General features: G+C 53.1%; 53 protein-coding genes and 2 pseudogenes. 26 read left to right on the top strand and 29 right to left on the bottom strand.

Features of this window, described 5'->3' with window-relative positions:
- The 15 genes from FQK12_RS08880 to FQK12_RS08810 form a co-directional block, all read right to left on the bottom strand.
- Positions 1-4,122: host specificity protein J (locus FQK12_RS08880; RefSeq protein WP_261392952.1), on the bottom strand; the 4,122-nt coding region annotated here is incomplete at its 3' end.
- A 62-nt stretch (positions 4,123-4,184) separates the two neighbouring features.
- A complete protein-coding gene (locus FQK12_RS08875; RefSeq protein ID WP_004850357.1) occupies positions 4,185-4,799 on the bottom strand; it encodes a tail assembly protein in 615 nt (204 codons plus the stop codon).
- A gap of 167 nt (positions 4,800-4,966) precedes the next feature.
- Positions 4,967-5,701, bottom strand: a complete 735-nt coding sequence (locus FQK12_RS08870; RefSeq protein ID WP_038423189.1) for a C40 family peptidase — start codon at positions 5,699-5,701, stop codon at positions 4,967-4,969.
- A gap of 1 nt (position 5,702) precedes the next feature.
- Entirely contained in the window at positions 5,703-6,455 is a 753-nt protein-coding gene (locus FQK12_RS08865; RefSeq protein WP_014229131.1) for a phage minor tail protein L, read from the bottom strand.
- Positions 6,452-6,799 carry a phage tail protein gene (locus FQK12_RS08860; RefSeq protein ID WP_014229130.1) on the bottom strand — a complete coding sequence of 116 codons (348 nt, stop codon included), beginning with the start codon at positions 6,797-6,799 and terminating at the stop codon, positions 6,452-6,454. Before FQK12_RS08860 ends, FQK12_RS08865 begins: the two co-directional genes overlap by 4 nt.
- A 22-nt stretch (positions 6,800-6,821) precedes the next feature.
- Entirely contained in the window at positions 6,822-7,931 is a 1,110-nt protein-coding gene (locus FQK12_RS08855; RefSeq protein WP_014229129.1) for a phage tail tape measure protein, read from the bottom strand.
- 84 nt (positions 7,932-8,015) lie between these two features.
- Positions 8,016-8,261, bottom strand: a complete 246-nt coding sequence (locus tag FQK12_RS08850) for a DUF1799 domain-containing protein (RefSeq protein WP_071881731.1) — start codon at positions 8,259-8,261, stop codon at positions 8,016-8,018.
- A gap of 62 nt (positions 8,262-8,323) precedes the next feature.
- On the bottom strand, positions 8,324-8,635 hold the full coding sequence (locus FQK12_RS08845) for a phage tail assembly chaperone (RefSeq protein WP_014229128.1): 312 nt from the start codon (positions 8,633-8,635) through the stop codon (positions 8,324-8,326).
- Between the two features lie 72 nt (positions 8,636-8,707).
- Positions 8,708-9,370, bottom strand: coding sequence for a phage tail protein (locus tag FQK12_RS08840; RefSeq protein WP_014229127.1), 663 nt, complete (start codon positions 9,368-9,370; stop codon positions 8,708-8,710).
- A gap of 119 nt (positions 9,371-9,489) precedes the next feature.
- Complete coding sequence (locus FQK12_RS08835; protein WP_004850340.1) at positions 9,490-9,909, bottom strand: hypothetical protein; 420 nt, start codon at positions 9,907-9,909, stop codon at positions 9,490-9,492.
- 55 nt (positions 9,910-9,964) lie between these two features.
- Positions 9,965-10,507 (bottom strand): glycoside hydrolase family 108 protein, encoded by a 543-nt coding sequence (locus FQK12_RS08830; RefSeq protein WP_004850338.1) that lies wholly within the window; start codon positions 10,505-10,507, stop codon positions 9,965-9,967.
- Between the two features lie 7 nt (positions 10,508-10,514).
- The gene (locus FQK12_RS08825) at positions 10,515-10,787 is read right to left on the bottom strand and encodes a phage holin family protein (protein WP_014229126.1); all 273 of its coding nucleotides are present in this window, start codon (positions 10,785-10,787) and stop codon (positions 10,515-10,517) included.
- A complete protein-coding gene (locus FQK12_RS08820; RefSeq protein ID WP_009653048.1) occupies positions 10,777-11,169 on the bottom strand; it encodes a phage holin family protein in 393 nt (130 codons plus the stop codon). Before FQK12_RS08820 ends, FQK12_RS08825 begins: the two co-directional genes overlap by 11 nt.
- A gap of 76 nt (positions 11,170-11,245) precedes the next feature.
- Positions 11,246-11,608: a hypothetical protein gene (locus FQK12_RS08815; RefSeq protein ID WP_014229124.1), complete on the bottom strand. Its 363-nt coding sequence runs from the start codon at positions 11,606-11,608 to the stop codon at positions 11,246-11,248.
- A 459-nt stretch (positions 11,609-12,067) separates the two neighbouring features.
- Positions 12,068-12,769, bottom strand: coding sequence for a helix-turn-helix transcriptional regulator (locus tag FQK12_RS08810; protein ID WP_046877232.1), 702 nt, complete (start codon positions 12,767-12,769; stop codon positions 12,068-12,070).
- A gap of 469 nt (positions 12,770-13,238) precedes the next feature.
- On the opposite strand from FQK12_RS08810, the gene nifJ reads away from it, so the two are divergent.
- From nifJ to FQK12_RS08780, 5 genes are all read left to right on the top strand, one after another.
- Positions 13,239-16,766 carry a pyruvate:ferredoxin (flavodoxin) oxidoreductase gene (gene nifJ / locus FQK12_RS08805; protein ID WP_014229123.1) on the top strand — a complete coding sequence of 1,176 codons (3,528 nt, stop codon included), beginning with the start codon at positions 13,239-13,241 and terminating at the stop codon, positions 16,764-16,766.
- 357 nt (positions 16,767-17,123) lie between these two features.
- The gene (gene ompC, locus FQK12_RS08795; RefSeq protein WP_014229122.1) at positions 17,124-18,230 is read left to right on the top strand and encodes a porin OmpC; all 1,107 of its coding nucleotides are present in this window, start codon (positions 17,124-17,126) and stop codon (positions 18,228-18,230) included.
- Between the two features lie 153 nt (positions 18,231-18,383).
- Complete coding sequence (locus FQK12_RS08790; protein WP_004850325.1) at positions 18,384-18,596, top strand: KTSC domain-containing protein; 213 nt, start codon at positions 18,384-18,386, stop codon at positions 18,594-18,596.
- Between the two features lie 82 nt (positions 18,597-18,678).
- A complete protein-coding gene (uspF, locus tag FQK12_RS08785; RefSeq protein WP_004101601.1) occupies positions 18,679-19,113 on the top strand; it encodes a universal stress protein UspF in 435 nt (144 codons plus the stop codon).
- A 188-nt stretch (positions 19,114-19,301) separates the two neighbouring features.
- A complete protein-coding gene (locus tag FQK12_RS08780) occupies positions 19,302-19,592 on the top strand; it encodes a Bor family protein (protein ID WP_014229121.1) in 291 nt (96 codons plus the stop codon).
- Between the two features lie 403 nt (positions 19,593-19,995).
- Here the strand turns inward: FQK12_RS08780 and FQK12_RS08775 are convergent, their stop codons facing one another.
- On the bottom strand, positions 19,996-20,934 hold the full coding sequence (locus FQK12_RS08775; RefSeq protein ID WP_014229119.1) for an omptin family outer membrane protease: 939 nt from the start codon (positions 20,932-20,934) through the stop codon (positions 19,996-19,998).
- A 542-nt stretch (positions 20,935-21,476) separates the two neighbouring features.
- Here FQK12_RS08775 and FQK12_RS27985 point away from each other — a divergent pair.
- Positions 21,477-21,697 (top strand): annotated as a pseudogene (locus tag FQK12_RS27985) (site-specific integrase); the annotation flags it as partial.
- A gap of 48 nt (positions 21,698-21,745) precedes the next feature.
- The gene (gene ttcA, locus FQK12_RS08765) at positions 21,746-22,681 is read left to right on the top strand and encodes a tRNA 2-thiocytidine(32) synthetase TtcA (RefSeq protein WP_004850317.1); all 936 of its coding nucleotides are present in this window, start codon (positions 21,746-21,748) and stop codon (positions 22,679-22,681) included.
- 44 nt (positions 22,682-22,725) lie between these two features.
- Here the strand turns inward: ttcA and dbpA are convergent, their stop codons facing one another.
- The 4 genes and pseudogenes from dbpA to FQK12_RS08750 form a co-directional block, all read right to left on the bottom strand.
- Positions 22,726-24,099, bottom strand: a complete 1,374-nt coding sequence (gene dbpA, locus FQK12_RS08760) for an ATP-dependent RNA helicase DbpA (protein ID WP_014229118.1) — start codon at positions 24,097-24,099, stop codon at positions 22,726-22,728.
- A 40-nt stretch (positions 24,100-24,139) separates the two neighbouring features.
- A pseudogene (locus tag FQK12_RS27870) lies at positions 24,140-24,304 on the bottom strand (hypothetical protein); the annotation flags it as partial.
- Positions 24,305-24,582: 278 nt separating this feature from the next.
- A complete protein-coding gene (gene zntB, locus FQK12_RS08755) occupies positions 24,583-25,566 on the bottom strand; it encodes a zinc transporter ZntB (protein ID WP_004850311.1) in 984 nt (327 codons plus the stop codon).
- Positions 25,567-25,908: 342 nt separating this feature from the next.
- Complete coding sequence (locus tag FQK12_RS08750; RefSeq protein WP_014229117.1) at positions 25,909-26,529, bottom strand: helix-turn-helix transcriptional regulator; 621 nt, start codon at positions 26,527-26,529, stop codon at positions 25,909-25,911.
- A 616-nt stretch (positions 26,530-27,145) separates the two neighbouring features.
- On the opposite strand from FQK12_RS08750, the gene FQK12_RS08745 reads away from it, so the two are divergent.
- Together FQK12_RS08745 and FQK12_RS08740 are read left to right on the top strand one after the other, a co-directional pair.
- Positions 27,146-27,889 carry a DeoR/GlpR family DNA-binding transcription regulator gene (locus tag FQK12_RS08745; RefSeq protein WP_014229116.1) on the top strand — a complete coding sequence of 248 codons (744 nt, stop codon included), beginning with the start codon at positions 27,146-27,148 and terminating at the stop codon, positions 27,887-27,889.
- Positions 27,882-28,973: an oxidoreductase gene (locus FQK12_RS08740; protein ID WP_171820950.1), complete on the top strand. Its 1,092-nt coding sequence runs from the start codon at positions 27,882-27,884 to the stop codon at positions 28,971-28,973. The genes FQK12_RS08745 and FQK12_RS08740 overlap by 8 nt, the downstream gene beginning before the upstream one ends.
- Positions 28,974-29,045: 72 nt before the next feature.
- Here the strand turns inward: FQK12_RS08740 and umuC are convergent, their stop codons facing one another.
- Together umuC and umuD are read right to left on the bottom strand one after the other, a co-directional pair.
- On the bottom strand, positions 29,046-30,311 hold the full coding sequence (gene umuC / locus FQK12_RS08735) for a translesion error-prone DNA polymerase V subunit UmuC (RefSeq protein ID WP_014229114.1): 1,266 nt from the start codon (positions 30,309-30,311) through the stop codon (positions 29,046-29,048).
- Positions 30,311-30,733: a translesion error-prone DNA polymerase V autoproteolytic subunit gene (gene umuD, locus FQK12_RS08730; protein WP_004850301.1), complete on the bottom strand. Its 423-nt coding sequence runs from the start codon at positions 30,731-30,733 to the stop codon at positions 30,311-30,313. The genes umuC and umuD overlap by 1 nt, the downstream gene beginning before the upstream one ends.
- 286 nt (positions 30,734-31,019) lie before the next feature.
- On the opposite strand from umuD, the gene FQK12_RS08725 reads away from it, so the two are divergent.
- The 3 genes from FQK12_RS08725 to FQK12_RS08715 all read left to right on the top strand — a co-directional run bounded on the left by FQK12_RS08725 (position 31,020) and on the right by FQK12_RS08715 (position 32,054).
- Positions 31,020-31,214, top strand: coding sequence for a hypothetical protein (locus FQK12_RS08725; RefSeq protein WP_014229113.1), 195 nt, complete (start codon positions 31,020-31,022; stop codon positions 31,212-31,214).
- A gap of 156 nt (positions 31,215-31,370) precedes the next feature.
- A complete protein-coding gene (locus FQK12_RS08720) occupies positions 31,371-31,562 on the top strand; it encodes a hypothetical protein (RefSeq protein WP_004850297.1) in 192 nt (63 codons plus the stop codon).
- Positions 31,563-31,739: 177 nt separating this feature from the next.
- Complete coding sequence (locus FQK12_RS08715) at positions 31,740-32,054, top strand: PTS sugar transporter subunit IIB (RefSeq protein ID WP_004850294.1); 315 nt, start codon at positions 31,740-31,742, stop codon at positions 32,052-32,054.
- Between the two features lie 54 nt (positions 32,055-32,108).
- Here FQK12_RS08715 and FQK12_RS08710 read toward each other — a convergent pair whose 3' ends face one another.
- The 4 genes from FQK12_RS08710 to FQK12_RS08695 form a co-directional block, all read right to left on the bottom strand.
- Positions 32,109-32,672, bottom strand: coding sequence for a YagU family protein (locus tag FQK12_RS08710; RefSeq protein ID WP_014229112.1), 564 nt, complete (start codon positions 32,670-32,672; stop codon positions 32,109-32,111).
- A gap of 196 nt (positions 32,673-32,868) precedes the next feature.
- Entirely contained in the window at positions 32,869-33,450 is a 582-nt protein-coding gene (locus FQK12_RS08705) for an outer membrane beta-barrel protein (protein ID WP_032720811.1), read from the bottom strand.
- Between the two features lie 125 nt (positions 33,451-33,575).
- Entirely contained in the window at positions 33,576-34,205 is a 630-nt protein-coding gene (locus FQK12_RS08700; protein WP_014229110.1) for a winged helix-turn-helix transcriptional regulator, read from the bottom strand.
- A gap of 369 nt (positions 34,206-34,574) precedes the next feature.
- Positions 34,575-34,763, bottom strand: coding sequence for a cold-shock protein (locus tag FQK12_RS08695; RefSeq protein ID WP_071532263.1), 189 nt, complete (start codon positions 34,761-34,763; stop codon positions 34,575-34,577).
- 837 nt (positions 34,764-35,600) lie between these two features.
- Here FQK12_RS08695 and FQK12_RS08690 point away from each other — a divergent pair.
- Both FQK12_RS08690 and FQK12_RS08685 read left to right on the top strand, forming a co-directional pair.
- A complete protein-coding gene (locus FQK12_RS08690; protein WP_014229108.1) occupies positions 35,601-36,626 on the top strand; it encodes an AraC family transcriptional regulator in 1,026 nt (341 codons plus the stop codon).
- Between the two features lie 194 nt (positions 36,627-36,820).
- Complete coding sequence (locus tag FQK12_RS08685; protein ID WP_014229107.1) at positions 36,821-37,651, top strand: oxidoreductase; 831 nt, start codon at positions 36,821-36,823, stop codon at positions 37,649-37,651.
- Positions 37,652-37,695: 44 nt separating this feature from the next.
- Here the strand turns inward: FQK12_RS08685 and FQK12_RS08680 are convergent, their stop codons facing one another.
- Positions 37,696-38,676: an NAD(P)H-dependent flavin oxidoreductase gene (locus FQK12_RS08680; RefSeq protein ID WP_014229106.1), complete on the bottom strand. Its 981-nt coding sequence runs from the start codon at positions 38,674-38,676 to the stop codon at positions 37,696-37,698.
- 157 nt (positions 38,677-38,833) lie between these two features.
- On the opposite strand from FQK12_RS08680, the gene FQK12_RS08675 reads away from it, so the two are divergent.
- On the top strand, positions 38,834-39,718 hold the full coding sequence (locus tag FQK12_RS08675; RefSeq protein WP_014229105.1) for a LysR family transcriptional regulator: 885 nt from the start codon (positions 38,834-38,836) through the stop codon (positions 39,716-39,718).
- 113 nt (positions 39,719-39,831) lie between these two features.
- On the opposite strand, the gene FQK12_RS08670 is transcribed toward FQK12_RS08675, so the two are convergent.
- Positions 39,832-40,716: a LysR family transcriptional regulator gene (locus FQK12_RS08670; RefSeq protein WP_014229104.1), complete on the bottom strand. Its 885-nt coding sequence runs from the start codon at positions 40,714-40,716 to the stop codon at positions 39,832-39,834.
- A gap of 171 nt (positions 40,717-40,887) precedes the next feature.
- On the opposite strand from FQK12_RS08670, the gene FQK12_RS08665 reads away from it, so the two are divergent.
- From FQK12_RS08665 to FQK12_RS08615, 11 genes are all read left to right on the top strand, one after another.
- Positions 40,888-42,024: an alpha/beta hydrolase gene (locus FQK12_RS08665; RefSeq protein ID WP_014229103.1), complete on the top strand. Its 1,137-nt coding sequence runs from the start codon at positions 40,888-40,890 to the stop codon at positions 42,022-42,024.
- Positions 42,025-42,167: 143 nt separating this feature from the next.
- Entirely contained in the window at positions 42,168-43,355 is a 1,188-nt protein-coding gene (locus FQK12_RS08660) for an MFS transporter (RefSeq protein WP_162097168.1), read from the top strand.
- Positions 43,356-43,452: 97 nt separating this feature from the next.
- A complete protein-coding gene (locus tag FQK12_RS08655) occupies positions 43,453-43,797 on the top strand; it encodes a DUF1294 domain-containing protein (RefSeq protein ID WP_025107991.1) in 345 nt (114 codons plus the stop codon).
- A 101-nt stretch (positions 43,798-43,898) separates the two neighbouring features.
- A complete protein-coding gene (locus FQK12_RS08650) occupies positions 43,899-44,627 on the top strand; it encodes a MerR family transcriptional regulator (protein WP_014229100.1) in 729 nt (242 codons plus the stop codon).
- A gap of 242 nt (positions 44,628-44,869) precedes the next feature.
- Entirely contained in the window at positions 44,870-45,304 is a 435-nt protein-coding gene (locus FQK12_RS08645; RefSeq protein WP_014229099.1) for a nuclear transport factor 2 family protein, read from the top strand.
- The gene (locus FQK12_RS08640; protein ID WP_014229098.1) at positions 45,301-46,020 is read left to right on the top strand and encodes an SDR family NAD(P)-dependent oxidoreductase; all 720 of its coding nucleotides are present in this window, start codon (positions 45,301-45,303) and stop codon (positions 46,018-46,020) included. Before FQK12_RS08645 ends, FQK12_RS08640 begins: the two co-directional genes overlap by 4 nt.
- The gene (locus FQK12_RS08635; protein WP_014229097.1) at positions 46,017-47,276 is read left to right on the top strand and encodes an NAD(P)/FAD-dependent oxidoreductase; all 1,260 of its coding nucleotides are present in this window, start codon (positions 46,017-46,019) and stop codon (positions 47,274-47,276) included. Before FQK12_RS08640 ends, FQK12_RS08635 begins: the two co-directional genes overlap by 4 nt.
- 1 nt (position 47,277) lies before the next feature.
- Positions 47,278-48,000: a DUF1365 domain-containing protein gene (locus tag FQK12_RS08630; RefSeq protein WP_014229096.1), complete on the top strand. Its 723-nt coding sequence runs from the start codon at positions 47,278-47,280 to the stop codon at positions 47,998-48,000.
- Complete coding sequence (locus FQK12_RS08625) at positions 47,997-49,220, top strand: SAM-dependent methyltransferase (RefSeq protein ID WP_014229095.1); 1,224 nt, start codon at positions 47,997-47,999, stop codon at positions 49,218-49,220. The genes FQK12_RS08630 and FQK12_RS08625 overlap by 4 nt, the downstream gene beginning before the upstream one ends.
- Entirely contained in the window at positions 49,217-49,750 is a 534-nt protein-coding gene (locus FQK12_RS08620) for a DUF3833 domain-containing protein (protein WP_014229094.1), read from the top strand. Before FQK12_RS08625 ends, FQK12_RS08620 begins: the two co-directional genes overlap by 4 nt.
- Positions 49,751-49,764: 14 nt before the next feature.
- Positions 49,765-50,724 carry a YbgA family protein gene (locus FQK12_RS08615; RefSeq protein WP_014229093.1) on the top strand — a complete coding sequence of 320 codons (960 nt, stop codon included), beginning with the start codon at positions 49,765-49,767 and terminating at the stop codon, positions 50,722-50,724.
- A gap of 63 nt (positions 50,725-50,787) precedes the next feature.
- Here FQK12_RS08615 and FQK12_RS08610 read toward each other — a convergent pair.
- On the bottom strand, positions 50,788-51,157 hold a 370-nt coding region (locus FQK12_RS08610; RefSeq protein WP_146295695.1), incomplete at its 5' end, for a carbohydrate porin.

Below are 51,157 nucleotides of genomic sequence, written 5' to 3'. Positions count from 1 at the left end.
CGCATCGGCCTTTTTACTGACGTTTGAATTGGTTATCGTCAGGTCGTTCTGCAGTTTAGCGATCGCGCTGCCCTGGCTGGTCAGCGTTTTATCCTGCTGGCTGACGCTGGACTGCAGGCCCGTGATGGCGTTGCTGTTTGCGGCCACGCCCGATTCCGTTTTCCCGACGCGGTTAGACAGCGAGGTCAGCGTATTTCCCTGGCTGGTTAACGTGGTGCCCTGCTGTTCAACCTTTTGCGTGAGGGACTGCAGCGCGGTTGCATCGGCTTTTTTACCCAGACTGGTTTCCAGGCCGCTGATTTTGCTGGCCTGTGCGCTTTGTGTGGTCGACAGGGAACTCAGCTCCTCCGCGACCGAGGATTTATTGTCGTTGAACTGCGTCTGCAGCGATTCTCTGGCCGTCACCTCTGCTTTATCGGCGGTGATACGGGCATTCATCTCCTGATACAGCAGGCCGGAACGCAGGTCTGCAAGGCTGTTACTGTCAGAGGTTCCCCTGATCTGCGCCGCCAGTGTGGAGCGTTTCAGCGCCTCTACCTCATCCGCTTGCGTCCGCGCCATCTCCTCATTACGCAGGGCCGCCGTACTTGCTGCCGGCGCCGGGCGCCCAACGGATATCCAGTGGATCAGAAAATAGTTGTCGGCATTCTGCGCCTGGGCCAGATCGAGACGAAAACGGCGAACCGTGCCGGACGCGTTCCAGTTCACGTCGGAAATGGCCACCACGCTGATACCTTCGCCATCAAACTCCTGCTCGGCGATAGTCACCGAGCGGGCATCACTCCAGCCGGTTTCCTCTGTACCAATCCAGTAAAGCCGCCCTTTCCATGCCGGATTACCCACGCGCTTAATACGCAGCATGACGGTGCGATAGGAGGAACCCGGGATTTTTTGCCCGTTTGGCGAACGGCAGGATGCCGTGCTGTTCGATGCTTTCAGCCAGCCGTCGTCCGTGATTTGCATCGGCACCTGACCGGCATCGTCCTCGGTCCACCCTTCATTGTCTTTATCGAAGTACCAGATACTGAACGAATCAAACTGCTGCCCACTACCGGCAGAGATTTCAGCGATCTGACGGGCCAGTGACTCGTCGCCATCCTGAATAATTGTCTGCAGATTATCAATGCCGGCCAGCCGCTCATTTTTTTCATTCAGCAACTGGTCTGCCGCCTGCGCCGCTTTCGCGTTGACGTCCGCAATGCGGTCAGCGGTCTCCTGTTTTACCGCTTTATCCCAGCCCGTATTTGCCTGAGCAATGGACTGTTTCAGGCCGTTTTCAACCGTCTGCAGTTGGGATTTTAACGCCGAGTCCCCCGCTGTCAGGGCTTTATTGACGTCTGCTATCTGCTGGTCGACGGAAGTATTAATATCACTCACAGCATCGTTGATGCTTTTGTTTACTGTCGAGATGGCGTCATTGAGGGTCTGATTAACGAGGTCAATATTCTCTGTCATCGACTTATTGACCGACGCTATCTGCCCATCAACCTGCTTACGGATCCCCCCAGCGGTCTCATTAATGCTCTGGTTTATTTCGTTAACCTGCTGCTCGACCTCTTCACGGATGGCATCAGCGGTTTCCGTCAGCGTTTTGTGGGTTTCCTCCATATCCCGCTGAGATTCTTGCCAGGCTTCGGTGTCTTTAATTGCGTCGGTTAGCTTGTCGTAATACTCCCCGATATCGTCGCTGGCCATTCCCTGCACCCAGACGGTCCACGGACTTTCGTTACCAAGGCGATCGACAATGCGTGCCCGGTACCAGAACGTCGCCGCAATCTGCAGGCCCATCTGCTGATACGAGTTTCCCGGATACGTTACGTCAGAAAGCGCCATCGCGCCGTTGCCGGTTGGATTTGGGCTGTACTGCAGCTCGGTTTTTTGCGTATCGCCACTTCCCTCCGGGAACGCCCAGTTTAGTTGAACGCCATGCAGAAGGGATGTTGTAGTCAGCGAAACAGGTGCCGAAGGCAGGCCGATTTTGCCGGTCAACGTTTTCTCTTGCGAATATGCCCAGCCGCTCGACACTTCCGCGGCATTGATAGCGCGCACCCTTACGATGTATCGGCCGGCATAAATTCCGCTGACATCAAACGAGGCAACGGAACTCCGGGGCACGTTTATCCAGTTGCCTTCATTGCGGCGCCACTGTGCTTCATAAGCAATGGCATTCTTTACTGCCGTCCAGTGCACCTGCAGCGTTTCAACGCTAATCCCCTGATTAACCACGGAATAAGACTCAACAACGATATTAGCTGGCGCGCTTTGCTTCCCTGGAGGAATAACGCTGATTGGTCGACTATCAATAATCGCACCGGAATCAATCCTGGCGTATTTATCCGGATCGTGAGCAGCTGCGGAAATTGTAAAGGTGCTATCGTTATTATCTTTAACACCCACAACACGATATTGCTGGACCCTCAGAGAGTCAGACTCAATGGCCCATACGCATTCCGGTTCTGGTCTTTCGGCATATTCAGCGGTGACGGTGACGACGTGTCCATCGACACTCTCAATGGTTCGGCCTTGCGTCCCCCCCGATGGCAGGTTCAATAACAGACGGTCCCCGGCTTTCGCTTCCGTTTTACGATCGAGCGTAATAACGCAGCCATCCACTTCGCGAGTACGGCCACCGTTGACTTTTCCCGCCAGCATTTCATCCGCTACCGCAATGATATAGCCGGGTTGTGGAATATTACCGTCCAGTCCGACTGAAAAAGTCACTACGCGATCTTTATTGTTGGTCAGAATTCCCCAACGCCCTTTACGGTTGGCCTCCGACTGACGGGTACAGCCAATTGCCGTAAGTTCAAGCTGATTAAATCCATAGCGGGCGACCAGCGGCTGCTCAAAAACCGGCTCCATCGCATCCGCATACTCATTCTCTGGATCAGACCATGAGACGAGCGCGTTGGTATAGCGCGTTTTGCTACTGCTGCTGACATAGTGAAAACGACCATTGATGACGTTAGCCCTGGTGTAGGTGTAATCAATATCACGAGGCATATCCGCCAGAGCAATCACCTGATCGCCACTCCAGCAGGTCATGCCACGGAAAATGGCCGCAAAATCGCGTAACACCGTATAGGCATCGTTGCGATCCTGAACATAGACGTTACATAAATAGCGCGGCTCGGTACCCTCCCCACCTTTACCATCGGGGACGGGTTCATCGCAATATCGTGCTACCTGATACAACGTCCATTTATCAATATTTTCTGAGGTAAGACGATTCCCCAGGCCAAAACGATCGCTGACGATCAGATCGTAAAAAATCCAGGCCGGGTTATCCGTCCACGCCCATTTGAATGCTCCGGTCCAGATGCCTGAATATTGGCGGGTCTCCGGGTCATAGTTATCAGGAACGCGGATCACCCGCCCGCGAGGACTGCAGGCAATTTTTGGAATAGAGCCATTAAACTGACGAGAGTCAAATTCAACGTAAAGCAGGGCCGTATTGGGATAGCGTAGTTTTGCATCAAGCACCTCAGCATAACTTTGCAGCATCATAACATCGCCAGTTTTTGAGGTATTTGCGTCTTCCGTGACTTTACGCAGGCGCAAAACCCAACCCGTCGTCGCCCGGGGTAGATCAATGCGGTGGCATCGTTCATAACCGGAAGTGGTCTTTCCGCTTACCGCACTCTCCAGCACCGTCTGCCAGCTACCACCATCGGTTTGCAAATCAACGGCATAGCTGACGGCGTTCCCTACCAGATCGCCATTATCTTCCTGTTTCAGTAAAGATGGCCATTTTAAGCGCAGGCGGACGGCGGAAAGCTGGGTATTACTAAAAGAGCGGGACCAGGCCGTTTTGCTGGAGACTTCCACTCCTACGTTAATTTCATTTTCTGAACCGGGGATCCCCTGGATGTAATTCTGTGCCTGAGTTCCCGGTCGAAACTCCCAGGCGACGCCGCTAAAATTTTGCGAGCCGTCGGAATTTTCCAGCGGCGTACCATCAAGGTAAATATCTTTTGCGGTAAGCGCACCGGCAAATTCACCCTCGCCCAGCGCAATGAGAATTTTTGCTTTCGCAACAGACTGTAAATCATCAGGCTGTTCCGTTGGGGTACGCGGGCTTGAACTCCCGCCCTTACAACCTTTAATGAGATGCTGTGTCATAGATATTTTGTCCATAAAAAAACCACCTCAAAGGTGGTCTGAAATGAGAGAAGCCGGATATTTTACTGCTGGTCTTCTACATAAATTCCCGCTGAAATAATTGCCCCGCCGATAAGCCGCTTGCCGTATAACAACGGTACCGGATATCCCTGAGCGGTGGTGTTCGTGACCCCGCCAAATGCGTAGGAGGCTTTATTTTCAGGAGATTGTTGACTGGCTAAACCTGGAACCTGAGGAGAGAGCATCTGAAGAACACCGCCAAGTACCATTGAGGCCCCCAGCATTGCGGCACTTCCCCACCCGGAGCCGGCAGCAATCGCGGCGAATATCCCTCCAGTGCCCATAGTGGCGATTGAAGCGACCGCGATCAATGCAACACCTAATATCGTCTGTAGCACGCCAGCTTTTTTACTACCAATAACGACAGGAACAATTCGTATTACTTTATCGTTGATGGGGAAAGGAATATCATCCTCGCTAATATTTTTCTTTCCTTTAAAAACAGCATAGGTTAATCCCATAGCTTTGCTGTTGTTCATGAATTTTTCAAATCCATTGATAGTACAACATAAAGCCCTTATCGCTTCAGATGCCGTTGCCACCATCCGACAATGAGATTTGCCAAATTTCTTACCAAGAATACCGCCCAACTCTATTCTGACCATATGTTCTTGCATAAATACTCCATCTGCAGCAGACATTATGAATAAATCATAAGCATCTATTCCGCCATTGATAATATCGTACGCTGAGTTGACTCGAGAGCAAGTCCAGCCCTCTGATGTTGAATCACATTCACTTGCTAACGCATTTCATATCGGGTGATTTAAAATCCCAACGTCTTTCAGATTTTTTCATTATTCAACGCATTATCATTAATATGATAGCGCAAAACTTTCACCGTTCTTTCCTGCCAGTATCCCCCATACGGCACTCGCTGGCTTAAATGACCATACAGGTGATGCAGCAGCATATTTCCCTCAAGGAGAATACCCGCATGATTCCACTTATTTGCCTGTACCTGCATGATAATCATATCTCCCGGCTGCGGCGGGCCATCAAACTCGCGAAAGCCACATTGATACCAACAATCATGATAAAAGTTATCAGGGTAGCCATCTTCCCACCACGGATAATCCACACGATAATCCGTCAACTCAACATTATGCTGCTGGCGAAAATAGCTCATTACCAGTCCCCAGCAATCATAATGGCCAAGCACGAACGGACGTTCCAGCAGCGGCAATTCTCCTCGCGGATAAATGGTACGAAAATCGCCTTCCGGCCAGCTGAAAATATGCCAGGGTAACAACATCGCGTCACACTGAGCCTTATCCAGCTCGCTTGGCTGGGTCGTCGCGTCGGGGTGACTGTGGACGATCCCCGTTACGGTGCCCCAATCCTCTACCCGTGCATAATCCTCCGGCGCAAGAACAAAATGCTCCTGGGGGTCATCGGCAATATTACGACAGGGGAAATAGCGCTCTACCCGCCCCCTTTGGGCAATCGCACCGCAGCATTCTCGAGGATATTGCTCCTGAGCATGCACCTGAATAGCCCTGATAACTTTCTGGCGCATGTTAACTCCGAATTAAAGACGTGCCGGGAAAACCACCAAAAGGCAGCTCATTGTCTTCACCAAAGCGTAATTTACAGGCCGACAAAGTGCCGTTACAAACATCCAGCGCCGGATCGGTAACAGGTGTATTATTGTTATCAAAATATCGCTGGCCTGTATAATCACAACCATCGCCGCTGCGGTATTTATTCCTGATACACCAGGTACAGATAGAATGCAGCTGACGCGTTGGGATCATTATTCCTTGCAAATCCATTGGACTGGAAAGAGTGAACTCAATCGCTTCATTGGTCTCCTCACTTTTGGCATCAATAAAGAAGACTTTTCGTTTTTCCTGCGTGGGGTCGGCTCTCGCATTACCTTCAGGGAAATTACGTGCGTCGAGATATTTTGCCAGCGTATCGTGAATGGTGACTTTCGCCTGAACCAGGTCATCGTAATACAAGCACAGCGCGGTAATCGAAGCATCAATATTTGCCACCTTCAGCGATGGTTGCGCGTCCCGACCGCTGGTAGAGGATTCAATCCCGTCAATAATACAAGGCCATGGCATATACTCATTGCCCTGCCACCAAATGGATTTTGCAGGCAAACGCGTTTCGTCCCCTCCAGCAGCCTGGATTTCAGCTTCGCTATGGGCGATACTGTGCCCGTGGAAATATAAGACATCATCCATGCCAAAGACGCTGCCATCAATTTCCAGTAAACGTATTTCACTCCCGGGTTCAAGTTTTTGATAATCAGCTGTAATCATGGTGCATATGCCTGGTTAAATGTAGCGGTTACCGTCATTACTTGACTCGATAATGGCGAAAGTTTTAGTGAATCGGCGCTAACACGATAAAGCCCGGATTCCCCCGCAGGGGTATCCCAGATAAACGACTTCGTTACATGACGCCGCATAAATTCAAGCACGGCTAATATCTCTTCCTTTTCTCCGGTCAAGGTCACTGGCCAGCTTTGTTTTTCAAAATGTAGACCATCGCCGACGACCTGCTGATATCCGTCGCCAAAACGAGCCTCGCGAACGGTGAAATTAAAATCCCCCTGCAAACCCGCTTGTATTTGCGTTCGCCAGGTAAAGGTTTCTATTGTCATATTTTCTCCGGGAATCAAAAAATTAACGTGCGTGGTTTGCATTCCAGATAAGGCCACCAGGCCTCAATTCATTTGCCACACCAGCGCGAACGGAACGGTCTATCGTCTGCTGCCAGGCGCGATTTAACGCGCCGTTATTGTCGGCCGCCTGCGGTTCTGAGCCCTGATTCTGAATAAGTACTGAGGTCTGAATGGTCAGTGGCCCTGCGCCAGAAGAACCCAGTCCCTGCATTGATGCCGTTCCCACATAGCCGCCGCCCGCATACCCCTGCGCACCGCGCATCATGGCGTAAAGGTTGCCAATCCCTATCGCCGAGGTCGCCTCTTTGGTAAAAACAAATTCGCCGCCATGAACAATCCCTCTCGGCTCATATTTACCCCCGTCTCCGGTATAGCCGCCCTCGGAGTGGCCCGTGAAAACTTTACCGATGGATGCTACCCAGCCAATGCCAGAATTCGACATCGCGTTAAAGGAAGCCTGCATGGCTTTTACCAACAATAATTGGCTAAGCATCTTCAGCGTCCCTTTCAGAAAGGTCATCAGGAAATCACTAAAATTCGCCTTTCCTGTGGTTATATATTCCACCAGCGAGTTTCCCATTGAGCTGAAGGCGTCTTTAGCTAAATCCTTAAGCTTGCCATGAACGTTTTCTCCATCCTTAAGGAATTTATCCCACGCCTCTTTGGCTCCTGCCATTAAACCGCCGAGCCAATCGCTCTTCCCCCCTTTTTCCGTATCATCGTCAGAACGCTCTTCCATATTTGCGCCTGGGCGAAAAACTTTTGGCGTATAACCCAGTTCTTCTTTTGGAGGACTACCCATTCCTGCCAGTGAATCCCAGTAATTTTTAGAGCCTGACGTTATATTGTAGGTCTCATCCTCAGATTTCTTTACCATATCCTGAAGTATGGGCCCCATTCTGGCTGGAGGAAGGGGTAACGTCTGCATTAACCTTTTCAGGCCATCCGTATGCTTTTTCTGGATATCTGTTGCGGCACGAAAAGTCTTATTAAACTCTTCACTTTTACGGCTGGCGACAGTTACTTTCTGTTGATATTTATCCAGAAGCTGATTGCTTTTTTCCAGTTCACTGTTATTCATGCGCAGTGTTATTGTTGTATCACCCGCCATTGATTATCTCCTGAAAGAATAAACCAACTACTTATCTGGTTTACATTGATTAATAATGTGAACATACTTCTGCTAAAACCCAGGCTAGTTCTGTAGTTTATTCAGGATATTCAAGGCTACCCGTTCCATTACCTGAATATCGTTTATTGCGGTTACCTCATCAGCTATATCATAAACCCTCATGAGCCATGCGAGGACACTGTAGTCCAGCCCGATAACCCCTCCTGGACTGGTGCGCCACTGCGTGCTGGCCGCGCGAAAGACTACAAACGCAGGCCAGATATCGGGCCAGACGTTGATGACAACATCGTCATAGTCTTCGGCTGTCAGACCGAATGCGCTTAGCTCATCCGCTGATGGTTCAGGCGTATAGAATGCAGAGGCAACCGCAATCAGTTTTTTTCGCGATTTCCCGTCAGCTCCTGATAATAAGTAGCCATTATTGCTTTAACGGCCCCCGGATAGTTATCTACCAGCACGCCTATATTTTCTCGCGTACAGGGTTCAGATAATGCCCAGCCGTCGACGATCTCCAGTAAGAAATCACAGACCGTTTTTTCGTCAATATCTTCTAGCTCTGCCAGTTCTTTTATTGGCCGATGCTTAAACGTAAAATTCAGCACTCCGTCTTCTTCACCGGCACGAGGAATAGCAACATCAGCTTTAAAAACAGGGTTAGGTTGTAATTTGAAAATAGCGCTCATAAATACCCTTAAAAAAGGCTCCCGCAGGAGCCCAGTTGAATTTAATTTATGTTCCACAGAGAAGGAGAACGATTAATCTTCCGATTTGTAGAAAGTAATATCCCGAGAGTGAATGGAGAACGCGACTTGTACGGTTTCAACGCTATTCACCGCGGTCACTGGTTGCGGATCAAATGACGGAACGCCAGACCAATAGCGATACTCCTTCGCATTAGGCACAAACATGCGTAGCGGTAACACCTGACCGTAGCGATCCGCCATGCCCAATACTTTATAGATCGGTAAAGAAGCATCATGCGCTAAGGTAAAGGTTTGGCTTTTAGCCGCCTTAAAGGTGCCAATATTACGCTGGCGATCGTCTGCCAGAAACTGTACCTGTGCATACTGCTGTTCACCACCCGACTGTGCGACTTCCGTAATCTGTGGAATCTCAGTCCACTCCGTGATTTTCTGTAATTTCCCGCCACCGGCATGAGCCGGGAAAAAATTTCGGTCGCTGGAGTTAATGACCGAAATGGTTACGCTATTTGTTGTTTGTGCGGTGATTCTGGCAACTAAACCATCGATTACACCCCAACCCGAAGAAATCAGCACGACATCATCAACCTTAAGGTTATGATTTTCAGCAACGGTAAATACCGCACCTTCAGCATTGGAAACCGTACTCACAGATACGGGAGAACCAAGACCGGAACCAACAAAAACGGTTGAGCCATTAGGCAGAGCAAAACCCATAATAATATCTCCATTATTGATATTTAAATATTTGAATGCATTTTATCAATGCGAATAGCTTGTTTAATTATGACTTATTGTTGCGCCATAGTGATTACGCTTTAACACCACATCACTTTTCAGGAATTGGTGTGGCTGCCGTTCTGTAATACGCTATCAGGGATACGTTTTGCCACCGGCTCATTTTCAAAAATTTTCATACCATACTGGCCGATCCAGGTTGCATTTTGGTTAACATTACTCAAAATAAAATCCATAACTTCAATCATTAACTCTTCAATGAGAGCCGCAGAATTATCACGCCACCAGGTTTCGATAGCGGCGAGAAGAGAGTCGGAGCCATTAGCAATAAACTGCTCGCCAATACTATAACGTTTCGCTTTATTTTCATCAGTAATACAGTGCAACTTACTGATTTGTAAAATTTCCGCTGATGGCCCCATGGTTTGAACGGTGAGCGTTGCGACTTTATTACCAGTTTCCTCAGCAATGGCAGATGAGTAAAACATTGAGAGGGTTAAATCATTAGATGTATACATATTTACTTTCTCCAGATTTCAGTTACTGAACGAATTAGATTAATAAAACAGAAAATTACATAGCTATCCGAGCCCTTAACCAACCATATATAAATGATTTATTAGCCTCACTTTTTTCTGCTAACTCCAGATAATACTGCCCCTGGCTACAGTTTAATGCCCGTAGCAGTACAAGCTCCCCTTCACTGCCTCTTCGAATAACATAATGGCTCAAGGCATTTAAGGTCCTGGGGCCAATAACACCATCGGTTATAAGATCCGGATAAAGTACTCCACGATGATTAAAAGCGTTTAACCAGCGTTGAAGCCACTTACCCGGCAGAACAGGCCCCATATTGACCCCGGCGTCACACAGTTTTTCAGCGATCGCGGTAGATATTTCAGCAACATGATCGAACCGGGGCGCAATCCAGTAGTCAGCGTTGAGAATATCCAGCGCCTGTTGGCGCGTCAGTTTTTGCATATCGCCATCATAACCATGAGCCCGTGCGGTGACTTGAGTAATCCCCCAGTTTGTCGGACCTCCTTTATCATCAGGATGATTTACATAACCGCCCTCCTTTTCCAGAATGGCATTAAAAATCTCATCTTTATTCATTTATTCCTCATTTATCGATTAAATGCGCAATATTCCCCCTCACCAGGCACACGGCAATAAAGACAAAAAAATTCACGGTAACAACCAACCAGTGGGTCGACGTATACAAGCCGAAGAGATAACGAAACGGTATGCTGGCATAAGTGATTACCAGCAAATAAGCCGTATACGATATCCATGGTCGATACCTTCTGTACCGGGCGCGCCGATAAAACATTAAGGTTAGGGTGATCAAAGCGCAGAGAACGGCATTAAGCAGCGCGGGAAGTTCATTTCCCATTCGGGCGCCCACTATTGTTGCGGGTTAGTATTTTGTAGAGGTCGGTTAGTTCTTGATTATTCAGGAACGTGAGTATCTTAATAATCAGCGCGGATATCAGCACGGCGCCTAACGCGTCTAAAGGCCGTTCATTGTATCCGGTCCAGATAGCCAGCTTCGTACCAATTAACCCGGAACCCAAAACGCCGACAATAAAAGAAGTCATAAAATAGGCAGCGAGTCTAAAACGCGTGATATTAACTGCCGTCGCAACATAAAATACCGCGCCGGCAAAAGCCCCAAAAACAACGCCATAATCAATACCTGTCACCAGGCCAAACATACCAGCGCCCATTAATCCACCAGCAACAATTATCGACGTACCGGAAACAGGATCGGACATATACCCTCCCTTCTTTCACTATGAGTTATGATGGTAAATAACGAAGCGCAGGGTCATTTTTCCTGGCACTAAGGCGTTACCTCGCCGTTACTTTCTTTCTTTTTTGCAAACCAAGCGCATAAATTGCCCTCTGGAAGAGCCAGGTTCCTGGCTGCGCATACTGGTGTGCAAATTCTTGCTGATAAATGATGGTCGCTCGCTCAATTTGCCGTTTATATTCTTCGCGCTGCCAAAAAATATCCTGTGCCACAAATTTAATCGGCAATGCGTCCTCAATACGTTCAGGCGTATGGTGCTTCCCTTTTGCCTGAATCTGAGCGCGGGACGGAGTGGGCCGGTGGATAAGATCTGAGCTGAGCGTTTGCGGATTTTGTAAGTGGGAACGCTGCGCGCGACGTCGACCCGCAGCGGAGCCATTAAACGCGGTTTTACGGGACATTGCGGTCTCCTTTAATGGGCTTTGGCGGAATGTCATCGGCAATCGGATCCTTGCCAATGGCTTCCCCCCAAAGCGCACTGCGCCATGGCGCTGGCTTTTCAGCCACGTAGATTCAGTTATGAATCGTTGTATTTCATCATCCGGATAGTGCTGTCTATCAAGCTGATGACAAAAGAATACCTCAGGGTTATTTAAAAATAAATACCTATAGGTATACTTTATGAAGAAAACACATTAAACACTTGAAAATATTGAAAATATTTTTGAAAAAAGTGGTATGCCGCGTAAAAACAGCTGAAAAGGTCCGAGGCGGGTAGTGTTGAACAGCGTGTCCCTGGATTGGGGTGAGAAGCCGCAGGTATGCCCGGCGTACAGGTGGCATACCCGGGTAATGCTTATGGTTGAGCTCAGGGTTTATGACAGAAACAGGATGGCGAAGCTGCGCGGCAATGAACGCCTTTAAACAAAGCGTTTAACGCTGTGGCTATAAATCACGCGACCAATGATCTTCAGATACTGTTCATGGCTTTCGCCAATCGTCCAGTCCGCATATTTGCTGTTATCCGAGTGAACGAGCAGCCCATCCGCCGTGAACTGAAGACGTTTCACCAGCACCGCGCCCTTAAAAGAAAAGACATAAATGCCGTCACCTTCAAAGTAGTCTTTCGAGACATCGACAAAAATGTAGTCACCGGTCTCAATGGTGCCGGACATGCTATCGCCGGAGACGGTAATCACCTTGATATGCTCTGCGGGCCGGTTACCAAAAAGCCGCAGCGCGCCGGCAGAGTCATAGGTGATGCTATTCACCGTTTCATCAACCTCACTGGAGACAATGCAGCCCGGCCCTGCGCTGGCCTGGGCATCCAGAACCTCAATGACATATGGCATCTGCGGCGAATCCTCTACCGGTTCTCGCTCGATATCAATATTCCCGGTGATACCGTCCATCCATCCACGGGGCAGATTGAACGAAGATTCAATAAGTTCGACCATCTCGTCAGCTATCCTTTTCTTTTGCTTTTTGCCTTCGGGGTAGAGCATCCTTGAGACGTAAGAAGGCTCCCGTCCAAGGGTTCGGGCCACATCAACAGCCTTACCGCCGCATAAATTATCACGGATATAGAGCAAGCGCTGTCGTCTGATTTCGTATTTATCCATCGCAATGATTCTAACGCCATTTACCATCAGGTATCTAAAATATAGCAAAACTCGAATAAATTACCTACAGGTAATTAAGGCAGTGTTGTCGGCCAGGAGGCTTTGACTGGCGGAATTCGCCACACTGCTACTTATGGAAAAATGACGCCACTGATTTTGGTGTAGGGTGTCGTTCATACGTAGGCACCTATGTAATACCTTGAATTAATTTATCTGAACTATGGATTTTGTCGCTACTGGAGATCAAAAAATCATGTTCCTCTGGGGTCTATACTTAAACAGTGATTCACAAACCCGGTCACCCTGCCCGTAGCGATGCAGGTAACGCAACCCCGTTACCAGGCAGGTGAGAGACGAACTTATCCGCTACCGGTGGAATCGCGCCGATAGCGGTTTCGCAGAAGAGCTCAGCGTGTATCAATGGGCATAAAAACTTTTTTATCAAAAATTTAGCAATGTGAGTATTGATATGATCACTATCGACGGTAATGGCGCGGTTGCTTCAGTCGCGTTTCGCACCAGTGAAGTTATCGCCATCTACCCGATCACGCCCAGCTCCACGATGGCGGAGCAGGCGGACGCCTGGGCGGGCAACGGGCTGAAAAACGTCTGGGGCGATGTTCCCCGCGTCGTCGAAATGCAGTCGGAAGCCGGGGCAATCGGCGCCGTACACGGCGCGCTGCAAACCGGCGCCCTCTCGACCTCTTTTACTTCATCGCAGGGTTTACTGCTGATGATCCCGACGCTGTACAAACTGGCCGGCCAGCTGATGCCGTTTGTTCTGCACGTCGCCGCCCGCACCGTGGCAACCCACGCGCTCTCCATATTCGGCGATCACTCGGACGTCATGGCAGTGCGTCAGACCGGCTGCGCGATGCTCTGCGCCAGCAGCGTCCAGGAAGCCCAGGATTTTGCGCTGATTTCGCATATCGCCACGCTGCAAAGCCGGGTGCCATTTATTCATTTCTTTGATGGTTTCCGCACCTCGCACGAAATCAACAAAATCGCCCCTCTGGCGGACGATACCCTTCTCAGCCTGCTGCCGCAGGATAAAATCGATGAACATCGCCAGCGCGCCCTGAACCCCGAACATCCGGTAATCCGCGGCACCTCAGCGAATCCGGATACCTACTTCCAGTCACGTGAAGCAACTAACCCGTGGTACGACGCGGTTTACGCGCACGTTGAAACGGCGATGAACGATTTTGCCGCCGCTACCGGGCGTCAGTACAAACCGTTTGAGTTCTACGGCCATCCACAGGCCGAGCGCGTTATCGTGATTATGGGCTCCGCAATCGGCACCTGTGAGGAAGTAGTTGATGAACTGCTGAGCCGCGGTGAAAAAGTCGGTGTACTGAAAGTTCGCCTTTACCGCCCCTTCTCCGCTGCCCACCTGCTGGAAGCGCTGCCGGTAAGCGCCCGCGCCGTAGCGGTGCTTGACCGCACCAAGGAACCGGGCGCCCAGGCTGAGCCGCTGTATCTCGACGTGATGACCGCGCTGGCGGAAGCCTTCAACCGCGGCGAGCGAGAAACCCTGCCGCGTACCATTGGCGGCCGCTACGGTCTCTCTTCAAAAGAGTTCGGGCCGGAGTGCGTCCTGGCGATATTCAACGAACTGAGCGCCGCTAAACCCAAGCCGCGCTTTACCGTCGGCATCTACGATGACGTCACCAATCTTTCGCTGCCGCTGGTAGAAAACACGCTGCCGTCGGAGGCGAAGCTGGAAGCCCTGTTTTACGGGCTCGGCAGCGACGGTAGCGTCTCGGCCACCAAAAACAATATCAAGATTATCGGTAACTCGACGCCGTGGTTCTCGCAGGGCTATTTCGTCTATGATTCGAAAAAGGCCGGCGGCCTGACGGTTTCCCATCTGCGCGTTAGCGAGAAGCCGATTCGTTCTTCCTATCTGATTTCGCAGGCCGATTTCGTCGGCTGCCACCAGCTGCAGTTTATCGACAAGTATCAGATGGTTGAACGCCTGAAGCCCGGCGGTATTTTCCTGCTCAACACGCCTTACGGCGCCGAAGAGGTCTGGTCGCGTCTGCCGCAGGAAGTCCAGGCCACGCTGGATCAGAAAAAAGCGCGGTTTTATATCGTTAACGCGGCAAAAATCGCCCGCGAGTGTAGCCTTGGAGCGCGCATCAACACCGTCATGCAGATGGCCTTTTTCCATCTGACGCAGATCCTGCCGGGCGATAGCGCGCTGGCGGAGCTGCAGGGGGCGATTGCTAAAAGCTACAGCAGCAAAGGTCAGGAGCTGGTCGAACGCAACTGGCAGGCGCTGGCCCTGGCCCGCGAGTCGCTGGCGGAAGTGCCGCTGCAGCAGGTCGATGCCAACAGCCCGAACCGCCCGCCGGTCGTCTCCGACGCCGCGCCGGATTTCGTCAAAACCGTGACCGCCGCCATGCTGGCCGGGCTCGGCGATGCGCTTCCGGTCTCCGCCCTGCCGCCGGACGGTACCTGGCCGATGGGCACCACCCGCTGGGAAAAACGCAATATCGCCGAAGAGATCCCTATCTGGAAGGAAGAACTTTGCACCCAGTGTAACCACTGCGTGGCCGCCTGCCCGCACTCGGCAATCCGCGCGAAAGTGGTCTCCCCGGACGCGATGGAAAATGCCCCGGCCAGCCTGCATTCTCTGGACGTTAAAGCCCGCGATATGCGCGGCCAGAAGTACGTTCTGCAGGTCGCGCCTGAAGATTGCACAGGCTGTAATCTCTGCGTCGAGGTTTGTCCGGCCAAAGACAGGCAGAACCCGGAAATCAAGGCCATCAATATGATGTCGCGCCTTGAACACGTTGAAGAAGAGAAAGTGAACTATGACTACTTCCTCAATCTGCCGGAAATGGACCGCAGCAAACTGGAACGTATCGATATCCGCACCTCGCAGCTGATCAGCCCGCTGTTCGAATACTCCGGCGCCTGCTCCGGCTGCGGCGAAACGCCGTATATCAAGCTGCTGACTCAGCTCTACGGCGACCGGATGCTGATTGCCAACGCCACCGGCTGTTCATCGATTTACGGCGGCAACCTGCCTTCCACGCCCTACACCACCGATGCCAACGGCCGCGGGCCGGCGTGGGCTAACTCGCTGTTCGAGGATAACGCCGAGTTTGGTCTCGGTTTCCGCCTCACCGTCGATCAGCACCGTCAGCGCGTAATGCGTCTGCTGTCGCAGTTCGCCGATAAACTTCCGCCCGCGCTTAACGACGCGCTGCACGCGGAAGCAACGCCTGAAGTACGCCGCGAACAGGTGGCCGAGCTGCGTAAGGTTCTGGCAAATGAAGCCGACGCGAAAGAGCTGCTAACCGACGCCGACGCGCTGGTCGAGAAATCGATCTGGCTAATCGGTGGCGATGGCTGGGCCTACGATATCGGCTTCGGCGGTCTTGACCATGTGCTGAGCCTGAGCGAAAACGTCAATATTCTGGTGCTCGATACCCAATGCTATTCCAACACCGGCGGCCAGGCATCAAAAGCCACCCCGCTGGGGGCGGTCACCAAGTTTGGCGAACACGGTAAGCGCAAGGCGCGCAAAGACCTCGGCGTCAGCATGATGATGTACGGCCACGTTTACGTCGCGCAGATTTCCCTTGGCGCGCAGCTAAACCAGACGGTAAAAGCGATTCAGGAAGCGGAAGCGTATCCGGGTCCGTCGCTGATTATTGCCTACAGCCCTTGCGAAGAACACGGTTACGATCTGGCGCTGAGCCACGATCAGATGCGTCAGCTGACCGCGACCGGATTCTGGCCGCTGTATCGCTTTGACCCGCGTCGCGCCGATGAAGGTAAACTTCCGCTGGCGCTGGACTCCCGTCCGCCGTCAGACGCGCTGGCAGAAACGCTCCTGAACGAGCAGCGCTTCCGCCGCCTTAACGCGCAGCAGCCGGAAGTCGCGGAACAGCTGTGGAAGGATGCGACGGCGGATTTACAAAAACGCTATGACTTCCTTGCCCAGCTGGCCGGTAAGGTGGAAAAACCGGCAACCGAAAGCTAATTTACTGACGTTTTTTTAGTCACTCATAAAAAAAGCCCGAATATTCATTCGGGCTTGTCATTTTACCGCTCAATAAAAACCATTCTCAGGAACGGAGGGCAACATAAATTCTTAGATGACAATAAAAGGCATATAACGGGCGGATAATACGATATTAAAATCACCGTGTATAATTTTTATTTTGTATGTATTTCACAAAATCATTCATTATAATTATCACCATTTCAGTTGAATTATTTATTTTAGATTTTACTCATATCGTAACAATTGATATTTACCATATCTTAATTTGCTCATTTAGCATGAGTTCACTTCCCAGGAGGAAGCTAAAACAAAAACCGTTAAAGGATTGTCTAAATGAAAAGAAAAGTACTGGCCCTCGTTATCCCGGCATTGTTAGCTGCTGGCGCTGCTCACTCTGCTGAGATTTATAATAAAGACGGAAATAAACTGGACCTCTATGGCAAGGTAGATGGTCTGCATTATTTCTCCGATGATTCCTCTAAAGATGGCGATCAATCCTACGTCCGTCTTGGCTTCAAAGGCGAAACTCAGATTAACGATCAGCTGACCGGCTACGGTCAGTGGGAATATAACGTTCAGGCGAACAACACCGAAGGCGCCGACAACCAGTCCTGGACCCGTCTGGCGTTTGCGGGTCTGAAATTCGCTAACTACGGTTCATTCGACTATGGCCGTAACTACGGCGTACTGTACGACGTAGAAGGCTGGACCGATATGCTGCCAGAGTTCGGCGGCGACTCCTACACCCAGGCCGATAACTTTATGACCGGCCGCGCTAACGGCGTAGCGACCTACCGTAACAATGACTTCTTCGGTCTGGTTAACGGCCTGAACTTCGCCCTGCAGTATCAGGGTAAAAATGAAAACGCCGGCAGCGGCGAAGGCACCAACAACGGCGATCGCAGCGTACGTAACGCCAACGGCGACGGTTTTGGTCTGTCAACTTCTTATGATTTCGGTATGGGTATCAGCGCTGCCGCCGCCTACACCTCTTCTGACCGTACCAACGATCAGATGACCCAAACTACCGCACAGGGCGATAAAGCGGAAGCCTGGACTACCGGCCTGAAATATGATGCCAACAATATTTACCTGGCAACCATGTATTCCGAAACCCGCAACATGACGCCATACGGTAACGGCAACGGCGTCGCCAATAAAACCCAGAACTTTGAAGTGACTGCGCAGTATCAGTTCGACTTTGGTCTGCGTCCGGCGGTCTCTTTCCTGATGTCTAAAGGTAAAGATTTGAGCAAAACCGATGGCGACAAAGATCTGGTTAAATATGCTGACATTGGTGCGACTTATTACTTCAACCGTAATATGTCCACCTACATTGATTACAAAATCAACCTGCTGGACGAAGACGATAGCTTCTATTCCAACAACGGCATCTCTACCGATGACGTGGTTGCTTTAGGCCTGGTTTACCAGTTCTAATCTGCGGGCCCGCTGGCAACGGCGGGCTTTCACTTCCCCTCCCGGCCATCGACTGCATTCAAAGCAAAACAATATATCAATTGCTTTAAAATAATCGACCGATGAATGTTATATTGCTACCAGGAACCGCCGTAGCCGTAGAGGACGCCCGCCATGCACCATCATCCCGTGAAATCATCCCGTATCCATTCCATCGCCTACGATGAGTCCTCCGGTATTCTTGAAATTCGTTTTCGCGATAACAAAACCCTACAGTATCTCGGCGTCCCGCCGCGCATTTTCCGCGACTTTCTCCAGGTGGTTTCTAAAGGCCGTTTTTACGACGGCGTGATCAAAGGAAAATTTACTGAACGCCGCCGTGCCTGATGGCGAAAGTGTGATTGCGCTCAATGTACAATAATCAACTGGATGGCCTACACTTTAAGTGGTTACTTAAACAGGAGGTTTTATGAACAGAATGATTCTTGTGCCCATCGATATTTCCGATACAGAATTAACCGATCGCGTTATCAAGCATGTTGAAGCTGAAGCCAGAATCGATGATGCCGAGGTGCATTTCCTGACCGTCATTCCCTCCCTTCCCTATTACGCTTCGCTGGGAATGGCTTACACCGCAGAGCTGCCGGCGATGGATGACCTCAAAGCCGAATCGGAATCGCGGCTGAAAGAGATTGTGAAAAAGTTTACTATTCCGGAAGACCGTGTCCATTTACACGTTTCGGAAGGCTCGCCAAAAGATAAAATCCTTGCTATGGCGAAGTCTCTCCCCGCGGATCTGGTGATTATCTCTTCGCACCGTCCCGATATCACCACCTATCTGCTGGGCTCTAACGCCGCCGCCGTTGTCCGCCATGCGGAATGTTCGGTGCTGGTCGTGCGGTAAACCTACTCTGCCCGCCGCTGTGCGGGCTTTTTTTCCGCAATCTGAGCACTGGGCCGTACCCGCAGCATCGCAGATAGGGGAATAATTTACCTGGTACTATTAAAATTAGTACGTTGTGTCTTTTTCATTTTGCTGTATAAAACCTTTGCCCGAACATGGGTATGTTTTACAACAATTATAGGGATGAAATGAAAAAGTTAATTATGGTAGTTTTCGCCGCAGCCGCTATTTCTGGTTGCGCCCAGCAGAGCTTCTCGGTAAATCCTGGCGTCACCGTTCAACCTCAGCAGGTCACCACTCACCACTTCTTTGTCAGCGGCATTGGCCAGTCGAAGCAAATTGATGCTGCCAAAGTCTGCGGCGGCGCCGACAAAGTAGTCCGTACTGAAGTGCAGCAGACTTTTGTCAACGGCCTGCTGGGTTTTGTCACCCTGGGTATTTATACTCCGCGTGAAGCGCGCGTCTATTGCGCTAAATAATTGCCGGCGGCAGGCATCATCATTTCATTGCCTGCCCATTTCCCTTTCGGTTCAATCGCCTTCTCTTCGCCCGGACAAACTCATCTTTTCGCGCCCCTACCTGAAGGTTACCTGATGCATTCGTGAATCGTATCTTTGTTCGTGGCGGATTTTGCGCCACAGGTAGAGCATACGAAGAGATAAATGAAATGCCGGCACACGAGGATAAGCGCCTTGCGTTTACCTCCGGTTTTTAGCAATTCCTGGGCGATCCCTTTGCGCTTGCCACAATCCATCCTCTGAAGCATTCGGGTGATATGTCCGTGGATAATGGCGTGCCCCCAGAGCGGGAGACACTCCATACTGATTAAGCGCGCTCCGGGATTAGCGAGTTTTGCTGGCTATATCCACGGGCGGTAATGATTTAGAATCGATATTGAAGACCGGCTGTGATGGTATAGTTTTTATTCGCAATGCCGGCAGCATCTCCTCCAATTGAAGCTGATTCACCGCTATAGGTGTCAATAATCTGAGTGCCTCCCTTGCCCTCTTCATATTTGCTATAGGTGAATTCAGCAAAAACTTTGGCATGAGGCGTGACGTAATACCCGGCATCAACCGATGTACCATAATAACGCGAATTAGTTGATTTCTCGCGAAAGGTCAGTTCACGCATATAGTGTTCGTCGTTATCATGAGCTCTGACCCAATCACTGAATTTAAACAAGGCATTAAACTCAAAGTCATTGATACGATATTGACCCGCGAGACCGATATAGGGCATGGAGAATCTCTGGCTGTATCCTATCCCACGCTCACCGGTCGGAAAATTGCCAGTCGTCGCACCGTTATCATAATTGTAAGAACCTCCGGTAGCCGTCCAGCTGAAACGCGTTTCCTGATAACCCGCAATTACGCCCGCTTTATAATTGTCGTCCTGGAAAAGCCAGCCCTGCACGCTGAGATCGTATTCATTGGCATAATTGACATTGGTGCTGGGATGAGATGAATGATCTGTCCAACCGGACTGGTTATCGTTCATCCAGTCATAGTCATCCATATGTCCTGAGCCTGAAGCCAACGACGTCCAGCCTCGGGCGGTCAGCGTCAAAAAGGAGTAGGCATCCCATGAGATATCACCTTTCACAATGGCGACATTCTTTATTTTCCAGTCAAGTTGACTGACCTTTCGCCCCGTATCCGCGTCATAAACTCTCTCCTGTGATTTCCCACTCAGCATCCCTGCAGACGTCGATACAGTAAAACTTTCCGCAGAAAAGTTTGGACTTAGCTGCATTGACTCGGCATAAGCTGATCCTGAAAAAATCGCTATCATCATTACTGCAACGGTACTTTTTTTCATTTTTATTCCCATAATCAAAGTTAATCCATAAGTTGCAGTGAAAGTTTAAATCTCATAAAAATATCAGGCAACTGTCAATTTTTGTAATTGCCTTATTCATAATCCGAGAAATTCGAATGTGGATTGGATAAGCGCTTCGTTTTGCAAGGAAAAACCCCATTGAGTAGGCACATATTCAGATTATTATCAGGAAAAAACCCAACTGCTCTGGCGTTGTAGGGAATCAGTCTGTAGCAGGTTATTTTTACTCAAACTTTACCGCTGTTATTCACCTGCGCCAAATACCTTCGCTGTGTAATTATCAGGATGCAAATAATTATATCGCGATCCTGGCGGATTATGGCAAAAGCAGGAACAAGGCCCCTGCTTTAAAAAAACCGAGGTACCTTGCCAACGCTTTTTGATTATCGCGAACAATAAATTCTCGCACCCTTTTACCAGATACCGTCCATCACCGGATATGTGACGCTGGCGTGCCTATAAACGACGTTTTTTTCTGCCCGGAAGGGGGATTGAGGCCAAAACTTCGCCGCACTATCGTTAGCAGATGGAAAGCCGCCGTAAAACGCGCTGGCATTCGTCGTCGGAATCCGTACCATACGCGACATACTTTTGCCTGCTGGCTGCTGTAAGCCGGTGCTAACCATTGTTAACCAGATGGGGCATGAAAACGCAATAAATGGTGTTCAAAGTCGACAGTACAGGGATGGATGAAATGAACGGCGATCGGCTATCAATGCCTGACGCCAGGCTTGCACCGTGATGTTAACTTTGCCCCTTACATGCCTTTTCGTTTCAGAGAACGTTTATAATGCTTGATAATCAGCAAGTTACAAAGAAAGAAAAATACAATATCGACAAATTGCAGAAGCGCCTGCGCCGTAACGTCGGCGAGGCGATCGCTGATTTTAATATGATTGAAGAAGGCGACCGAATCATGGTTTGCCTCTCCGGCGGTAAAGACAGCTACACCATGCTGGAGATTTTGCGCAACTTGCAGAAAAGCGCGCCAATTTCCTTCTCCCTGGTGGCGGTCAACCTCGATCAAAAACAGCCGGGCTTCCCCGAGCATATCCTGCCGGAATATCTTGAGCAGCTGGGCGTTGAATACAAGATTGTTGAAGAAAATACCTACGGTATTGTTAAAGAAAAAATTCCGGAAGGTAAAACCACCTGCTCGCTCTGCTCACGTCTGCGCCGCGGCATTCTTTACCGCACCGCTTCTGAGCTGGGCGCGACCAAAATCGCCCTCGGCCACCACCGCGACGACATCCTGCAGACTCTGTTTCTGAATATGTTCTACGGCGGGAAGATGAAAGGGATGCCGCCGAAGCTGATGAGCGATGACGGTAAACATATCGTGATTCGCCCGCTGGCCTACTGCCGGGAAAAAGATATTGAGCGTTTCTCCCAGGCGAAAGGTTTTCCGATTATCCCGTGCAACCTGTGCGGCTCGCAGCCCAACCTCCAGCGCCAGGTCATTGCCGACATGCTTCGTGACTGGGACAAACGCTATCCAGGGCGCATCGAAACGATGTTTAGCGCGATGCAGAACGTGGTGCCTTCCCATCTCAGCGACGTCAACCTGTTCGACTTTAAAGGCATTCAGCACGGCTCTGCGGTCGTTGACGGCGGCGATCTGGCGTTCGATCGTGAAGAGATTCCGATGCAGCCGGCCGGCTGGCAGCCGGAAGAAGATGACGCGCAGCTGGATGAGCTGCGCCTGAACGTTGTGGAAGTAAAATAACGTCTTTGCGTCTCAGGTACGCGCCTGAGACGCCTTTTCCGCGCTTATTTCAGCAAACGAACCCGGCAGGCTTTACCTTTAATTTTCCCGTTTTGTAGCTGCTTAAACGCTTTATGCGCGACGCCCTGACGCACGGCAACGTAGACATGCGCCGGATGAACGGCGATCTTACCGATATCTGCACCCTCAAGACCGATATCACCGGTCAACGCCCCCAGCACATCGCCCGCGCGCATCTTCGCTTTTTTGCCGCCATCAATGCATAGCGTGGCCATCTCTGCCTGCAGTGGCACAACGCTGCTATTCGTCGGCCCACTCATCCAGTTGAGCTTCATTTGCAGCATTTCGGCAAGGATATTTGCGCGCTGCGCCTCTTCCGGCGCACAGAGGCTAATCGCCAGGCCGCTTTCACCGGCGCGGGCGGTACGACCAATACGGTGTACGTGAACCTCCGGATCCCAGGCCAGTTCATAGTTCACCACCAGCTCAAGCGACTTGATATCTAACCCGCGCGCAGCAACATCGGTCGCCACCAGCACGCGCGCGCTCCCGTTAGCAAAGCGTACCAGCGTCTGGTCGCGATCGCGCTGTTCAAGGTCGCCATGCAGCGATAGCGCGCTTTGCCCGGCGGCGTTTAGCGAGTCGCAGACGGCCTGACAATCCTTTTTGGTGTTGCAGAACACCACGCAGGAGGCGGGCTGATGCTGGCTCAACAGCTTTTGCAGCAGCGCGATTTTGCCGTGTTGCGAGGTTTCAAAAAACTGCTGCTCGATAGCCGGCAGTGCATCAACGGCGTCAATTTCAATAGTCTGCGGGTTGTTTTGTACGCGGCCGCTGATTGCCGCTATCGCTTCCGGCCAGGTGGCGGAAAACAGCAGCGTCTGGCGCGAAGCCGGCGCAAAGCGGATCACTTCATCAATGGCATCGCTAAAGCCCATATCCAGCATGCGGTCCGCTTCGTCCATCACCAGCGTTTGTAGGGCATCTAACGATACGGTGCCCTTTTGCAGGTGATCGAGCAACCGCCCCGGCGTAGCGACAATAATATGCGGCGCATGCTGTAGCGAATCGCGCTGGGCGCCAAAGGGCTGGCCGCCGCAGAGGGTTAAAATTTTGATATTCGCCATGAAGCGCGCCAGCCGACGCAGCTCGCCGGCGACCTGATCCGCCAGCTCGCGGGTCGGACACAGCACCAGCGACTGCGTCTGGAACAGCGAGGCGTCAACGTGCTGAAGTAGCCCGAGACCGAATGCCGCCGTTTTACCGCTGCCGGTTTTTGCCTGCACGCGGACATCTTTACCCGCAAGAATCGCCGGCAAAGCCGCGGCCTGAACCGGGGTCATCGAAAGATACCCCAGTTCATTCAGGTTAGTTAGCTGGGCGGCGGGCAAAACATTCAGAGTTGAAAAAGCGGTCACAATTATTTCTCGCATTACATTTAGGGGCGGACAATCTGCTGGCGCGTATCGTCGCAGATCTCCGCTCCCGATGCGACAATTTAATCGGCTCATCGTCAGGCGGCGGATCGGGTAACGGGCGCGGGCGAGGTTTGGGATCGTGGACCGGTACCGGATCGTTAGGTTCCGGCGGAATGGGAATTGAGTTCAGCTGTTCATTACGCATATTGACTCCCGGTTGTGGGCGGGTACACCCGTTAAGCGTAGAAGCTGAGAAACAGAGCGCAAAAAAAAAGCCGACTCATTAAAGTCGGCGTCGTACGAATCAATTGTGCTATGCAGTAATTCAAAAAAGGAAGTAAGACAATATGGAGCGCAACGCCCATCGCTTGACGTTGCATTCACCTGCGAGAGAGATATTGCCCTGAATGGGTAGATGGTTTATTGATTTCGCTCAAACATTGCCGGGTTTTCACCATCATCATCGCGACAAAAGACGATTCTTTACAGCCATTTACTACGATGCAACCACCATGTAACACCCCCAATGAGAACGACTAACATTAGGCAGAAAATGGCAAAACCCATATGCCAGCTGTTGCCGGGAATGCCGCCGAGGTTGACGCCAAAGAGACCGGTTAAAAAGGTACTGGGCAGAAAAACCATGGCCATCAACGACATCGTATAGGTTCTTCGCGATAGCGACTCCTGCATAATCTGCGCGATCTCATCGCTCATAATCGCCGTGCGGGCGATGCAGCTATCAATCTCATCCAGACCTCGCCCCAGACGTTCGGCAATGTCCTGCATCCGGCGCCGGTGATCGTCCGTCATCCACGGCAGACGCTCGCTGGCTAATCTGGCATACACATCGCGCTGCGGCGCCATATAGCGGCGCATGACGATAAGCTGTTTACGCAACAGCGCCAGGAAACCGCGCGGCGGAACCTGCTGATCCAATAAATCATCTTCCAGATCGATAATCCGGTCGTGAAGCTGCTCGATAAACTCGCTGGCGTGATCGGTCAGCGCATCGCAGACCTCCACCAGCCAGCCGCCGCCGTCAACCGGACCGTTACCCTCGCGCAAATCGCCGAGTACATCGTCGAGTGCCAGGACTTTGCGCTGCCGGGTGGAGACAATCAAGCGCTCATCCATATAAAGACGCATCGCGACCAGCTGGTCCGGGCGCTCATCGGTACTGCCATTGATGCAGCGCAGCGTGATTAACGCCCCATCGCCAATCCTCGTCACTCGCGGACGAGTGCTCTCCCCGGCCAGCGCGTCACGCACGTTATTGGGCAGCAGCGGCGTCGATGCCAGCCATTCCGCGCTATCCACATGGGTATAGTTGAGATGCAGCCAACAAGGATGCTCTTTATCAATGGTGTCACTATCGACCAACGGCTTTACGCCGCCCTGCCCGTCGAACACCCATGCAAAAACGGCATCCGGCACGTTCAGTTCCGATCCCTTAATGGCGTCCACTGGACCTCCGTTAACTCATGCACATTTCCGTAGTCTAGCCTTACGCGACGGTTACGCAAGAGCTAATCAGGGCATGCTGCTGAATTCACTGGCGAAAAGCGGGAGGGCTGAAAAAAAGAACCCGCCGGCGGCGGGTTGCTGATGAACTTTGCAATACGGTGTCTAGCCTGCATTATCACCTGCCGCCAGACGCTGGGCTGACGGGAAGGCAGGCTAGCAGGAGCCGTTCATTTTTTCTCTTCTGCGTATTGACGAGCGTTGTCATGCAAATTAGTACACATTGCTTTTTCCTCCATTTTAGTAAGCAAAATAAGAATAGAGCGATCTTGCCGGTTTGCAAGTTTAAGAATTATCTTTCGCAACCCAGCGTGCGTTATCCAGATGACGCAGCAATAGTACGAGGTCTAAATCATTGCGTAGATCAAATTTAGACATAATAAGACGCTTGTGGGCAAAAACCGTTTTATTGCAAAGCGATAGCTTTCTGGCAATCGTGTTCACCGTTAACCCCTGATAAATTGCCGCCGCGATGATTCTCTGCTGCGGGGAAAGCGTTCTCTGCGGGCAACTATCGCACCGGAGCGCCAGCTTTTCTTTTGCTGACGGAGGCGTCAGAACCCATGAAAGTTTAATTTTCGCAATAACCTGAGAGAGCTTCTCATCGCGCCCAACAAAAACTATCTCCTTCAAGCAGAGCGGCAAAACGCCTTTCCCTCGATGATTTAGCCTGGCAACCACGCCGATCAGCAATCCCGGTTTACGGTTTAACAACTCTGGATGACATACGAACTCTTCCCCGCGGCATAAATCCAGTACGACGACATCTGCATCACGCACGAGCCGTTCGTTAAGCGATGCGGTGACCTGTGTAGAGAATGAGTATTCCGGGAAGAGCGCCTGCAATAAAAAATGAAATCCCAAATTAAAGAACTGATTATTATTTTTAATAACAATATTCAACATCGATTTAGCCTGCTGACGAAAGTAAATCAAGTATTATCCAGATAGCTAACGATACGCACAGTACAGCTATCGTCGTTTTAAAAAACACGATATACATAAACATTATTTTTTGACCTGAGAACGGGCACTCAACGAACTTTAAGTAAAATAGCTATCTGGCGTGACGGGCATTCCACTCACCGATTAACTTCGAGGTGCCCCATCCGGGATTAATATTTTCAGCATTCAACCCAAACGGAAATAGTGAGAAAACGTCATGCCATCCATATGAATTATATTTCTGCCAACCGGACCGTCGCCAGCAAGTCCAGCTCACGACGAAGCGCTAGCAAAAACCAGCGCTATCGCTGCTGATAGTGAATTTTGATATAAACACACTCATTAACTCAAGTTATTTCTCGGTATCATTTTAGACTATTCATCTCTTGTCTTTTTCTGCAATCCCGACTTATCGCCTCGACGTCACGTGGATTCAAACGGTGATTTCAGCCCTTGATCGAGCCATCCCGTATAAAAGTCTTCGTTAACTCATCCCCGCGCCGCGCGTTGTGAAGATTTCTTTTTCCGCAAAATGCTGTATTATGCAAGTTATTGCAGCATTTTGCGGGTTCAAACGATGCATAAAACGGCCAGGCAAAAATATCTCATTGATATACTTAGTGAAAAAGGCCAGATCACGATCAGTGAGCTGGTAGACAGACTGCAGGTTTCTGCAGATACGCTGCGCCGGGATCTTAGCGACCTCGAAAAACAGGGGCTCGCCCAGAAAAACCACGGTGGCGCTATCGCGCTCAATCTCTCCGCCATGAATCGGCAGAACAGGAACACCCTGCTACCGGATACCAAGAAGCGCTTAGGTAAAATGGTGGCGGAGAAGATCCCCGGCGGATCCACGCTGTTTCTTGACGCCGGGAGCACCGTGCTGGCCGTCGCCACCCAGATACAGGGTCCAATGACGGTCATCACCCCCTCTTTAGATATTGCCCAGCACTTCAGCACCCGTGCGGATATTCAGCTTATTTTGCTGGGGGGGAAATGGGATATGCAGCAGCGCCTGTTTGCCGGTAGCGCTACGGTTTCGCTGCTGGAACGCTATCGGGCGGATATCGCTGTTCTCGGCACCTGCGCGCTCCACGCCGACCTCGGCCTCAGCGCCAGTCAGGAGGCGGATGCTGAAGTCAAGCGCGCCATGCTGGCGGCCAGCGCGGAACATTGGCTGGTTGCCGATCATATGAAACTGAATCACTGCGAGCCCTGGCTGGTTGCCGGACTCGCCGACATCCATCAGCTCTTCCTCGATCGCCCCTGGGACGAACTGAAGGATAACGACTCAATACAGCTCCATATCGCTGATGCTTAATAACGCGGAGATGCTTATGACTACCGGTAAGAACATTAATATTGCCCTGATTGGCTACGGCTTCGTCGGCAAAACTTTTCACGCCCCGCTGATCCAGTCCGTCGACGGCCTGAATCTGGCGATTGTCGCCTCGCGTGATGAAGAGAAAGTGAAACGTGACCTGCCAGAAGTCACCGTCATCGCATCGCCTGAAGAGGCCATCCAGCATCCGGATGTCGATCTGGTGGTTATCGCCTCTCCTAACGCAACCCATGCTCCGCTTGCCCGTCTGGCTTTACACGCCGGCAAGCACGTCGTCGTCGACAAACCCTTTACCCTCGATATGCAGGAGGCTCGCGAACTGATTGCCCTCGCGGAAGAGAAACAGCGGGTACTGTCGGTATTCCATAACCGCCGCTGGGACAGCGATTATCTGGGCGTGAAGCAGGTTATCGAACAGGGGCTCATCGGCAAAGTTAAACATTTTGAATCCCATTTCGACCGATTCCGCCCGGAAGTGCGCGTCCGCTGGCGGGAGCAGAACGTACCGGGCAGCGGCCTGTGGTTTGATTTAGGTCCACATCTGATCGACCAGACGCTGCAGCTGTTCGGCCTGCCGCAGTCGGTGCAGGGCAATATCGCCACCCTGCGTGAAGGCGCGGAAATCAACGACTGGGCGCACGTGGTGCTGAACTATCCGCAGCACAAAGTGGTTCTGCACTGCAGCATGCTGGTCGCGGGCGGCGTATCCCGCTTTACCGTCCATGGTGATAAAGGTAGCGTCGTCAAACAACGCGCTGACCAGCAGGAGAGCCAGCTGCTGGCGGGCGTGGTCCCGGGCAGCGAAAGCTGGGGCGAAGACGACGATAGCCTGGTGGTGTTTGATGCCAACCTGCGCGCCAGTGAAATCAGCGCGCCACGAGGCGATCAGCGGCAGTACTATATTCACGTCCGCGATGCGCTGACCGGCAAAATCAGCAACCCGGTATCGCCCTTAGAAGCGCTCGCCGTCATGGCGGTACTGGAAGCCGCAGCGCAGTCTGCCGAAAGCGGAACAACGCAAACTTTAGCGCTGACCGCCGATGAACTGGCGGGCCTGCAATAAGCGCTGCGCGATATGTTTGACGGTTTGTCGTCCGGAGCGCCGCTCCGGATAACCACTCCCTTTCATACCAGCCTACAGTTTCACCCGCAGCAAATCGCTGAATCGGGTGGTGTAGGCTGGCGACAGCATATGCCGTTTCATCTCCCAGCTGCGCTCGATTCCCTGCCCGGCAAACCAGAGCTGGCCTTTTTCACGTCGGTTAACTAAATCAAGCACCGTCATCAGCTGTTCGCTATTCGCTCGCGGCTGATAGTCGTCAAACAGGCCTAACTGCGCCACCCCCTGGCTAAAGAAATCGCCCAGCATCACGCCGCACTTTTGATATCGGCATCCCTCCCGCCAGATAGTATCCAGGCATTTTAGCGCCGCAGCGACGATATCCCGGCTATCCTGCGTCGGGATGTGGATTTTCGTGCCGGCGTCTTTGCTGTAATAGACTTCATGACCGGCGAACGGACTGGTCTTCACAAAGACCGAAACATAGCGGCAGTACTGGTGCTCCGCGCGCAGCTTCTCGGCGGCGCGGACCGCATGGCTGCAGACGGCTTCGCGCATCGCCCCGTATTCAATCACCTTCTGACTAAAGGAACGCGAGCAGATAATTTGCTGTTTAGTCGGCATATACTCTTCCAGTTCAAGGCACGACTCGCCTCTCAGCTCCCGCACGGTGCGCTCCATTACAACGCTGAAATGTTTTCTGATCAGCGAAGCGGGCGTCTCGGCCAGCTGAAGAGCCGTCGTAATCCCCATGTCATTGAGCTTTTTCGCAATCCGTCGCCCCACTCCCCAGATTTCACCGACGGCAACCTTCTCCAGCAGTTTTCTCTGCCTGGCCGGCAATGAGAGATCGACAACGCCCTCGAATTTTGGCCACCTTTTGGCCGCATAATTCGCCAGCTTGGCCAGGGTTTTCGTCGGCCCGATCCCCACCCCTACCGTCAAGCCGGTACTCTGGAGTAATGTACTACGCACGTGGCGACCAAACGCCTCAAGCTCCTCAGAACGATGGATCCCGGTCAAATTTACGAACGCTTCATCAATGGAATATTGATACACCGCGGGCGCCAGTTCTTCGAGAATCGTCATGACGCGATGGGACATATCGCCATAAAGGGCATAGTTGCTGCTAAACACCGCTACCTGATGACGTTCAAACTGTGATTTCACTTTGAAATACGGCGCGCCCATTGGAATTTCCAGCAGTTTCGCCTCATGGTTTCTGGCGATGACGCAGCCATCGTTATTGCTTAACACCACCACCGGACGCCCGCGTAAGTCAGGGCGAAAGGCTATTTCACAGCTGGCGTAAAATGAATTCACATCGACCAGGGCAAACATCAGCGGAGCCTGTTGATGCTGAAAGTGACGACGCCAAAAATCTCCAGCGCTTCACCGTCGTTGCGCAGCACAATTGGCGGAAAATCCGGGTTCATCGGCAAGAGCTGCATGATGGGGTGCGTACAAAGACGCTTAACCGTGTATTCACCGTCGACTGAGGCAATGATGATATCCCCATGCTTCGCTTTCAGGCCGCGATCCACCACCAGCAGCGTACCTTCATAAATACCGGCATCCACCATTGAGGTGCCTGTCGCCATGACAAAATAGGTTGCCGCGGGATGGCTGATACAAAGCTCATTGAGATCGATTCCCTTCTCAATATAATCCTGCGCAGGGCTGGGAAAACCGCATGGGACAAGGTCGCTAAACAGCGGAATCGACACGATCTGACGCAACTCAACCGGTTTATAGAACAACATAATAGACTCACCGTTATAATACTGTGTTTTTATACAGTATCGATAGTTCATCTGAGTTTTTCAAGTCGCCTGTCGGAGATTGGCGTGAAGCCGTTGAAGTTGCGCTGAATTTTGCGTAAGGCGTTGCATAGCACGGGGCTGGAGAATGCCTCTCCCTACGTATTCCAGATGGTTTTGTACGGCATGCTGGAAATTTCCGCGAATTGGGAGGAGGATAGAATCCGTTGATGCGTGCTTTGCTCATCGCTTGTTGTTGTCCACCCGACATACTGAACCGGAGATTCATATGTATTACACGTTAGGAGACAAAACTCTCCACTTTTATCGTTATCAGTGCCGTTTTTATGTCGCTCATTGGGACGGAGGTCATGTGATGACGGAGAAGTTCAAGCCGTTTATTGCCTCCATCACCGAGAAAACGGGCATTGAGGCAAAGAACGTTGAGGCGGCGGCGCGGGACTACTTCAATAACGTCGACTGAGATTGAACCCCGGACCATCGCTATCGGCTTATCCATAGCGATGGCAACGGCTGGCGAACGGCAGAAAGCGCAAATAATAAGCCGTGTCACGCGATCGTAAAACAAAGCCTGTAGGATAGCCCCCGGACGCCACCAGCGCTAAAACGAGGTGAAGAGATGGGAACAGTAAAAGCCAGCAATCTGGAACAGGCAAAGCAGCTTCTGCAGTCCGGCGACGCCATTAAACTCGAACTGGATTTCGAGCTCGACTCTGATGAATTTTTTAACTTTGCTATCGAGTACTGTACAAATGGAACGAAGCTCACGCGAGCCGGCGATCGCTTCCTGATTTCACGTAAAAAAAGGTAGCCTGAGAGTCATCCCTGCCATTCACAGCATCACAGAGGCATACGTTTTTCGCATCTGTGATGCTCTCCGTCATAATAAAAATATCCGCAGAAATTAACCTCAAATATTGATACATCGCGCATTTTCGTGAGTAAAGGAGGAATAGTGTAGCTTCGCTATCTCACCGAGGGTTAAATCGTGAAAAAACTATTAATATGCTGTCTGTTTGGCGAAACGGCAGGGATTATTGCCCGCAAAATGCAAAAAATTGCTGACGATCGGCAATTAGATTTATTAATCAGCGCCGTTGGGGTTGAAAATTTCTTTAGCGTCGCGCCTGCCTATGATGGCGTACTGGTTGCGCCGCATATCCAGTATAAGGTTGAACAATTTATTAGCGCACTGCATTTACCACAAGAAATTGCCGTGATTGAAAGCTTGCCCTATGCCTCATTTGATGGCGAGAAGATCCTCAACTTCGCGCTGAATACAATGCCTTCATCTCTGTCCTGATCTCTACGTCCCGCCCCACACAACCCGCGAGATCGCGGGCTCTGTGGGGATTAATTATCTGAACGGCGCGTCAAGAGGCACTTCAGCGTCCGGTTCGTGGGTGATGCGGTTGCGAAGATCGCGACGAATCATCTCAATGGCCCAGAACCAAAAAATATGCCCCACCAGTTCCGAAATATATTCATCGGCAGGAATATTCAATAAAGAGGGGGTCAGGCCCAGTAACGGAAAGGAAATCCAGTGTACGGCGATAGTTGCGACAATCCCGGCCCATACCCCCTGCCATAATTTAACTTTCGGAAAGACCTCCGCGACGACACAATAGCCAACGGCAAATACCAATGAGAATATAATATGCGTAACCATCACCGGATTGATGATGTGTTCGGAAAAAGTATAAACCGTATGCGTCGGGTCAATGCCCAGATAGTCGCGTAAGAAAAGATAAGGTGGGTTAAATTCATCTCTGCCACCGGAGAAAGTACGCGGCGGTAAAGGAACTTCAGCGCCCCATTTAACAAATGCCGACATAATCCCTGCCACTACCCCGACAAATAACGCTACGCCATAACGACGGCGTCCAGGTGTGGTCTGTTTAAAAAAATCCTTAATTGCCATAAAATCACCATTAATATATTACATTTATTTTCCCTGTATCATATTTAAAGGCATTGGCGATTATCAATGTTGATCACGATCACACTTTATCGGGTCCTGTGGCTACCAGTTCTATACTGTAATTATGACCATAGGTATACCATTAGCAGATAAAGAGCCCCTTTTATTCAAAGGAGACTCTTCCCGTACGATGCGTTTATTGCCCAAAGCGGTAACTAATGCCGGCCATCACGGAGCTCACATCGCTGCTCACGCCAATTTGGTTTTCGTTACCCACATTGTTGACCCACTGGTACTCCAGGCGCCCCGACCATCTGTCATTAAAGGCATATTCGGTACCGAAAGCCAGCACCGGACGCACGCCCGTATCAAATCGATTTTTTCCATTCACATCGGATTCCGCACGGTAGCCCATCAGGCCGGCCCGGCCGTACAGATCCCAGTCGCTGGTCAGGCTGTAGCTGGCCTTCAACGAAAGCTGTAGCCCCTGACTTTTCATTTGCGAACCGGCTGCGCCATGGCGACCATTGATGCCCATATTCCCTAAATAGTCATATCCACCTTCAACCGCCAGCCAGGGGTTAATCTGATAGCCGGTAAACACACCGCCGCCGACGTTATCGCGGTCAACATCGACTTGCCGATCGGTGCTGGAGTCGCCGTAGTGCGACCAGCCAAATTTAGACCCCGCGTACCAGGTTCCAGTCTCCGCAGCAGCAAAAGCGGCAGTCGCCGTAAAAGTATGAGCAATAATTAACGTAATAAGCGTCTTCTTCATAATCATCCCATTGTCGACCCGTTGTCGAATAAATGTCCTCGTCAAAAGTTAAGTGGGCCTACAATAGAATATTAGCGTCGCGCTGATAATCGTTTTATTATTTAATTTTGGACAAACTGCCAGCGCTAAAAACGCTCGGGTAATTTATTCACCCCCGTCAAATACCCTCCCCGTTTAAAAGCAATATAATTACCACTTTTTAACGCCGACAACACGTTTAATACACTGCTGCGAGATAAGTGCGTACGTTCCTGGATATAATCCAGGATAGAGACCCGCATCCGGGTCTCTTCGGGTAGCTGGCCCATTTCCTGCAAATGATTGCGGATAACGGCGTAGGTTCGCTGCTGTACGACGAGCGCGTCGCGATAGAAAAGATAAGCCGTGTGGTACGACAACAGTGAGGCGACGTCTTCCCAAACGCCGCGCTGGCGAAAGGCTTCCATCGCTTTTTGCGCATCAACGCGCAGTATTGTCGATTCGGTTTCCGCACGCAGCTGATGGCCGCGTACCGGCTGGATCATCTCGGCAATACCAAACAGGTGTGGGTGGTAAACCGTGACAATCAACAGACCGTCCGAGGCCCGGAGTATGGAGAGCTCGCCGTCAAGGAAAAGGAACAACTGCGGTTGATTTTTATGCGTCCAGGTCATGCGTTTCCGCGGCACAACGACCATTTTTTCAGCAATTGGCGTCAGGAGCGCCGTTAAGCGCTGGATACTCTCTTCCGGACGGACGGGCGGTAGGATATGCATAGAAATACCTGATTAGTTCTGGTTTAAGAATTATAGAACGCAACAAGATTTCCGTAAGAATTGCGTAGCTGCGCATTGACGCACATCGGCAAAGAGAAGAAAAGTACGGCGTGATTTAAATTTAAACAAACTAAAAAGCTGCCCGCAGGCAGCCCGATCAAAATGGTAATAATGCTTACTATACCCGTCATACTTCAAGCGGCTTATGTGTTGGCTTTGTTACTCGGTTCATCCATGAGTCTCGCCCTTACGGGCCGCCTGGATAAGGCGTTATCTATGCTTCTTGAAGCTCACGCCCTGGCCGCCTTTAAGCAACTCGAATTATTTAGGGTATTTTCAGATATCAAAGGCCCTTTTCGGGGCCTTTTCTTACTTCCGTAACGCCAGCGATGCCGAGTTTCTGGAAATATGCGGTGCGATGTTATCAAATGTAATCATTGCGGATTTACAAAAAATGCATTTCGCGCCAAACGGATTTTTTTCAGAAACATCGTAGGTGGATGTTCTGTACTGTGACCCATGACAGCATGGGCATCTGAAATGAATGTGGTCAATCATGATGTTAGCCTCTTTTTGCTACAACATTCTCTACCGCAGGGACATTTAGCCATATTTCACAGAAAACGCCTTCCCGGCTTTTCTGTCACAGCGTAAAAATGCTGCTCTGAATGGTTGAGAATAACAATGACATCATTGTCATTACTTCTTATAGAAACATCTGAAGCGCACTTCAGACTGAACTCTATTACTGCACCAGCGATTTTTTAATGTTGTTAATTTCTTAGTTTGCCCGAGGGCACGTAATGTTCGGTAGATTTCAATAAAATAATCGTGTGCTTTGGGATAACGCTATCTCTTATGCACTTTTCACGCTAAACGGGAGATACAAGGACTTTCCTTCATTATCACCGTTTGCGCCAGCTTCTGAGCCTGTCTACTCGGGTTTAGACCGTCATCGTTGTCGCAGGTTCAAAAAACTTTAACATTATTCGCGTCACAGAGCTTAATTAATCACGATAAGGAGAGTCTAAAGAAGGATTATCTGTGGATAACGCTTGAGATGAGAACTGCTTCGCTAAACCGTTTATTACCGCATCTGTGTAGTAAATCAACTTGCTATTGATCACACAGATGGCGATTGATAGCAAGCTTTATTTTCACGCCACGATTTCGCCAGCTGGCGAGCTGGTAACGCGAATGAATCCAGGGCCCAGGCTGGAGAGGCCGCCCAGGGATGATCCGATGACTCCGGGAAGGTGTACAGCCGCCTCTCATTTGGCGTGATTTGCCACAATTGTGGCGCTTTATGAATGTTACCGCCAGGATTGAAACGTTATGCTCTTCTCCGGGAAAAGATTCGCTCCCTGACAACACTCATCCTGCGGAAACCTGACAATGGCACATAACCGGACTTTCTCTCTCAATATCGGCTGGAAGGCGCTGCTAAAAGATGCGGGTTTAGAGCCTCAACATCTACTGCGCAAAGCAGGATTGCCCGACGACACGTTTTCGAGGACAGAGCGCGGCCTTAATATCGAGGAGTATATTCGTTTCTGGCGCGCCCTTGAGGTAGAAACAAACGATCCTGCTTTTCCCTTACCACTGGTAGAAAGGGTCTCTGCTGAAGTCTTTGATCCCCCGCTTTTCGCCGCACTATGCAGCACCAACATGATGCAGGCGGTTCAGCGACTGGCCAGATATAAGCAACTCATTGCCCCAATGGTTCTGGAAATAGTCGTAGAACACAGCGGCATCCTTACCGTTTCACCGTGCTGGCTGTCAGCGACAAACATTCCTCCGTCCCTGCAGATAGCAGAACTTGCTTTCTTACTGCGGCTGCTAAAACTTGCCACTCGCGAACCGGTCACAGCAGTGAAAGTCACGCTCCCTCAGCTTCCCGCCAGAATACAGGACGGCCACCTTACCCGCTTTTTCGGTACCGCCGTAGCGTATGGAGAAAAACCGGCCATCAGCTTTTCCGCCGCTGATGCCCTCCGCCCGTTTTTAACGGTGAACGAAGGAATGTGGCAAATATTTGAACCAGAGCTGCGCCGCCGTCTCAGCACGTTAGATGAAATGGCCTCAACAACTGAACGCGTACAGGCGGTACTTCTTGAGCTTCTTCCCGGTAACGAAGCCACCATTGAGAAAACGGCGGAGCGTCTCGGTATGAGCAAACGTACGCTTCAGCGCAGACTTGAAAGTGAGGGAGGAAATTTTCGTACATTGGTCAATCTTTGCCGGGAGAACCTGGCGCGGCACTATCTGAGTCATACCCATCTCTCCGGCTATGAGATTGCATTCCTGCTTGGCTTTGAAGATCCAAACTCCTTCTATCGCGCATTTATGGCCTGGACCGGACAGACGCCGGAAACCGTCAGAGGGAGCATGCGTCTTAATGGAAAGAGCTCCTCAGGTTAAACAAACGAGATGACGCGGTTGTTAAGCACCGACTTGCCATAAGAATCGCGTTACCTCCTGTCGTTTCCACAGAAGGCGGCTTCCTTTCTGATCTGAAGCGAATGGCGCCGTTAGCAAGCGTACTGGCGCATAAGGCCAGATGAAAAGAGTCTGTCTGCAGGCAAACTGTAGCCAGTCCATGAAACGAGGTCCTTATGTTCGCTCCGGAAAAGAAAACCGCGCTGGTCACCGGCGCATCGTCAGGGATGGGTAAAGCTATTGCCCGTCGCCTGATTCAGGATGGTTACCAGGTATATGTTGCCGCCCGTAGCATCGATAAAATGGCCGATCTGGCCGAACTTGGCGCACAGCCGTTACGGATGGATATAGCCAGGGATGAGGAGATTGTCTCCTGTGTAAACGCCATTCTGTCGCAAACCGGGGGAGTGGATGTCCTGATCAATAATGCAGGCTTTGGCCTGTATGGACCCGTAGAAGAGATCGGTATTGATGAAGCACGCTATCAATTTGAGGTTAACCTCTTTGGTGCCGCACGGCTGACGCAGCTACTGCTCCCTGCAATGCGGGCCAGACGTAGCGGGCATATTGTCAACATCTCCTCGATGGGAGGGAAGATGTACAGCATCCTTGGTGCCTGGTACCACGCCACAAAACACGCGCTCGAAGGATGGTCAGACTGCCTGCGCCTGGAGGTCGCCGGATTTGGGATTAAGGTCACGATCGTCGAGCCGGGGGTGATAGAGACAGGCTTCGGTGATGCTGCCAGCGAAAGCATCGTCAAACGTTCACACAGTGGCCCCTATGGCCAACTGGTGAAAATGGTGGCCGCGTCGATCAAAAAAACTTACGGGCACGGGACAGGCAGCGATCCGAAGGTTATCGCGGATGTCGTTTCAAGCGCCATTAACAGTAAGAACCCACGTACGCGCTATGCCGCAGGTAAGTTTGCAAAAATGCTTATCTGTCTGCGCGTCTGGCTGGGCGACCGTCTATTCGACCGTATTATTCTCAGTCAGACACGCTAACAAGCGGATGATTTAGCTGAACGGCCTGCGTCTCTTGGGGAGCGCTAACTCACGGTTAACGCGTCGACCACTTCCGCTACGCTTTTGACGCTGCGGATGCTGCCGATACCCGTGCCGAGCGCGATATAGCCCTCATCGGCATTGCCTTCCAGCATGCCGACGCGCAGGCCGCGTAATCCCCCCATTGCTTCACCGAGCGCCTCGTTGCTGGCGCCGGCTTTATCCATCGCCACCAGTTTTTCGGCCAGTCTGCCCGGCAGAGAGCGATAGTAATGGGGCAGCGTGCGGAAAAGCAGCAAATCCAGGCCACTGGCGGCAATAATTTTATTTTTGACCGACCGCGGCACTCTGCTTTCTTCCGTCGCGATAAAAACCGAACCGGCAAATATCCCTTCAGCGCCGAGCGCGTGCGCCGCTCTGGCGGTGCGCTTGTCGGTAATACCGCCCGCGGCCATCACCGGAACACGCTTCACCGCATCGGCGATCAGCGGCACGATAGAAAAGGTTCCCAGCGCGGTCCCCGGCAATGTACCTCCCTCATCAAAGCCGGTCGCGACGATGATATCGGCGCCCGCTTCTTCAGCAAGGCGGGTATTTTCAGGCGTCGGGTTAATATCGCGATAGATGATAGCAATGCCCGCCTCTTTTAATTCGTTGAACAGCGCCGGTATGAGCGCTCCTTCACCGTAGCCGGTATACACCACGGCTCTGACGCCCTCTTCTTTTATCACCTGCAAAATAGGCGGGGTCCAGATATCGTTTTCAGCAGCGGGGATCAGGTTCACGCCGAAAGGTTTTTCGGTCAGCCGTTTGGTTTTGCGGATCTCTTCACGCATTTTTTCGGCGGTTTCTTCCGGCGTGGACACCGCGGTCTCAGCGGTTAAACCGGCATTCGGCCCCAGCACACCAAGCCCGCCGGCATTGCTGACAGCGGCGACTAAACGGGCATCGGTCAACCACGATAACGGCCCCTGAATAACAGGTTTTTCTATATTCAGGATCTGGCAGATTCGGTTATTTTTCATGGGGTAATATCCTTCACAATAGCGCTATGGAGCGGTTCAGTTTCATGATGGAAGGAGTGTAGGACGTTATATTATTTAGAAAAATAGCCGAAAAAGTGCATCACTATTATAAAATCAGTAACAATATGATATCCCGATCCGGCAAAAGAAGCCCGCTATGCAAATAAACCTCTTTGAATCGATTCGCATTTTTATTGAAATTGTCGAGTCCGGTAGCTTTACTCAGGCAGCGGAGAACCTGCAGATTCATCGTCCTGCCGTCACTAAGGCATTGCAGCTGCTTGAGCAGCACTGCGGCACGCGTTTGATGCAGCGAACAACGCGGCGCATCAACCTGACGCCTGACGGCGAAGCGTTTTATCGGCAGAGTAAACCTTTACTGGCCCAGGCAGATGCGCTGCTGGAGTCGTTTGGGAGCGATAGCGTATTGCGCGGCCAGCTTCACGTGGATATGCCCGTCGCTTTTGCGACGTTATTGGTCGTCCCCCATCTGCCTGATTTTTATCGCCAGCACCCTGGCGTCGAAATCATCCTCAGTAGCTCAGACCTCCGCCGGGATATGCTGCGCGATGGTCTTGATTGCTTACTGCGGGTGGGGGAACTGGACGACGGGGACTATATCGCCCGTAAGTTAAGCAATATTAAAATGACGACCTGCGCCAGCCCGTCCTATATTGCCAGCCACGGTGTGCCGCAAACGCTGGAGGATCTACAGCAGCATCAGGCCATCAACTGGATTAACAGCAGCAGCCGACAAATTATGCCGTGGACGTTTTCTACGCCAGAAGGAACAGTTGAAATGACGCTTCCCGGCAAGCTGGTCATCGATAACTCTGAAACCTATTTATCGGCAGGCCTGGCAGGGCTGGGATTAGTCCAGGGAATGAACGTTTTTTTACAGCCTTATCTCGATCGCGGCCTGTTAGTGGAAGTCTTACCTGACAACCCTACCCCCGATCGCAAATTGTCACTCCTGTATCCGCACCGCCATCTCTCACGCAAAGTGCGGGTATTTACCGAGTGGTTAGAAAGCTTATTGTGAAAAACGGGATTAAGGCACTCATCCCCGCGCAAAACCACAATGATTGATAAATGCATGCGGTTACTACCTTAAACCCGGTCAACGATCCGCGCCCGACTCTGGGTCCTGCTTGCTCAGATTCTCAGCGTGTCTATCACCGCCCGCAGCGCGGGCGACACATTACGATGGGGATAATAGAGAAAAGAGCCTTCCAGCCGCTGGCTGTAACGCTGCAGGACTCTGATAAGCGCGCCTCGCTCTAAGTCATCGGCAACCAGTTCCTGCGGGACATAGGCCAGCCCCAACCCCAGCCGGGCGGCCTTCGCTTCCATATAGCTGTCGGCAAAGGCCCACTGTCCCTGCGGCCGGTGGGTGATTTTTTTACCGTCCTGATTGAGCTCCCATGCATAAATAGTCCCGTCGCCAAACTGGTACGCGATACAGGGATGAACCACCAGGTCCGCCGGCGTTTGCGGAAAACCGTAGCGGCGAAAATGCTCGGGCGTGCCGACAACGACCATCTCCATATCGGGTGAAATGCGCACCGCGACCATACCGCCGCCGACTTCCGGCCCCAGACGCACCCCGGCATCAAATCGCTCCGCGATAATATCGACAAACCGGCTTTCACTGATGAGTTCCAGCCGGATATCGGGATAGCGTTGTTTGAACACCGAAAGCTTTGGCAGAAGCACTTTATCAATGGCGTGCTGGCTGGCATTGATGCGGACGGTACCGGAGGGGGTGTTGCGATAATACGCCAGAGTGGAAAGCCCTGAATCTAACGCATCAAAGCCAGATTCAACGGTTCGATAGAGCTGCTCGCCGGCCTGGGTGAGCGAGAGTTTACGGGTGGTACGCACCAGAAGCTGTACCCCCAGCCTTTCTTCAAGTTCACGTACCGCACGGCTGACGCCGGATTGCGCCAGCCCAAGCCGCTGCGCCGCGGCGGTAAAACTGCCCTCCCGCACCACCAGCATAAACAGGTACAGATCGTTATAGTTTTCCCGTTTTGCCATGATTCCTCCCGCGCCTGCGCCGTAATTTATAACAATATGATATGAATCTTAGCACTTTTCACCCGCTAATCAGCACTCTGACTGCTAACTATAATCAGCGCATTGCAACAAAGCACAGCAGCGTTGTCCGTATGAAACCTGTATCTGGAACCTGTTTTAGGGGAATGATTAATGAAAGCGTTTACCAGAAAATTGACGGCCGCCATGCCTGCCATGCTGCTATGCGCGTCACTAAGTGGAGTCACCACCATGAGCTATGCCGGGACAACCAATCCAAACGCGCCCGTTTCGCTGGTCGAAAAATGGGACAAAACCTTCGCGGAAAGCGCGAAAGTCACTCACCGTAAGGTGACCTTCCAGAACCGCTATGGGATCACCCTGGTCGGCGATCTCTACATTCCGAAAGATCGCGGCGAGCGCAAGCTGGCGGCGATTGCAGTCAGCGGCCCCTTCGGCGCGGTGAAAGAGCAGTCCAGCGGTCTGTATGCGCAGACCCTGGCGGAACAGGGTTTTGTCACCCTCGCCTTCGATCCTTCTTATACGGGGGAAAGCGGCGGCCATCCGCGTAACGTCGCCTCTCCGGATATCAACACCGAGGATTTCAGCGCGGCGGTGGATTTCTTAGGATTGCAAAACGAGGTGGACCGCAACCGAATTGGCCTGCTCGGCATCTGCGGCTGGGGCGGCATGGCGCTGAACGACGCCGCGATGGATACCCGGGTGAAAGCGGTGGCCACCAGCGTCATGTACGACATGAGCCGCGCGATGGGCCACGGCGTTGGCGACGGTAAAGACCGCTATACTACCGCCGATCGCCGCGCCGTCTTGCAGTATCTGAACGCGCAGCGCTGGAAGGATGCGGAAAGCGGCACATTCGCGCCGGGCGGGCATGATATTTATGTCGATCAGAAAGGTCACGTCAGCGCAGGCGATCGTATTCTGCCGGAAACCTTACCGGCCAACCCGAACCCGGTTTTGAAAGAGTTCTTTGACTATTACCGGATGCCGCGCGGTTTCCACGCCCGCTCCGTGAACTCAACCGGCGCGTGGAATGCAACCATGCCGCTGTCGTTTATGAATATGCCGCTGCTGAGCTATGCCAGTGAAGTCACTATCCCGACGCTGATCGTGACCGGAGAAAAAGCCCACTCACGCTATTTTGCCGAAGACGCCTTTAAGGCCATCGGCAGCAAAGAGAAAGAGCTGGTGATCGTCCCCGGCGCGAACCATGTCGATCTCTATGACAATGCGGCCGGTAAAATCCCGTTTGCCAGATTTGAACAGTTTTTCAAAACCAACCTGAGATAACGGCCGAAAGCCGCCCGATCGTCGCGGGCGGCTTGCCCTCGCCCGCGCATGACGTTTACCCACGCTTTAGTCGTTATTCAATGAATAGCGTCCGCTCCAGCCGCACCCGAATCTGGCCGGAAAAATAAAGAGATACCCCTATCATGTCCACACTGAGTCGTCGTACACCACACCCTCAACCGCACGCCCATTGGGGCGGCGTCTTTGCCATGACGCTGTGCGTTTTTGTCCTCATCGCTTCCGAATTTCTGCCGGTCAGCCTGCTGACGCCGATCGCCGGAGAGCTAAACATCACCGAGGGGCTGGCAGGCCAGGGCATTGCGATTTCCGGCGCCCTGGCGGTGCTGACCAGCCTGACTATCTCTAACCTTGCCGGAAGTCTGAATCGTAAACACCTTCTGCTGGGGCTGACGGTTCTGATGGCGGTCTCGGGAATGATTGTCGCGCTGGCCCACAGCTATGCGATCTATATGGCGGGAAGAGCCCTGATTGGCATCGTTATCGGGGGATTCTGGTCGATGTCGGCGGCCACCGCCATCAGGCTGGTCCCCGCGCACCAGGTTCCCCGCGCGCTGGCGATTTTCAACGGCGGCAACGCGCTGGCGACCGTCGTGGCCGCGCCGCTTGGCAGCTATCTGGGGGCCACCGTCGGCTGGCGCGGCGCCTTTTTCTGCCTCGTGCCGCTGGCGATAGTCGCGTTCATCTGGCAATGCTTCAGCCTGCCTGCGATGGAAAGCGATAAAGCGAGCCGGCCGCGCGGCTCCGTGCTTCGCCTGCTCAGACATTCCATCGTCGCGATCGGTCTGCTGGCCTGCGGACTCTTCTTTATGGGGCAGTTTGCCTTATTTACCTACGTGCGGCCGTTTCTGGAAGCGGTGACCGGCGTCAGCGCCTCTGGCCTGTCCCTGATTTTGCTCGCTATCGGCATCGCGGGTTTTATCGGCACCCTGGGCGTTTCGACACTCCTCAACGCCCGGTTTTATCAGACCTTAATGACCATCCCTTTGTTGATGGCCCTCATCGCCGGCACGTTGCTTCTGGTAGGACACCACGCCTGGACCGTTGCCGTGCTGTTAAGCCTGTGGGGGATGCTGGCGACCGCGGCGCCAACCGGTTGGTGGACATGGATCGCGCGGACGCTGCCCGACGACGCCGAAGCGGGAGGCGGTCTGATGGTTGCCGTTATTCAGCTGTCGATCGCGCTGGGTTCGACGACGGGCGGTTTGGTATTTGACCGCCTGGGGTGGCAAAGCGCGTTTGGCTTAAGCGGCATACTGCTTCTTGCCGCGGTCGGGATGACGTTGTACACCAGCCGGCAAATGACGCAATAAGCTCACGCCATCCGAAGCGGGCAGCGGATTTTTCTCGCCGCGGGTAATGCGTATAATGCGGCTTCGATACACGCTAAAAATAACCGCGGCTCATATGATAAATCTCAATCGATGTTGTTATTTGCTCCTGATTTTCGCAGCGGTCGGCAGCATTTTTACCGCCTGGCCCTTTGCTACCTGGCTCCTGCTGGTCAACGCGCTGACCCTGGCGATCTACGGCGTGGATAAAATGGCGGCGCGCAGGGCCTGGCGCAGAGTACCGGAAGCCACATTGCTGGCGTTCGGGGTGCTGGGCGGCTGGGCTGGCGCGATAGCCGGCCAACAGCTGTTCCGCCACAAAACGCAAAAGCAGCCGTTCAGAACCCGATTCATCATCAGCACGATCGTCAGCCTCTCAGGGATGGTGGCGATTTATTTGTTCTCTCCTTTTTCTTTTCACTAAGTTCCGGCGAGGCTAACGGTTTGCAAACGCGTGGAATGCACTCAACCCGCAGCTATTCGTAGTATATTATTGAGAGTATTGTTGATTATCAGGTGTACCTTATGACCTACTCCATCGGAGAATTTGCGCAGCTTTGCGGCATAAACGCGACGACGCTCCGCGCCTGGCAGCGTCGCTACGGCCTGCTTAAACCACAGCGTACCGATGGCGGCCATCGCCTGTATAACGATGACGATATCCAGCAGGCGCTTAAAATCCTCGACTGGGTAAAAAAAGGGGTACCTGTCAGCCAGGTAAAGCCCCTGCTGGCGCGCCCTGGCGCACGGCGGACGAATAACTGGATCACCTTGCAGGAGAACATGCTCCAGCGGCTTAAAGAGGGGAAAATCGAATCCCTGCGCCAGCTGATTTACGACGCCGGTCGTGAATCCCCCCGCCCCGAGCTGGTCACCGAAGTGCTGCGCCCGCTGCGTAGCCAGGTTTCCGCCAACGTACCGGCCATCATGACGCTGCGCGAAATCCTCGACGGCATCATTATCGCCTACACCTCTTTTTGCCTCGAAGGGGACAAAAAGGCGCCCGGCGATAACTATCTGATCACCGGCTGGCACCTGACGGACGCCTGCGAAATCTGGCTCGAAGCGCTCAAACGCACCGGTCAGGGCCACCGCATCGACATCCTTCCCTCGCCCCCCGCGACCCTGGCGCCGGAGATCCTGCCGGATCGCAAATGGCTGCTGGTGACGACCGGTAAACTCTCTGCAGCCCGGCAGAAACAGGTTGAACGCTGGCAGCAACAGGTTGTCTCTCTGGAGATTGTTGCGCTCTAACTGCGTGCGCCACCGCTCCGTGGCGCAACGAGCAGGTCCCTCAGAATTGCCCCTCTTCTTTTTTCGCACAAGCCCGCAGACTCTTCTTTTCTCTCCAACACCCACAAAATCATGCTTCAAAGACATGTTATTAACCAACTGATAATCAATGAAAATAAAAAATATTTTAGTCAAAACTTGGACAAATAATATTAATTGTGTAAGTTTTAACTATGCCATATTGTTTACTCAGGAAGTGACCTATGAGTCCCTCGCCATCCGTCATTAGCCGTTTTAGTACGTACTACGCCACGCTGGATACCCAGCCGCCTTCGGCGCTGGCCGCGCTGTACCACACGAATGCGCTGCTGATCGATCCTTTTGGCCAACACCAGGGGCTGTCCGCGATCCAGAGTTATCTTTCGCACCTGCTGGCCAACGTCGATCATTGCCGTTTCACCCTCGATGCCCCGCTCTGCGAAGGTCAACGTTTTGCCGTCGCCTGGACCATGCACTGGTCGCATCCGCGACTTGCCGGGGGTAAGGCGCTACAGCTTGCGGGCTGCTCGGTGGTCACCGTTGAAGACGAACGAATTATTCACCAGCGTGACTACTACGACGCCGGGGAGATGCTGTACGAACACCTTCCCCTGCTGGGCTGGGCGGTGCGCGGCGCTAAACGGAGGGTGCGGTCATGATGACGGTGCTCATCACCGGCTCCAGCTCCGGCATTGGCGCCGGGCTCGCCAGGTCCTTCGCTGCGGACGGCCACCGGGTTATCGCCTGCGGCCGCGATCCGTCGCGTCTGTCGGCGCTACAGCAGCACAGTCCCCACATCAGCGTCCGCTCTTTCGATATGACGGACAGGGATGCCTGTCGCCAGACGCTCGCTGACTGCCGCGCCGATCTGATCATTCTCTGCGCCGGGACCTGCGAATATCTCGAACACGGAACGGTGGATGCCGGGCTGGTTGAAAGGGTCATCACCACTAACTTTCTCGGGCCGGTGAACTGCCTGGCGGCGCTTCAGTCGCAGCTGTCAGCCGGGAATCGCGTGGTGCTGGTGAGCTCGATGGCGCACTGGCTACCCTTTCCTCGGGCCGAAGCCTATGGCGCCTCGAAAGCGGCGCTGACCTGGTTTGCCAACAGTCTGCGCCTGGACTGGGAGCCAAGAGGGATCGCCGTCACGGTCGTTTCGCCGGGGTTTGTTGACACTCCGCTGACGCGTAAAAACGATTTTTCTATGCCCGGCCAGGTGAGCGTGGAGCAGGCGGTTAAAGCGATTCGCCGCGGCCTGGCGAAAGGGCACGATCGTATCGCCTTCCCGACGGGCTTTTGCCTGCTTCTGCGCCTGCTGGCCGGGCTTCCTGAAGGACTTCAGCGCAGGCTATTGCGCAGGATGGTGCGTCCATGAAAATCGCGATTATTGGCAGCGGCATTGCCGGGCTGACCTGCGCCTGGCGCCTTGCCGGGCAACACGAAGTGACCCTGTTCGAAGCGGCGTCCACGCCGGGGGGGCATACCGCCACGGTGGATATCGCCACGCCGCAGGGTACCTGGGCCATCGATACCGGATTCATCGTGTATAACGATCGCACCTATCCGCGCTTTATGGGCCTGCTTAACGAGCTTGGGCTGAGCGGCCAAAAAACGCAGATGAGCTTTTCGGTCCACAATCCGCAAAGCGGGCTGGAGTATAACGGCCACAGCCTGAGCTCGCTTTTCGCCCAGCGGCGCAATCTGCTAAAGCCGGCCTTCTGGGGGTTGCTGACGGAGATCGTCCGCTTTAATCGCCTGGCGAAGCAGGCTCTGGCGGGAGCGTTCGACCCGGGCGCCACGCTGCAGACCTTCCTTGAGCGGCACCGTTTTAGCCCCTTTTTCGCACGCCACTATATCCTGCCGATGGGGGCCGCTATCTGGTCTTCGTCGCTGCAGGAGATGCGCCGCTTCCCGCTGGCGCTGTTCTTGCGCTTCTTTGATAATCACGGCCTGCTGGATATCCGCCAGCGCCCGCAGTGGTACGTGGTGCCCGGCGGCTCGCGCGAATACGTGCGCGCCCTGCTTGCCCGGTCCGGCGATCGCCTGCGCCTGCGCCTCAATGCGCCGGTGCAGAACGTGATCCGTCATCAGGATGGCGTCACGCTCCAGCTGGCATCGGGGGAGCAGCACTTCGATCAGGCGATCTTCGCCTGCCACTCTGCCGAAGCGCTGGCCATGCTGGCGGACCCGACGCTCGCCGAACGCGAAATACTGGGGGATATCGGCTGGCAGCGAAACGAGGTGGTCCTGCACAGCGATCCCCGCTGGCTGCCGGTGCGCAAGCGCGCCTGGGCCAGCTGGAACTATCGCCTGAGCGAACAGGATCAGGCCAGCGCCTGCGTCACCTATAACATGAATATTCTCCAGGGCCTGCCTGCCGACGCCCCGCTGTTCTGCGTCACCCTCAATTCGCCAACGCCGGTGGACCCGCGCTTCGTCTGGAAGCGTATGGTCTATGAACACCCGCTATTTAATCCCCAAAGCTGGTCCGCCCAGATGCGGCGCGAGGAGATTAACGGCCGCCAGCGAAGCTGGTTCTGCGGCGCGTACTGGTACAACGGTTTTCATGAAGATGGCGTGCGCAGCGCCCTCGATGTGGTCAACGGCATCATCGCGGCGGAGAACCTCTGACATGAACAGCTGCCTCTATCAGGGCGTATTACGCCACCGCCGTCTTCAGCCGAAAGCGCACCACTTTCGCTATCGCATCTTTATGGCCTGGCTCGATCTGGATGAGCTGGATCGGCTCGGCGAAGCGGGTATCCGCCGCAATCGCTTTGCTGCCGCCTCTTTTTACGATGCGGATTATCCGCTGGGCACGCCGCTGAAAGCGCAGGTTCTGAACCGGCTGGAAAGCCTGACCGGCGCGCGCCCGGATGGCCGCGTCATGCTGCTGACCCAACTGCGCTACCTGGGCTTTCATTTTAACCCGGTCAACTTTTACTACTGCTACGACGGCGCCGGTACCCTGCGCTGGGTGCTGGCCGAAGTGCGCAACACGCCGTGGAATGAGCGCCATTACTACGCGGTAGACGGTCAACGGGCGCGCCCGCTGGCGAAAGCCTTTCACGTCTCGCCGTTTAACCCGATGGATATGGTCTACCTCTGGCGCTTTAACAGTCCCGGTAAAACGCTGCACATGCATATCGAGAACCATCAGGCCGCGAAAGTCTTCGACGCCACGCTGGCCCTGAGCCGCGCGCCTTTAACGCGGGCCAGCCTGCGCGGGCTGCTGCTGCGCATTCCGCTGATGACGCTGAAAACCGTCCTCGCGATCTACTGGCAGGCGCTGCGGCTATGGCTCAAGCGCGTGCCGCTGTACAACCATCCTGTCAGCAGGAGTGAACGCTCATGACCGATCCTGTCTTTGCGCTTGAACCCGATATCCCGCGCAACGTGCGTATCGCGCGCTGGTTGCTCTTTCGTCTGTTGAGCGGCATTCGCGAAGGGGCGCTCACCGTACGCGAAGGGGCGCAGACCTTTCATTTTGGCGACCCCGCCGCCGCGCTGCGCGCCGAGGTGCACGTGCTCTCCTCGGGCGTCTACCGGCGTTTACTGACCGGAGGCAGCCTCGCCGCCGCGGAGGCCTGGATGGACGGCGAATGGGAGAGCCAGCAGTTGACGCCGCTGCTGCAGATCCTGGCACGTAACGGCCAGGTACTGGAGCGGCTGGAGCGCGGCTTCCGGCTGCTGAGCAAGCCCGTCGAGCGGCTGCGCCACTGGACGCGCCGCAACTCGCGCGCGCAGGCGAAGGCAAATATCGCCGCCCATTACGATCTGGGCAACGACTTTTACGCCCACTTCCTTGACGACGAGCTGCTTTACTCCAGCGCGCTGTTTACCGACGACGGCCAGGATCTCACCCAGGCCCAGCGGGCCAAAATGGCGCGCCTTTGCGAGCGTCTGGCGCTTACGCCCGGCGATCATCTCCTGGAGATTGGCACCGGCTGGGGGGCGATGGCCGAATACGCCGCCCGCCACTACGGCTGCCGGGTCACCACCACCACCCTGTCGCAGGAACAGTTCCAGTGGGCCAACGCGCGAATTGCCCGCGCCGGGCTGCAGGATCGCGTCGAGGTACTGCTCTGCGATTACCGCGATCTGACCGGCCAGTACGACAAGCTGCTGTCGGTGGAGATGATTGAAGCCGTGGGGCAACGCTATCTGCCGGCTTTCTTTCGCACCTGCCAGGCGCGGCTGCGCCCGGGCGGCAGAATGGCTATCCAGGCCATTACCATCCAGGATCAGCGCTATCGCGGCTACAGCAAAAACGTGGATTTTATTCAGCGCTACATCTTCCCCGGCGGATTTTTGCCCAGCATCACGGCGATGAACGAGCTGATGACGCGGCACACCGATTTTGTGGTGCGCGATCTGTTCGATATGGGGCCGGACTACGCCCGCACCCTGGCCCACTGGCGGCAGCGATTTATCCACGCCTGGCAGGATATTGAGAAGCTCGGCTTTGACGATCGCTTCCGCCGCATGTGGCTCTACTACTTCGGCTACTGCGAAGCCGGGTTTAACGCCCGCACCATCAGCGTTGTGCAGCTTACCGCGGAGCGAACATCATGAAACGCATTCTGACCCTTGGCCTCGCGCTGCTGATGCTGGCGCTGGCGGGCTGCAGCGCCGAAGTGACCGACTACCGCCAGCAGCAGCCGGCGCTGGACATTTTCCACTACTTTCAGGGCAAAACGGAAGCCTGGGGGATGGTTCAGGATCGCAACGGCAAACAGCTGCGCCGCTTCCATGTCGCCATTGACGGCGACGTTGTTGGCGACACGCTGACGCTCCACGAACGCTTTATTTACGATGATGGCGAAAAGCAGCAGCGGGTATGGCGCATTCGCCGCACCGGCGACCACCGTTATGAAGGCACCGCCGGCGACATTGCCGGCGTGGCGACCGGCCAGGCGGCGGGCAACGCTTTTCACTGGCGCTACAGCATGAACGTGACGGCCAGCGGTAGCACCTGGCTCCTGCACTTCGACGACTGGATGTTCCTGCAGGACGACGCGCACCTGTTCAACAAAACCGAGATGAAGAAATTTGGCATTACCGTCGCCACCGTGACCCTTTTCTTCACCCGAACCGCACAATAAAAGAGGACTACGCCATGAACACACAACCTGTCATTGGGATCAGCGGATGTTTGACCGGTTCTGCCGTACGATTCGACGGCGGGCATAAGCGCATGGGCTTCGTGATGGACGAGCTGGCGCAGTGGGTGGCGTTTAAACCCGTCTGCCCGGAGATGGCTATCGGCCTCCCCGTCCCGCGCCCGGCGCTGCGGCTGGTGCAAACGACCGAAGGGGAAATCCGCATGCGCTTCACGCATGCACCGCACGACGACGTGACGGAGAAGATGGCCGATTTCGCCAGCGCCCACCTCTCGACCCTGGGCGAGCTATCGGGATTTATCGTCTGCGCCAAATCGCCCAGCTGCGGCATGGAGCGCGTGCGGCTGTACGATGAAAAGGGCAATCGCGGACGAAAAGAAGGCACAGGGTTGTTTACCGCCGCGCTGATGGAGAAATATCCGTGGCTGCCGGTGGAAGAAGATGGCCGCCTGCACGATCCGGTGCTGCGTGAAAATTTTGTCGAACGGGTCTTCGCCCTGCACGAGCTTAACTGTCTGCACAAAAATGGCCTGACGCGCCGCGCGCTGCTGGATTTCCATAGCCGCTATAAACTGCAGCTGCTGGCCCACCATCAGGCGGGATACCGCGAGATTGGCCCATTCGTTGCCTCGCTCCACGAATGGCAGGATCTGGAGGCTTTCTTTGCGATCTACCGCGAAAAACTGATGACGATCCTGAAACAGCCCGCCTCGCGTAAAAACCACACCAACGTGCTGATGCATATTCAGGGCTACTTTCGTAACCAGCTAAACAGCCGCCAGCGCGGCGAGCTGCGGGAGGTGATCCTTAACTATCGCTCCGGGCTGCTGCCTATCCTTGCGCCGTTAACGCTGCTTAAGCACTATCTGGCCGAATACCCGGATCGCTATCTGCAGGCGCAGAACTACTTTGATCCCTACCCGCAGGACCTGGCCCTGCGCCTGACGGTGCATTGAGATAGCTGAACGCGCGAAGAGGCTGGCGCACGCCAGCCTCTTCGTTGTTGGATCCATCGGCTTCTAGAACCACGCTTCAAACATGCCGCCAAGGTTTAACGAATCCAGCTGCTCGTCTTTGGTGCCGTTAACCTTCGCGGTGCGCTTGTTATCCACCTGGCCGCCGGTCACGTAGAAGCGCAGCATCGGGCGGAACTCCGGCCCCATACCGATGGCGATGTTCTGCGACAGCGTCAGCTTCCAGCCGTGGTTATCGCCGCCCTGGTCGTAATCGACGCGCTGGTAGCCCGCTTCCAGCCAGGTGGAGTGCACATCGTTCCAGAAGTACATCGGACGGACAATAGCGCCGTAGTTTTTACGGTTATCGGTGTTGTCCTTGCCGTTGTCATAGTCGTGGAAGGCCAGCAGATATTCGATCTGCGCCTGCCGGGTG

Source organism: Klebsiella sp. ME-303, from assembly GCF_007910085.1.
Lineage (GTDB): Bacteria > Pseudomonadota > Gammaproteobacteria > Enterobacterales > Enterobacteriaceae > Klebsiella > Klebsiella michiganensis.
Note: the sequence above shows the minus strand (reverse complement) of the source record. Positions and strands in the feature narration are given on the sequence as shown.

Coding starts and splice junctions, on each gene's coding strand:
- FQK12_RS08825 (WP_014229126.1), bottom strand. CDS start 10,787: ATGGGAAATGAACTTCCCGCGCTGCTTAATGCCGTTCTCTGCGCTTTG.
- FQK12_RS08840 (WP_014229127.1), bottom strand. CDS start 9,370: ATGGGTTTTGCTCTGCCTAATGGCTCAACCGTTTTTGTTGGTTCCGGT.
- FQK12_RS08875 (WP_004850357.1), bottom strand. CDS start 4,799: ATGCAAGAACATATGGTCAGAATAGAGTTGGGCGGTATTCTTGGTAAG.
- nifJ (WP_014229123.1), top strand. CDS start 13,239: ATGATCACTATCGACGGTAATGGCGCGGTTGCTTCAGTCGCGTTTCGC.
- ttcA (WP_004850317.1), top strand. CDS start 21,746: ATGCTTGATAATCAGCAAGTTACAAAGAAAGAAAAATACAATATCGAC.
- FQK12_RS08775 (WP_014229119.1), bottom strand. CDS start 20,934: ATGAAAAAAAGTACCGTTGCAGTAATGATGATAGCGATTTTTTCAGGA.
- FQK12_RS08710 (WP_014229112.1), bottom strand. CDS start 32,672: ATGGCAATTAAGGATTTTTTTAAACAGACCACACCTGGACGCCGTCGT.
- FQK12_RS08645 (WP_014229099.1), top strand. CDS start 44,870: ATGAGTCCCTCGCCATCCGTCATTAGCCGTTTTAGTACGTACTACGCC.
- FQK12_RS08635 (WP_014229097.1), top strand. CDS start 46,017: ATGAAAATCGCGATTATTGGCAGCGGCATTGCCGGGCTGACCTGCGCC.
- FQK12_RS08670 (WP_014229104.1), bottom strand. CDS start 40,716: ATGGCAAAACGGGAAAACTATAACGATCTGTACCTGTTTATGCTGGTG.
- FQK12_RS08835 (WP_004850340.1), bottom strand. CDS start 9,909: ATGTATACATCTAATGATTTAACCCTCTCAATGTTTTACTCATCTGCC.
- FQK12_RS08750 (WP_014229117.1), bottom strand. CDS start 26,529: ATGTTGAATATTGTTATTAAAAATAATAATCAGTTCTTTAATTTGGGA.
- FQK12_RS08830 (WP_004850338.1), bottom strand. CDS start 10,507: ATGAATAAAGATGAGATTTTTAATGCCATTCTGGAAAAGGAGGGCGGT.
- FQK12_RS08685 (WP_014229107.1), top strand. CDS start 36,821: ATGTTCGCTCCGGAAAAGAAAACCGCGCTGGTCACCGGCGCATCGTCA.
- FQK12_RS08845 (WP_014229128.1), bottom strand. CDS start 8,635: ATGAGCGCTATTTTCAAATTACAACCTAACCCTGTTTTTAAAGCTGAT.
- umuC (WP_014229114.1), bottom strand. CDS start 30,311: ATGTTTGCCCTGGTCGATGTGAATTCATTTTACGCCAGCTGTGAAATA.
- FQK12_RS08740 (WP_171820950.1), top strand. CDS start 27,882: ATGCTTAATAACGCGGAGATGCTTATGACTACCGGTAAGAACATTAAT.
- FQK12_RS08720 (WP_004850297.1), top strand. CDS start 31,371: ATGGGAACAGTAAAAGCCAGCAATCTGGAACAGGCAAAGCAGCTTCTG.
- FQK12_RS08675 (WP_014229105.1), top strand. CDS start 38,834: ATGCAAATAAACCTCTTTGAATCGATTCGCATTTTTATTGAAATTGTC.
- FQK12_RS08625 (WP_014229095.1), top strand. CDS start 47,997: ATGACCGATCCTGTCTTTGCGCTTGAACCCGATATCCCGCGCAACGTG.
- FQK12_RS08860 (WP_014229130.1), bottom strand. CDS start 6,799: ATGACAATAGAAACCTTTACCTGGCGAACGCAAATACAAGCGGGTTTG.
- FQK12_RS08660 (WP_162097168.1), top strand. CDS start 42,168: ATGTCCACACTGAGTCGTCGTACACCACACCCTCAACCGCACGCCCAT.
- FQK12_RS08855 (WP_014229129.1), bottom strand. CDS start 7,931: ATGGCGGGTGATACAACAATAACACTGCGCATGAATAACAGTGAACTG.
- FQK12_RS08790 (WP_004850325.1), top strand. CDS start 18,384: ATGCACCATCATCCCGTGAAATCATCCCGTATCCATTCCATCGCCTAC.
- FQK12_RS08640 (WP_014229098.1), top strand. CDS start 45,301: ATGATGACGGTGCTCATCACCGGCTCCAGCTCCGGCATTGGCGCCGGG.
- FQK12_RS08725 (WP_014229113.1), top strand. CDS start 31,020: ATGTATTACACGTTAGGAGACAAAACTCTCCACTTTTATCGTTATCAG.
- FQK12_RS08865 (WP_014229131.1), bottom strand. CDS start 6,455: ATGATTACAGCTGATTATCAAAAACTTGAACCCGGGAGTGAAATACGT.
- umuD (WP_004850301.1), bottom strand. CDS start 30,733: ATGTTGTTCTATAAACCGGTTGAGTTGCGTCAGATCGTGTCGATTCCG.
- FQK12_RS08650 (WP_014229100.1), top strand. CDS start 43,899: ATGACCTACTCCATCGGAGAATTTGCGCAGCTTTGCGGCATAAACGCG.
- FQK12_RS08705 (WP_032720811.1), bottom strand. CDS start 33,450: ATGAAGAAGACGCTTATTACGTTAATTATTGCTCATACTTTTACGGCG.
- FQK12_RS08695 (WP_071532263.1), bottom strand. CDS start 34,763: ATGATTGACCACATTCATTTCAGATGCCCATGCTGTCATGGGTCACAG.
- uspF (WP_004101601.1), top strand. CDS start 18,679: ATGAACAGAATGATTCTTGTGCCCATCGATATTTCCGATACAGAATTA.
- FQK12_RS08690 (WP_014229108.1), top strand. CDS start 35,601: ATGGCACATAACCGGACTTTCTCTCTCAATATCGGCTGGAAGGCGCTG.
- FQK12_RS08665 (WP_014229103.1), top strand. CDS start 40,888: ATGAAAGCGTTTACCAGAAAATTGACGGCCGCCATGCCTGCCATGCTG.
- FQK12_RS08745 (WP_014229116.1), top strand. CDS start 27,146: ATGCATAAAACGGCCAGGCAAAAATATCTCATTGATATACTTAGTGAA.
- FQK12_RS08620 (WP_014229094.1), top strand. CDS start 49,217: ATGAAACGCATTCTGACCCTTGGCCTCGCGCTGCTGATGCTGGCGCTG.
- FQK12_RS08780 (WP_014229121.1), top strand. CDS start 19,302: ATGAAAAAGTTAATTATGGTAGTTTTCGCCGCAGCCGCTATTTCTGGT.
- FQK12_RS08680 (WP_014229106.1), bottom strand. CDS start 38,676: ATGAAAAATAACCGAATCTGCCAGATCCTGAATATAGAAAAACCTGTT.
- FQK12_RS08820 (WP_009653048.1), bottom strand. CDS start 11,169: ATGTCCGATCCTGTTTCCGGTACGTCGATAATTGTTGCTGGTGGATTA.
- FQK12_RS08815 (WP_014229124.1), bottom strand. CDS start 11,608: ATGTCCCGTAAAACCGCGTTTAATGGCTCCGCTGCGGGTCGACGTCGC.
- FQK12_RS08630 (WP_014229096.1), top strand. CDS start 47,278: ATGAACAGCTGCCTCTATCAGGGCGTATTACGCCACCGCCGTCTTCAG.
- FQK12_RS08700 (WP_014229110.1), bottom strand. CDS start 34,205: ATGCATATCCTACCGCCCGTCCGTCCGGAAGAGAGTATCCAGCGCTTA.
- FQK12_RS08870 (WP_038423189.1), bottom strand. CDS start 5,701: ATGCGCCAGAAAGTTATCAGGGCTATTCAGGTGCATGCTCAGGAGCAA.
- FQK12_RS08615 (WP_014229093.1), top strand. CDS start 49,765: ATGAACACACAACCTGTCATTGGGATCAGCGGATGTTTGACCGGTTCT.
- FQK12_RS08810 (WP_046877232.1), bottom strand. CDS start 12,769: ATGGATAAATACGAAATCAGACGACAGCGCTTGCTCTATATCCGTGAT.
- ompC (WP_014229122.1), top strand. CDS start 17,124: ATGAAAAGAAAAGTACTGGCCCTCGTTATCCCGGCATTGTTAGCTGCT.